Annotated in this window: 51 protein-coding genes (1 of these 51 only partly in view); 31 read left to right on the forward strand and 20 right to left on the reverse strand. The window is 63.3% G+C overall.

Annotated features, from left to right (window positions below):
* Positions 1 to 514 carry the 3' portion of a GDSL-type esterase/lipase family protein gene (locus DFO48_RS21420; protein ID WP_042438234.1) on the forward strand. It extends 158 nt beyond the left edge of the window, so 514 of the gene's 672 nt are visible here — the last part of the coding sequence; its start codon lies beyond the left edge, outside the window; it ends in the stop codon at positions 512 to 514.
* A gap of 38 nt (positions 515 to 552) precedes the next feature.
* Here DFO48_RS21420 and DFO48_RS21425 read toward each other — a convergent pair whose 3' ends face one another.
* From DFO48_RS21425 to DFO48_RS21435, 3 genes are all read right to left on the reverse strand, one after another.
* Positions 553 to 1,767, reverse strand: coding sequence for a phospholipase A (locus DFO48_RS21425; RefSeq protein WP_114864705.1), 1,215 nt, complete (start codon positions 1,765 to 1,767; stop codon positions 553 to 555).
* A 50-nt stretch (positions 1,768 to 1,817) separates the two neighbouring features.
* Positions 1,818 to 2,141, reverse strand: a complete 324-nt coding sequence (locus DFO48_RS21430) for a hypothetical protein (RefSeq protein ID WP_233506484.1) — start codon at positions 2,139 to 2,141, stop codon at positions 1,818 to 1,820.
* A gap of 114 nt (positions 2,142 to 2,255) precedes the next feature.
* Complete coding sequence (locus DFO48_RS21435; RefSeq protein WP_003078033.1) at positions 2,256 to 4,328, reverse strand: ATP-dependent helicase; 2,073 nt, start codon at positions 4,326 to 4,328, stop codon at positions 2,256 to 2,258.
* Between the two features lie 277 nt (positions 4,329 to 4,605).
* Between DFO48_RS21435 and DFO48_RS21440 the strand changes: the two genes are divergently transcribed.
* The 5 genes from DFO48_RS21440 (at position 4,606) to DFO48_RS21460 (ending at position 7,841) form a co-directional block, all read left to right on the forward strand.
* Positions 4,606 to 5,346: a hypothetical protein gene (locus DFO48_RS21440; protein ID WP_034349450.1), complete on the forward strand. Its 741-nt coding sequence runs from the start codon at positions 4,606 to 4,608 to the stop codon at positions 5,344 to 5,346.
* The gene (locus DFO48_RS21445) at positions 5,343 to 5,909 is read left to right on the forward strand and encodes an ATP/GTP-binding protein (protein WP_003078029.1); all 567 of its coding nucleotides are present in this window, start codon (positions 5,343 to 5,345) and stop codon (positions 5,907 to 5,909) included. Before DFO48_RS21440 ends, DFO48_RS21445 begins: the two co-directional genes overlap by 4 nt.
* Positions 5,906 to 6,307, forward strand: a complete 402-nt coding sequence (locus DFO48_RS21450; protein WP_087085316.1) for a roadblock/LC7 domain-containing protein — start codon at positions 5,906 to 5,908, stop codon at positions 6,305 to 6,307. Before DFO48_RS21445 ends, DFO48_RS21450 begins: the two co-directional genes overlap by 4 nt.
* An 87-nt stretch (positions 6,308 to 6,394) precedes the next feature.
* Positions 6,395 to 6,754, forward strand: a complete 360-nt coding sequence (locus DFO48_RS21455; RefSeq protein WP_003078024.1) for a hypothetical protein — start codon at positions 6,395 to 6,397, stop codon at positions 6,752 to 6,754.
* Between the two features lie 127 nt (positions 6,755 to 6,881).
* Positions 6,882 to 7,841, forward strand: coding sequence for an AEC family transporter (locus DFO48_RS21460; protein WP_034349410.1), 960 nt, complete (start codon positions 6,882 to 6,884; stop codon positions 7,839 to 7,841).
* Positions 7,842 to 8,007: 166 nt separating this feature from the next.
* On the opposite strand, the gene DFO48_RS21465 is transcribed toward DFO48_RS21460, so the two are convergent.
* The 3 genes from DFO48_RS21465 to hemE all read right to left on the reverse strand — a co-directional run bounded on the left by DFO48_RS21465 (position 8,008) and on the right by hemE (position 13,292).
* A complete protein-coding gene (locus tag DFO48_RS21465; protein WP_003078020.1) occupies positions 8,008 to 9,129 on the reverse strand; it encodes an asparaginase in 1,122 nt (373 codons plus the stop codon).
* A 195-nt stretch (positions 9,130 to 9,324) separates the two neighbouring features.
* Entirely contained in the window at positions 9,325 to 11,517 is a 2,193-nt protein-coding gene (gene priA / locus DFO48_RS21470) for a primosomal protein N' (protein ID WP_114864706.1), read from the reverse strand.
* Between the two features lie 659 nt (positions 11,518 to 12,176).
* Entirely contained in the window at positions 12,177 to 13,292 is a 1,116-nt protein-coding gene (gene hemE, locus DFO48_RS21475) for a uroporphyrinogen decarboxylase (RefSeq protein ID WP_003078016.1), read from the reverse strand.
* A gap of 216 nt (positions 13,293 to 13,508) precedes the next feature.
* On the opposite strand from hemE, the gene DFO48_RS21480 reads away from it, so the two are divergent.
* Entirely contained in the window at positions 13,509 to 14,375 is an 867-nt protein-coding gene (locus DFO48_RS21480) for a GNAT family N-acetyltransferase (protein ID WP_114864707.1), read from the forward strand.
* A gap of 63 nt (positions 14,376 to 14,438) precedes the next feature.
* Here DFO48_RS21480 and DFO48_RS21485 read toward each other — a convergent pair whose 3' ends face one another.
* A complete protein-coding gene (locus tag DFO48_RS21485; RefSeq protein ID WP_114864708.1) occupies positions 14,439 to 14,954 on the reverse strand; it encodes a hypothetical protein in 516 nt (171 codons plus the stop codon).
* Between the two features lie 333 nt (positions 14,955 to 15,287).
* Between DFO48_RS21485 and DFO48_RS21490 the strand changes: the two genes are divergently transcribed.
* Positions 15,288 to 15,674 (forward strand): VOC family protein, encoded by a 387-nt coding sequence (locus tag DFO48_RS21490; RefSeq protein WP_114864709.1) that lies wholly within the window; start codon positions 15,288 to 15,290, stop codon positions 15,672 to 15,674.
* 30 nt (positions 15,675 to 15,704) lie between these two features.
* Here DFO48_RS21490 and DFO48_RS21495 read toward each other — a convergent pair whose 3' ends face one another.
* Both DFO48_RS21495 and DFO48_RS21500 read right to left on the reverse strand, forming a co-directional pair.
* Positions 15,705 to 17,984, reverse strand: coding sequence for a protein-disulfide reductase DsbD (locus DFO48_RS21495; RefSeq protein WP_114864710.1), 2,280 nt, complete (start codon positions 17,982 to 17,984; stop codon positions 15,705 to 15,707).
* 100 nt (positions 17,985 to 18,084) lie between these two features.
* A complete protein-coding gene (locus DFO48_RS21500; RefSeq protein ID WP_114864711.1) occupies positions 18,085 to 19,680 on the reverse strand; it encodes an MATE family efflux transporter in 1,596 nt (531 codons plus the stop codon).
* A gap of 96 nt (positions 19,681 to 19,776) precedes the next feature.
* On the opposite strand from DFO48_RS21500, the gene DFO48_RS21505 reads away from it, so the two are divergent.
* Positions 19,777 to 20,652 carry a creatininase family protein gene (locus tag DFO48_RS21505; RefSeq protein ID WP_114864712.1) on the forward strand — a complete coding sequence of 292 codons (876 nt, stop codon included), beginning with the start codon at positions 19,777 to 19,779 and terminating at the stop codon, positions 20,650 to 20,652.
* Between the two features lie 471 nt (positions 20,653 to 21,123).
* Here the strand turns inward: DFO48_RS21505 and DFO48_RS21510 are convergent, their stop codons facing one another.
* The 3 genes from DFO48_RS21510 to DFO48_RS21520 all read right to left on the reverse strand — a co-directional run bounded on the left by DFO48_RS21510 (position 21,124) and on the right by DFO48_RS21520 (position 23,388).
* Positions 21,124 to 22,110 (reverse strand): tripartite tricarboxylate transporter substrate binding protein, encoded by a 987-nt coding sequence (locus DFO48_RS21510; protein ID WP_114864713.1) that lies wholly within the window; start codon positions 22,108 to 22,110, stop codon positions 21,124 to 21,126.
* 101 nt (positions 22,111 to 22,211) lie between these two features.
* Positions 22,212 to 22,661 carry a hypothetical protein gene (locus DFO48_RS21515; protein WP_114864714.1) on the reverse strand — a complete coding sequence of 150 codons (450 nt, stop codon included), beginning with the start codon at positions 22,659 to 22,661 and terminating at the stop codon, positions 22,212 to 22,214.
* A gap of 49 nt (positions 22,662 to 22,710) precedes the next feature.
* The gene (locus DFO48_RS21520; RefSeq protein ID WP_114864715.1) at positions 22,711 to 23,388 is read right to left on the reverse strand and encodes a histidine phosphatase family protein; all 678 of its coding nucleotides are present in this window, start codon (positions 23,386 to 23,388) and stop codon (positions 22,711 to 22,713) included.
* A 285-nt stretch (positions 23,389 to 23,673) separates the two neighbouring features.
* On the opposite strand from DFO48_RS21520, the gene DFO48_RS21525 reads away from it, so the two are divergent.
* The 3 genes from DFO48_RS21525 to DFO48_RS21535 all read left to right on the forward strand — a co-directional run bounded on the left by DFO48_RS21525 (position 23,674) and on the right by DFO48_RS21535 (position 27,391).
* Positions 23,674 to 24,702: an extracellular solute-binding protein gene (locus DFO48_RS21525; RefSeq protein WP_003077997.1), complete on the forward strand. Its 1,029-nt coding sequence runs from the start codon at positions 23,674 to 23,676 to the stop codon at positions 24,700 to 24,702.
* 210 nt (positions 24,703 to 24,912) lie between these two features.
* Positions 24,913 to 26,565, forward strand: a complete 1,653-nt coding sequence (locus DFO48_RS21530) for an iron ABC transporter permease (protein WP_114864716.1) — start codon at positions 24,913 to 24,915, stop codon at positions 26,563 to 26,565.
* A gap of 166 nt (positions 26,566 to 26,731) precedes the next feature.
* The gene (locus DFO48_RS21535) at positions 26,732 to 27,391 is read left to right on the forward strand and encodes an ABC transporter ATP-binding protein (RefSeq protein ID WP_114864717.1); all 660 of its coding nucleotides are present in this window, start codon (positions 26,732 to 26,734) and stop codon (positions 27,389 to 27,391) included.
* A gap of 14 nt (positions 27,392 to 27,405) precedes the next feature.
* On the opposite strand, the gene DFO48_RS21540 is transcribed toward DFO48_RS21535, so the two are convergent.
* Together DFO48_RS21540 and DFO48_RS21545 are read right to left on the reverse strand one after the other, a co-directional pair.
* Positions 27,406 to 28,332, reverse strand: coding sequence for a PhzF family phenazine biosynthesis protein (locus DFO48_RS21540; protein WP_114864718.1), 927 nt, complete (start codon positions 28,330 to 28,332; stop codon positions 27,406 to 27,408).
* 235 nt (positions 28,333 to 28,567) lie between these two features.
* Positions 28,568 to 29,746 carry a PLP-dependent aminotransferase family protein gene (locus tag DFO48_RS21545; protein WP_003077991.1) on the reverse strand — a complete coding sequence of 393 codons (1,179 nt, stop codon included), beginning with the start codon at positions 29,744 to 29,746 and terminating at the stop codon, positions 28,568 to 28,570.
* A gap of 382 nt (positions 29,747 to 30,128) precedes the next feature.
* On the opposite strand from DFO48_RS21545, the gene DFO48_RS21550 reads away from it, so the two are divergent.
* The gene (locus tag DFO48_RS21550; protein WP_114864719.1) at positions 30,129 to 31,601 is read left to right on the forward strand and encodes a PLP-dependent aminotransferase family protein; all 1,473 of its coding nucleotides are present in this window, start codon (positions 30,129 to 30,131) and stop codon (positions 31,599 to 31,601) included.
* Here the strand turns inward: DFO48_RS21550 and DFO48_RS21555 are convergent.
* Genes DFO48_RS21555 through DFO48_RS21565 form a run of 3 tightly spaced genes read right to left on the reverse strand, consistent with a single transcriptional unit; the run spans position 31,598 to position 33,839 of the window.
* Complete coding sequence (locus tag DFO48_RS21555) at positions 31,598 to 32,425, reverse strand: ChbG/HpnK family deacetylase (RefSeq protein ID WP_114864720.1); 828 nt, start codon at positions 32,423 to 32,425, stop codon at positions 31,598 to 31,600. The two genes, DFO48_RS21550 and DFO48_RS21555, sit on opposite strands and share 4 nt — an antisense overlap.
* Positions 32,422 to 32,838 carry a GtrA family protein gene (locus DFO48_RS21560; RefSeq protein WP_370449604.1) on the reverse strand — a complete coding sequence of 139 codons (417 nt, stop codon included), beginning with the start codon at positions 32,836 to 32,838 and terminating at the stop codon, positions 32,422 to 32,424. The genes DFO48_RS21555 and DFO48_RS21560 overlap by 4 nt, the downstream gene beginning before the upstream one ends.
* Entirely contained in the window at positions 32,835 to 33,839 is a 1,005-nt protein-coding gene (locus DFO48_RS21565) for a glycosyltransferase family 2 protein (RefSeq protein WP_114864721.1), read from the reverse strand. Before DFO48_RS21565 ends, DFO48_RS21560 begins: the two co-directional genes overlap by 4 nt.
* 131 nt (positions 33,840 to 33,970) lie before the next feature.
* On the opposite strand from DFO48_RS21565, the gene DFO48_RS21570 reads away from it, so the two are divergent.
* Entirely contained in the window at positions 33,971 to 35,452 is a 1,482-nt protein-coding gene (locus tag DFO48_RS21570; RefSeq protein ID WP_114864722.1) for a glycosyltransferase family 39 protein, read from the forward strand.
* Between the two features lie 78 nt (positions 35,453 to 35,530).
* Here the strand turns inward: DFO48_RS21570 and DFO48_RS21575 are convergent, their stop codons facing one another.
* The 3 genes from DFO48_RS21575 to flgA form a co-directional block, all read right to left on the reverse strand.
* On the reverse strand, positions 35,531 to 35,893 hold the full coding sequence (locus DFO48_RS21575; RefSeq protein WP_003077988.1) for a hypothetical protein: 363 nt from the start codon (positions 35,891 to 35,893) through the stop codon (positions 35,531 to 35,533).
* Between the two features lie 38 nt (positions 35,894 to 35,931).
* On the reverse strand, positions 35,932 to 36,246 hold the full coding sequence (flgM, locus tag DFO48_RS21580; protein WP_003065535.1) for a flagellar biosynthesis anti-sigma factor FlgM: 315 nt from the start codon (positions 36,244 to 36,246) through the stop codon (positions 35,932 to 35,934).
* A gap of 117 nt (positions 36,247 to 36,363) precedes the next feature.
* Positions 36,364 to 37,122, reverse strand: coding sequence for a flagellar basal body P-ring formation chaperone FlgA (gene flgA, locus DFO48_RS21585; RefSeq protein WP_003077987.1), 759 nt, complete (start codon positions 37,120 to 37,122; stop codon positions 36,364 to 36,366).
* A gap of 203 nt (positions 37,123 to 37,325) precedes the next feature.
* Here flgA and flgB point away from each other — a divergent pair, with 203 nt between their 5' ends.
* The 17 genes from flgB to DFO48_RS21670 all read left to right on the forward strand — a co-directional run bounded on the left by flgB (position 37,326) and on the right by DFO48_RS21670 (position 55,964).
* Complete coding sequence (flgB, locus tag DFO48_RS21590; RefSeq protein WP_003065531.1) at positions 37,326 to 37,739, forward strand: flagellar basal body rod protein FlgB; 414 nt, start codon at positions 37,326 to 37,328, stop codon at positions 37,737 to 37,739.
* A 16-nt stretch (positions 37,740 to 37,755) separates the two neighbouring features.
* Positions 37,756 to 38,160: a flagellar basal body rod protein FlgC gene (flgC, locus tag DFO48_RS21595; RefSeq protein ID WP_003059205.1), complete on the forward strand. Its 405-nt coding sequence runs from the start codon at positions 37,756 to 37,758 to the stop codon at positions 38,158 to 38,160.
* A gap of 16 nt (positions 38,161 to 38,176) precedes the next feature.
* Positions 38,177 to 38,839, forward strand: a complete 663-nt coding sequence (locus DFO48_RS21600) for a flagellar hook assembly protein FlgD (RefSeq protein ID WP_003077986.1) — start codon at positions 38,177 to 38,179, stop codon at positions 38,837 to 38,839.
* 14 nt (positions 38,840 to 38,853) lie between these two features.
* Positions 38,854 to 40,122, forward strand: coding sequence for a flagellar hook protein FlgE (flgE, locus tag DFO48_RS21605; RefSeq protein ID WP_003077983.1), 1,269 nt, complete (start codon positions 38,854 to 38,856; stop codon positions 40,120 to 40,122).
* Positions 40,123 to 40,191: 69 nt separating this feature from the next.
* Positions 40,192 to 40,932, forward strand: a complete 741-nt coding sequence (locus tag DFO48_RS21610; RefSeq protein ID WP_003077982.1) for a flagellar basal body rod protein FlgF — start codon at positions 40,192 to 40,194, stop codon at positions 40,930 to 40,932.
* Between the two features lie 18 nt (positions 40,933 to 40,950).
* Positions 40,951 to 41,733 (forward strand): flagellar basal-body rod protein FlgG, encoded by a 783-nt coding sequence (gene flgG, locus DFO48_RS21615; protein WP_003059201.1) that lies wholly within the window; start codon positions 40,951 to 40,953, stop codon positions 41,731 to 41,733.
* A 170-nt stretch (positions 41,734 to 41,903) separates the two neighbouring features.
* Positions 41,904 to 42,611, forward strand: a complete 708-nt coding sequence (locus tag DFO48_RS21620; protein ID WP_003077979.1) for a flagellar basal body L-ring protein FlgH — start codon at positions 41,904 to 41,906, stop codon at positions 42,609 to 42,611.
* Between the two features lie 20 nt (positions 42,612 to 42,631).
* Positions 42,632 to 43,780 (forward strand): flagellar basal body P-ring protein FlgI, encoded by a 1,149-nt coding sequence (locus DFO48_RS21625; RefSeq protein ID WP_114864747.1) that lies wholly within the window; start codon positions 42,632 to 42,634, stop codon positions 43,778 to 43,780.
* Entirely contained in the window at positions 43,777 to 44,805 is a 1,029-nt protein-coding gene (gene flgJ / locus DFO48_RS21630) for a flagellar assembly peptidoglycan hydrolase FlgJ (protein ID WP_003077977.1), read from the forward strand. The genes DFO48_RS21625 and flgJ overlap by 4 nt, the downstream gene beginning before the upstream one ends.
* Complete coding sequence (gene flgK, locus DFO48_RS21635; protein WP_114864723.1) at positions 44,802 to 46,748, forward strand: flagellar hook-associated protein FlgK; 1,947 nt, start codon at positions 44,802 to 44,804, stop codon at positions 46,746 to 46,748. The genes flgJ and flgK overlap by 4 nt, the downstream gene beginning before the upstream one ends.
* A 24-nt stretch (positions 46,749 to 46,772) precedes the next feature.
* Positions 46,773 to 47,987, forward strand: coding sequence for a flagellar hook-associated protein FlgL (gene flgL / locus DFO48_RS21640; protein WP_114864724.1), 1,215 nt, complete (start codon positions 46,773 to 46,775; stop codon positions 47,985 to 47,987).
* Positions 47,988 to 48,042: 55 nt separating this feature from the next.
* Positions 48,043 to 49,311: an HDOD domain-containing protein gene (locus DFO48_RS21645; RefSeq protein WP_233506485.1), complete on the forward strand. Its 1,269-nt coding sequence runs from the start codon at positions 48,043 to 48,045 to the stop codon at positions 49,309 to 49,311.
* A gap of 184 nt (positions 49,312 to 49,495) precedes the next feature.
* Positions 49,496 to 50,677 carry a flagellar biosynthesis protein FlhB gene (locus DFO48_RS21650; RefSeq protein ID WP_114864726.1) on the forward strand — a complete coding sequence of 394 codons (1,182 nt, stop codon included), beginning with the start codon at positions 49,496 to 49,498 and terminating at the stop codon, positions 50,675 to 50,677.
* Positions 50,677 to 52,779, forward strand: a complete 2,103-nt coding sequence (flhA, locus tag DFO48_RS21655) for a flagellar biosynthesis protein FlhA (RefSeq protein ID WP_114864727.1) — start codon at positions 50,677 to 50,679, stop codon at positions 52,777 to 52,779. The genes DFO48_RS21650 and flhA overlap by 1 nt, the downstream gene beginning before the upstream one ends.
* Entirely contained in the window at positions 52,776 to 54,389 is a 1,614-nt protein-coding gene (gene flhF, locus DFO48_RS21660) for a flagellar biosynthesis protein FlhF (RefSeq protein WP_114864728.1), read from the forward strand. Before flhA ends, flhF begins: the two co-directional genes overlap by 4 nt.
* Positions 54,382 to 55,239, forward strand: a complete 858-nt coding sequence (locus DFO48_RS21665) for a hypothetical protein (RefSeq protein WP_114864729.1) — start codon at positions 54,382 to 54,384, stop codon at positions 55,237 to 55,239. The genes flhF and DFO48_RS21665 overlap by 8 nt, the downstream gene beginning before the upstream one ends.
* A 5-nt stretch (positions 55,240 to 55,244) precedes the next feature.
* Positions 55,245 to 55,964 carry an RNA polymerase sigma factor FliA gene (locus DFO48_RS21670; RefSeq protein WP_114864730.1) on the forward strand — a complete coding sequence of 240 codons (720 nt, stop codon included), beginning with the start codon at positions 55,245 to 55,247 and terminating at the stop codon, positions 55,962 to 55,964.
* The last annotated feature ends 99 nt before the right edge of the window (positions 55,965 to 56,063 follow it).

Genomic DNA, 56,063 nt, shown 5'->3' on the forward strand with positions numbered 1-56,063 from the left:
CTCCTTGACGCAAGGTGTTGGAGCCAACGCAGATGCCAGCTACCCCAGCCTACTGGCCGAGCGCACGGGCTGGAAGGTGGTGAATGCCGGTGTTTCGGGTGAGACCAGCAAACAGATTGCGGACCGTTTGCCGGGGCTGCTCGATGAGCACAGGCCATCGTTGGCGATTCTGTGCGCCGGTGGTAACGACTGGCTGCAGCGCAGGAGCGAGCAAGTTGTGCAAGGCGAGATCACGCGCATGCTGCAGCTGTGCAAAGCCAGGGTGACCCCCGTGCTGCTGGTGGCCGTGCCGGAGCTGAGCCTGAGTGCAGCGTTGACGGGGCGCATGAAGGATCACTCCATCTACCAAACCTTGGCCAAGGACAACCGGGTGGCATTGCTGCCCGATGCCTGGAGCGAGGTGCTGGGCAATAGCGCCTTGCGCGCCGATCAGGTACATGCCAATGCCGCAGGCTATGCGCGATTCACCGAACTGTTGCTGGCTCATGCCCGGGCTTCTGGTTTTCTGGCGTAAACCACGGCTCGGCCCCGCCGCAGCGGGCCAAGAGGGCTTCAGAAGTCCAGTAGGCTCAGACCCACGCTGAGTACCGTGCGCTTGTTGTTGTAGTCGACCAGGCTGTCGCCATAGCCGCTGAACAGCTGAACATGCAGGCGCAGATTGCTCTTGCCGCCGTTCCAGCCTTCGCCCAGGGTGCGCAGCCACTCGATGCGCCCGGACCCCTTGCCCTGGCCCAGCGAGCCACGTGCGGTCAGGCCCAGGTAGTTCTGCTCGTTGACGTTCCAGCCCAGCTTGACTTCACCGCGTCCGATGTAGTCCTGGATATGGGGGTTGTCGTCCTCAAGCGCGCTCTCCTTCATGCGCTGCCAGGCTTTCAGATGCAGCTGCCAGCGGTTGCCCAGCTCGGCCCCGGTCATCAGATGCCAGCGGTTCCAGCTGCGTGACAGCGGGTTGCTCTGACCGTTCGACTGGTGCGCGATGCCTATGCCCGAGTAGCGCCAGCGCCAGCCCAGCGGCAGCTGGGCATCCGTCGGGTAGACGTAGAAGACCTCGGGCTCGTGGTCGGTGGTGCGGAAGGGTCGCGAGATATCGCCGTTGAACAGCTGCCAGTAGGACTGCTGGGTATAGCCGAACCACAGCGAATCCTTGCCCTTAGAGGTGGGGCCGGTCAGCAGGCCGGAGGCAATCTTGGTGCGGGCCGAGAGCTGCAGGCGCATCTCGTGCTTCTGATAGGGCTGCTCGGTCGCCAGGCCGCGGCTGGGCGAATAGGGTTGCTGGTTGACCTCGTCGCCAACGACCACGGAGACCGACATGGGGCGGTAGCCGCGGAAGTTGAAGGTGCCGCAGTCCGTGCCGGGCTCCAGCTCGAAGTAGCGCGACACCTCGGTGTAGCGCGGATCGCGGCAGCCGCCGTTGTTGGGCGAGAGACCCAGGCCGCTGTCGGCGCTGGCGACAGTCGCCGCAGCCGCACTGGCGGGCGCGGCATCGTTCACCGAGACGGTAGCGGCTGTGAGAGCAGGCGCAGCTTGTGCGCTGGCTGCAGGCGCACTCCAACCGGAGGCCTGGGGCGCAACCGCCGGGCCTTGCTTGATTGCCCAGGCGTCAAAACATGCCAGGCGGTCGTTGTTGCTGGTGGTGGCAGCACATTGCTGCCAGCTTTCGGGGGGCGGCAGTTCCGCGCTGTTGGCGGTAACTGGGTTCAAGCCGCCGACCAGCGCCAAGCCGATGCTCAGGGTCAGGGGATGCGGGGTGAAAAAGCGAATACTCATGGGATCAATCAATGCACAGGCCGGTTGCGGTTGGCAACACCCAGCCCTGCTCAGGGTTGGGCCTTGCGCATGATGAACGCACGGGGTGGAACATTTTCTCCCTCCTGGTAACTGCCGTGAATTTCTGTACCGCAGCTGCCGTCGACCACTTCGCCCAGCCAGGTGCCGGTAATGCGTGAGCCGTCAGCGCTTTCTTCGAGAGTGACCGTGCCCTCGTTTACATCACCCACCATGGGGTGGCTGCCGCCCGGGCGGCTGATGCTGCCTTTGACATTTCCTTCCCATTCGGGATGCGGGCCCAGCACCATGCGGACGGTTTCTTCGCTGCCGGCGACGGAGCCTGTCCATTCACCTTGCAGCTGCTTGTCGCTCATCTGCCAGTCTTGCGGGCAAGTGCTGGCAGACTTGGATTCAAACTGGGCACAGGCGCTTATGGAAAAAGCGCTGGCAGCTATGAAAATCAGAGTTCTCAGAGTCATCTCGGGTCTTCAGTTGGCAGCGCCCGGCGCCGTCTGGTTCTTGCGTGCGGCAAATTCTTCGCGCAGCTTGCGCAGCTTCTCGCGCGGGTCTTCCTTTGCCGTGGCCGCATCGAGGCCCATTTCCTTGATGAAGCGGCTGGGCTGGCAGGCCACCATTTCGCGGCCCTTTTTGCGACGCTTGGTCCAGCTCACGGCCAGCGTACGCTGGGCGCGTGTGATGCCCACATACATCAGGCGGCGCTCTTCCTGCAGCCGCGCTGCCGTTTCATCGCTGACCTTTTGCTGCTTGCCGTCGTCGTCGTCGAGCTTGAACGGCAGCATGCCCTCGGTCACTCCGACCTGCATGACATGGGGCCATTCCAGACCCTTGGATGCATGGAGGGTGGAGAGCACGACCATGTCCTGCTCCTTCTCGCGCTCGCTGATGGTGGACAGCAGGGCGATGTTCTGCGAGACCTCCAGCAGGCTCTTGACCTCAGTCTGGGTACCGGCGCCTGCGGCATCCTCGATCTGGCCGCCGGCACGCTGGGCCATCCAGTCGCAGAACTCCAGCACATTGCTCCAGCGCGCGGCGGCGACAGACTCGCTGTCTTCGCTGTCATACAGATACTGTTCGTAGCCAATTTCCTTGAGCCAGTCGATCAGAAAGCTGCGCGAGGCTTCAAAGCCCAGGGTGTGGCGGGCGCGGTATTCGAGGTCGTTGATGTAGCGGCCGAATTCCAGCAGGCTTTCGAAGGCCTTGCGCGGCAGTGCCTCTTCCAGCATCGCATTGAACAGCGAGCCGAACATGCTGAGCTTGTGCGCAGCGGAGAATTCTCCGAGCTTGCCCAGCGTGGTGTGACCGATGCCGCGCTTGGGCGTGCCTATGGAGCGCAGAAACGCCGGGTCGTCGTCGTTGTTGATCCAGAGGCGGAACCAGGCGCACAGGTCCTTGATCTCGGCGCGGTCGAAAAAGCTGGTACCGCCCGAGACCTTGTAGGGGATGTTGGCCTTGCGCAGCGCCTTCTCGAAGGGCTTGGCCTGGTGGTTGGCGCGATAGAGGATGGCGAAGTCCTTCCACGCGGGCTGCGGGTTCATATTGGCGCGCAGGCTCTGGATGCGGGCCACGGCACGCTCGGCCTCGTGCTCTTCGGTGTCGCAGTCGACGATGCGCACGGGTTCGCCCTCGCCGAGTTCCGAAAACAGTGTCTTGGGAAACAGCTTGGGGTTGGGGCCGATCACATTGTTGGCTGCGCGCAAGATGGCGCTGGTGGAGCGGTAGTTCTGCTCCAGCTTGATGACCTTGAGCTGCGGAAAGTCCACGGGCAGCTTCCTGAGGTTGTCCAGCGTGGCGCCGCGCCAGCCGTAGATCGACTGGTCGTCGTCTCCCACGGCCGTGAAGTGGGCACGTTCGCCCACCAGGAATTTCAGCAGCTCGTACTGCGTGGCGTTGGTGTCCTGGTACTCGTCCACCAGCACATGGCCCAACAGGCGTTGCCATTTCTCACGCACCTCGGGGTGGCCGCGCAGCAATCGCATGGGCATGCCGATCAGGTCGTCGAAGTCCACGCTCTGGTAGGCGGTCAGGCGCTCTTCATAGCGCTGCATGATGAGAGCGGTGCTGCGTTCGCTGTCGTCCTGGGCCATGGCCAGGGCCTTGCGGCTGTCCCAGCCCTGGTTCTTCCAGCCGCTGATGGTCCACTGCCACTGGCGGGCCGTCGCCACATCGGTGGTGCCGCCCGCGCAGTCCTTGAGGATGCCGGTGACGTCGTCGGTGTCCAGAATGCTGAACTGGGGCTTGAGGCCGAGAATGTGGCCGTCCTCGCGCACCATGCGCACGCCCAGCGAGTGGAAGGTGCAGATCAGCACCTCCTTGGCCTGGCGGCCTATCAGACCTGCGGCGCGCTCGCGCATTTCGGCGGCGGCCTTGTTGGTAAAAGTGATAGCGGCAATGCGGCGTGGCGCCAGACCGGTTTCGATCAGACGGCCTATCTTGTGCGTAATCACACGGGTCTTGCCCGAGCCGGCGCCTGCCAGAACAAGGCATGGACCGTCGGTGTAATGCACGGCCTGGAGCTGAGCGAGGTTGAGACCAGCAGACATGAAGCAGAGTGACCCATCATCAAAAACAAGGACTGGGAGCATACCGCTTCGCTGTGAAGAGCCCTGATGACAGTGCTCACAACTGACAAAAATCAGGGACTCAGCGAGCGTTTCACCTACACATGCACTCTCCTGTTACTTGAATAATTGTTGTAATAAGGTGTTAGTTGTGTAGCGTGAAGATTGCATCGTGTCCGGCCTTGATCCCGACAGTGCCAGCGAATTGGCGGTGGTTGAGGGATTCATCGTCTTTTTCTCAACAGTCAGGGTGCTGTGCATGGCGAGAACCATCGGTGAAGTGAGCTTGGCCGCAGAACTTTGGACGCCTGCCGTGCAGCAGCGCTTTGAAGCGCTGTTCGCCGTCGCAGCGCGCAAGTCGCTTTCCGCCTGGCGTCAGGTTCCGCGTCATGCAGCCGAAGTGCTGGTGATTGAAGGGCTGGAGAGCCTGCTGGCCAGGGCAGAGGCGAGAGCTCCTTGCGTGGTCTATCTCGGCGGCGAGCCAGCCATGCAGCCACTGGGGCGTTCTTCCCAGGGCTGGGTAGTGCATCTTGATGTGGACTTCACGTTGTCCGACCTGATCGACATGCTCGACCGGGCCGCGGTCTTCCTCATGGACTGGAAAGCCCGGCACAGGGCCGGTGCGCCCCTGTCGCTGCAGCGTGCCTTGCAAGAGCTTCAGTTGCAGGGAGTCGACTGTACGCATTGCTTTCAGATCAAATCCTGGGTTGCTTTGCCTGGCAGCGCCAACAGCGCGCAGAACATGCGCGTGCTGGCGCTGCTGTCGCGCGGGCCCATCGATGCCAGATCACTGGCCGAACATGCCGGCATCGAGATGCAGCAGCTCTGGGCCCTGTTGTCCCTGCCCCAGCTTCAGTCCGTGCTGAGCTGCAGCCAGCCTGGTAGCGAGGAGTCCGCCGCCGCTGCAAAGCCGAGCGCCGCCAGGCAGCCGGCCGCTGCCGTGACGCTGCAATGGATCAGCAAGCTGACGGGCTGGATTACCCGTGGAGGACGTACATGACATCTTTCATGCCCATGCAGCCCGGCCAGGGCTTGCTTCGGGTGAGTCTGCTGGGGCCCATGGGCATAGGCAAGACCACGGCGCTGCGCAGCCTGTGTGGGGAGCTCATGGCAGGCAGCGATGTGCGCAACCTGGACAAGGCGGCGCACCACAAGGAGTTCACCACGGTCGGAGCGGAGTTTGGCGAGATTGACCTGGGCTCTGGAGAGCGACTGCAACTGGTAGGCAGCCCTGGTCAGGATCGTTTTGATTTCGTGCGCCGCTGGGTGCTTTCTGCATCGGTGGGAGCGCTGCTGATGGTGGACGTCAACGATGCGGGCGCGGTGGACTATGCCTGCGAGATGCTGACGGGGGTTGCAGAGTTGGATGCGGCACCTTTGATGGTCATTCTCAGTTGCCGCCCCGCCAGCGGAGCAAGGCTGGAGGCATTCAGCTCCGGCCTGGTTGCCAAAGGCCATGACCTCATTCCGCTTGTTGAGGCAGATCCACGTGATCGCCAGCAGATGCTGGATGCCCTGAGCGTGCTGGCATCGCTGCTGTCCTTGCAAAGTCAGACTCTATGAAGACCCATAACTCCCTCGTGATTCCGCCACATGCTGTGGAGGCAGGTCAGGAAATTCTGGCGCGCGTGGTCGCCCCGGTGGCGGGCGTCCACATCGCCTTGCTCTGTACCCCTGACGGTTTCGAGATTTCAGCGCTGCGCATTCGCAGCGAACTGCCGACCGAACGACTGTCGGCCATGGCAGGCTCGCTCATGGCCATGGCCAAGGCCGTGGCCAATGAGATCGGACACAGGGATTGCAAGCGCCTGACCTTCGAGACGGAGTCGGGCACGGTGGTCTTCCAGGCGGTGAACGGATCCTTCCCGGCCGTTCTCTGCCTGGTGGTGGATCAGAACGCCTTGCTGGGGCGCGCGCTTTGGGCGGCTGGCGAGGTTGCAACAGGGTACCTGCCCTCTTGATCACAGGTTCACTGGAGTTCTGAGTCTGAGTGGGGTGCGCATCTGGCGCACGAGTTCCTTGTCTTGCTTTTTTCAAAAGGTGGATTTATGGCCTCTATCCAGGATTCTCTGAACGCTCTGATGACCACAGACGGTGCTGTCTGCGGCGCCCTCGTGGACAGCGCCAGCGGCATGCTGATGGGCAGCGTAGGCGGCGGCGTGGACATGGAGCTGGCTGCGGCCGGCAACACCGAGGTCGTGCGTGCCAAGATCAAGACCATGCGCATGCTCAATCTCAACGACCAGATAGACGACATACTGATCACTCTGGGCAAGCAATATCACATCATCCGTCCCGTGGCCGCCAATGACGGCGTGTTCTTCTATCTGGTGCTGGACAAGGCCCGCGCCAACCTGGCTCTGGCGCGCCGCAAGACTGCAGATGTGGAAAAGGAACTCAAGCTCTGACGCACTGTCCTTGTACCTGTCACAGCAGCCTGCCTTGCGCAGGCTTTGTTTTTGGGTAGGTCTGCACTGAAAAATTTTCATCGAAGGTCGTGAAAGGGCTGGAGCCGGGCGCTGTCACAATTTGTGCGTGCTGTCCGTACTCCTCATCACCTTCCCCTTCTTTGCACTGGTGGCTTGCGGCTTTGCCGCCACATGGCGGGGCATCCTGCCCCAGGCGGCCATTCCTGGCCTCAATGCCTTTGTGCTGTACTTCGCGCTGCCCTGCATGCTGTACCGCTTTGGCGCGCAAACGCCGATTCATCAGCTGCTCGACATCAACGTCACCCTGGTCTATCTGTTCTGTGCAACGCTGATGGTGGGCGCGGCCGTGCTGCTGACACGCAGACGCCTGGGCTGGAACGATGCCGCATTCGGCGCTTTGGTGGCCGCGTTTCCCAACACCGGCTTCATGGGCGTTCCCATGCTGGCGGCGCTGCTGGGCGCGCAGAGCGCTGGGCCGGTGATCGTGACCATGGCCATCGACATGGTCATCACCACCTCGGCCTGCATTGCGCTGTCGCGGCTGGACCTGGCTGGTGGGCAGGGTCGAAATGGTGCCTGGCTGGCGGTGAGCAATTCGCTCAAGGGCATGGCGTCCAATCCCATGCCCTGGGCGATTGTGCTGGGCGGTCTGGCGTCGGCCATGGGCTGGGTGTTGCCCGGCCCGGTGGACAAGACCGTGGCCATGCTGGCCGCAGCGGCTTCGCCTGTAGCCTTGTTCACCATAGGCGCCGTGTTGGCCCGCTCGCAGATGAACAGCCACGAACGCGTCGCCGTGCGCGACTATGTGCCGATCGCACTGGCCAAGCTTGTCGTCCACCCGTTGCTGGTCTGGGCCGTCGGACAGGCCGCGATCGCAATGGGCTTGCCGCTCCAGCACGAAACACTGGTGGTGCTGGTGCTGCTGGCGGCGCTGCCGTCCGCCAGCAATGTATCGCTGCTGACCGAGCGCTACGGTGCCCACAGCGGCCGCGTGGCGCGCATCATCCTGGTATCGACCAGCCTGGCCTTCCTCAGCTTCTCCGCCGCCGTGGCGCTGATGACCTGATCAAAAACAAGAGCGGCTTGCGCAAGACCAGCTTGCGCAAACCGCTTTTCATGCTTTTTAACCCCCTTGCTTATTCAGATCCCTTTCGAAAGAGACAGCGAGCAAGGGCCGCCCCGCAGCGAGGCTGTCGTCCCCCTCCGGCGCTTAGCGCCTCAGGGGGCGTGGCTCAATACTCCCAGAACATCCGCTGCAGTTCCTTGGTATTGGCGCCCTTGGTCAGCGCCAGCATGGTCAGCAGGCGTGCCTTTTCGGGGCGCATGTCGTGGGCGACCACCCAGTCATACTTGTCGTCGGGCTGCTCGGCATTGCGCAGCACAAAGCCGTAGGGAACGCGTGACGAGCGCACGACGAGCACGCCCTTGCCGCGGGCATCCTGCAGCGGCTTGACCATGCGGTCGGCCACCGAGCCATTGCCGGTGCCGGCATGGACGATGGCCTTGGCGCCGGCATCGACCAGTGCATTCACGGCCGTGGGCTGGACGCTGCCGTAGGCATAGACGATGTCCACCTGAGGCAGCTTGTCGATGTTGTCGATATTGAACTCGGAGTTCATGGTGTGGCGCTTGACGGGGGCGCGGAACCAGTAGTTCTTGCCCTCGACCACCATGCCCAGCGGGCCCCACTGGCTCTTGAAGGCGCCGGTCTGGATGTTGATGTCCTTGTTCACATCGCGGGCGGTGTTGATCTCGTCATTCATGGTGACGAAGACGCCCTTGCCCCTGGCGTCCTTGGAGCCAGCCACACTGACGGCATTGACCAGGTTCAGTGCGCCATCGGCGGACAGGGCCGTGCCCGGGCGCATGCTGCCGACCACGGCAATGGGCTTGTCGGTGTGCACGGTCAGGCTCAGGAAGTAGGCCGTCTCGGCCAGAGTGTCCGTGCCGTGGGTGATGACGATGCCGTCCACATCGGACTGCTTGGCCAGTTGCGAGACGCGCTTGGCCAGGGTCAGCAGATTGTCGTTGGTGAAGCTCTCGGAAGCGATCTGGAACACCTGCTCGCCGCGCACATTGGCGATCTGGGCCAGCTCGGGCAAGCCGGCCAGCAGCTTGTCCACAGGGACCTTGGCGGCCGTGTAGGTGGCGCTGTTGACGGTCGAGGCACCGGCACCCGCAATCGTGCCGCCCGTGGCCAGCACCACCACATTGGGCTTGGCTGTCTGCGCCTTGGCCGCCTGCGCGGCCGCAGGTGATGCATCCTGGGCCAGGGCTGCGCCGGGGGCGGATAGAACGCCCAGAACGGCAATGGTGGCAGCCAGCAAGGACTGGCGGAAGACTTGTTTTTGCATGAAGTAGTGCTCCGTGATTGAATGAAACGGCCTCTTGTGGAGCCGAGCCTCACACCATGCAATAGCCATGCCGGCTTGCCCATTCGCGCAAATCCCGATGGATTTGCCAAGCGCCTGCGGTTTTTATAAATTGATAGCTGTCAGCGCTTATGGGTAAAGGGCTGAAGAGCTAAAAACCTTAAATTTCAGACGACTTTAGATGCTGAGCGGATCCACATCCACGAGCCAGCGCACCAGCGGCCTGTGTTCGGGCAGAGTGCGCAGCCAGTGCAGATACTGCTGCCAGGCATTGAGAAAGCGCAGCAGGGCACTGCGGTTGCCGGCTTCCAGCAGCATCTGGGCGCGCTCCACATTGGCCACGCGCTGCACCGCCATGGGAATCGGCGGGTAGATGAACACCTCATCCAGATAAGGTAGCTTGGCCTCTCTGGCGACCTGAGTGGCGGCATTCAGAAAGGCCTGGGCGGCTTCCTGGGTGCGTGCATCAGCGCGGACTATGGCCTGGAAGGCATAGGGCGGCATGCCGGCATCCAGCCGTTCCTTGAGCTGTTGCCTGGCAAACGCCGGGTAGTCATGCTTGCGCAGTGCGGTGTAGACGGCGTTTTGCGGGTCGTGGCTTTGAATCCACATCTCCGGATGGCTGCCCTGGGCCTTCACATATTGCGCGTCGCGCCCGGCACGCCCGGCGGCCTGCATCAGCAGGCAGAACAGCCGCTCCGGGGCGCGATAGTCGCTGGAGTACAGCGCACTGTCGGGTTGCACCGCCGCCACCAGCGTGATGCGCCGGAAGTCATGGCCCTTGGCCACCATCTGGGTGCCGACCAGCACATCCACATCGCCGGCATGCACCTGGGCCAGCTGCTGCTCCAGGCTGCCCTTGGCCTTGGTGGTGTCGGCGTCGATGCGCGCCACGCGGGCCGGATTGCCGTCGGGACGCTGTACATTGCGCAGCAGCCGCTCCAGCTCTTCCTGTAACTGCTCCGTGCCCTTGCCCAGAGGCAGGATGTCGGGGTTGCCGCAGCTGGGGCAGGCAAACGGCACACGCTGGGTAAAGCCGCAGTGGTGGCAGCGCAGCGTGCGATCGCCCTTGTGAAAGACCTGGTGAGCGCTGCAATGGGGGCAGTCGCTCTTCCAGTTGCAGTCGGCGCAGAACAGCACAGGGGCAAAGCCGCGACGGTTGAGCAGAATCAGGCTTTGCTCGCCGCGTTTGACGCGCTCGGTGATGGCTTCGATCAGCGGAGGCGAGAAGACGGCGCGTTTGGGCTGCTGGCCCATGTCCACCATTCTTACCTTGGGAAGGCTGGCCGTGCCTGATCCGGCTGCGCCGATGCGACTGGGCATATGCAGGCGCAGATAGCGGCCGACCTCGGGTTCCGAGGCATGCCAGCTCTCCAGCGACGGAGTGGCGCTGCCCAGAATGACCTTGGCGCCGGTATCGCGCCCGCGCCAGATGGCCAGATCGCGCGCCGAATAGCGCGCGCCTTCTTGCTGCTTGTAGCTGGCGTCATGCTCCTCGTCGACCACGATCAGCGCCAGTTGCGGCACGCTGGCAAAAATAGCCATGCGCGTACCCAGCACAATGCGGGCGCGGCCAGTGTGGGCGGCCAGCCAGCTTTTGAGACGCTGCGGGTTGGTCATGCCGCTGTGCATGCTGACTACGGCGTCCTTGCCGTACTGAGGCACGAAGCGGGCGACAAACCGCTCTTCCAGTTGAGGCGTGAGGTTGATCTCCGGCACCATCACCAGTGCCTGATCCTCTGGGTTGGCATCCAGCATGGCTTGCACTGCACGCAGATAAACCTCGGTTTTGCCGCTGCCCGTGCTGCCGTAGAGCAGGAACGGGCCGGGGTTTTGCTCAATTTGCTCGAAAACCGAGGACTGCTCGGCGCTGAGTGCGAGCAAAGGCGTTGCGTTGCTGGCGTCAGGCGTGTGAGCCATCGTCTCGGTGCTCGCTTGTGCCGCTTCGGCGGCTGGTGCCTGTGCCTTCTTGCGCTTGCCAGCCGGTGTCTTGGCCGTCTTGGGCGGAGCCAGCCGCCGTGCCAGTTGTTCGGGCGACATATCGCGCAACTGAGGCGGCAACGCGGTGACGGCAATCTCGCCCAAGCTGCGCTGGTAATAGTGCGCGGCAAAAGCCACCAGCCGTCGCCAGGCCTGGTCCAGCGGCTCTATGCCTTGCAGCAGGCCGGCAATGCTACGCAGTTCCACCCCGTCTGGAATGGCTTCGGGGGCGGCGGGCGTATCCCAGACCACACCCAGCAACTCTCTTTTTCCCAGAGGAACGCGCGCCAAGGTACCGGGCTCCAGCCATGCGTCGCTTACGTAGCTCAACAGATCACCTACGGCGCTGTGAGCAGGGGTCTGGACGGCAACGTAAACGATATGGGGCATGGAGTTGGATCGGGGGAAGGCGCTGCAGAGGCCGTAGTTCCTCAGAGCTATAGCAGATTTTGAGGCCTGCAAAGGCTTTGCGTTCTGTGGATAACTTTGTGAGAAACAATATGCGCGAAAGGCCTGAGCAAGTCCTGTTCGCGTTTGTAAGCCGGCAGGATGGCTGAGCGGTTGAATAATTAATTTAGTTAAAACAAAGACTTATATGTATTCATGGCGCGGTGGGGAGCTTGCTTTGGCGAAGTGTTGGCAGGGAGTCTGCCTCGCCATATCTGTGCATAAATCAGGCGGCGAGTCACTGTCAACCGAGAAGCTCCCTAAACCTAAATGCGTTCAAACCGCGGTGCAAAGTCCTTAACTTCTCAAAAAATAGCACTAGAGCAAGCCTCCATGAGGGCTGCAGTTATCTCGGAGCATCCATGTGTGGATAACTTCCGTCAATCGACACCGAGGTTGGTGAAAAAATAAAAAAGCGCCAAGCACTGCTGGCGCCGAATTTCTCAGAGTCCGAGATTTAGTGATTTGAAATCAATGATTTGCTGCCGCTTTGCTGCATCTCAGGCCGGCGATTGTCGTTCAATAACCATTTGATTTTATCGGGTGATTGGGGCCCATTGTTCTGCAACAAATGCCTGGGAAGGCACTTGTTGCAGGTGGAGTCAGCCCTTTGTGCGCAGCAGGCGCGAGTGGCTGTGCACAGCTTCGACCAGCGCGGCCACATGTTCGGGCGGGGTGAACTGGCTGATGCCGTGACCCAGATTGAAGATGTGGGTGGGGCCGGTGGTGTTTTTGTCGGTATGGGGCTTGCCAAAGCTGTCCAGCACGGCACGCGCCTGGGCGGCGACCTGCTCGGGTGCGGCAAACAGCACATTGGGGTCGATATTGCCCTGCAGCGCCTTGCCTGGGCCGCCGACCTCGCCGCCCACGATGGCGCGAGCCTTGCCCAGATTGGCCGTCCAGTCCAGACCCAGCACTTCGCAGTCGATGTCCTTCATGTCGGGCAGCCAGATGCCTCCGCCCTTGGTGAAGACGATACGGGGCACATCGCTGCCGTCCACGCCGGTGCGCTTGAGCTGAGCCAGCACGCGCTTGGTATAGGCCAGGCTGAATTCCTGGAAAGCGCCGTCGGCCAGCACGCCGCCCCAGCTGTCAAAAATCATCACGGCCTGGGCGCCGGCATCGATCTGGGCGTTCAGGTAGGCCGCCACGCTGTCGGCGTTGACCTCCAGGATGCGGTGCATCAGGTCGGGGCGCGAGTACATCAGCGACTTGACGGTGCGGTAGTCATCGCTGCCCTTGCCCTCGGTCATGTAGCAGGCCAGAGTCCAGGGGCTGCCCGAGAAGCCGATTAGTGGCACACGGCCATTGAGCACCTTGCGGATATTGGTGACGGCATCAAACACATAACGCAGCTTGTCCATGTCGGGCACGGCCAGCTCCGCCACGGCGGCCTCGTCGCGCACGACCTTGGCAAAGCGCGGCCCCTCGCCTTCGGCGAACGACAGGCCCAGGCCCATGGCGTCGGGCACGGTCAGGATGTCGCTGAACAGAATGGCAGCGTCCAGAGGGAAGCGATCCAGCGGCTGCAGGGTCACCTCGGTGGCGTAGTCCACATTGGTGGCCAGGCCCATGAAGCTGCCGGCCTTGGCGCGGGTGGCCTTGTATTCGGGCAGGTAGCGTCCCGCCTGGCGCATCAGCCACAGGGGCGTGTAGTCAGTAGCCTGGCGACGGCATGCGCGCAGGAAGGTGTCATTGGTCAGGGGGGCGAAACTCATATGTCGATTGTCGCCCACTCCGGCTTTCCCATTCACCACAATCCCGAGCAGCAATTCAGCTCTCTGTGCAGGGATGGCGGCTGCCATGGCTTGTCATGCAACCGTCATCCAAGTGTCGCGCGGGCTTCATCTGCTTTTTCCACAATGACGCCACGCAGACACACCGTGTGGCACAGGCAGGCCGCCAACTGCGTCCAACACCGGAGGAAAGCAGACATGAGGCATCCCGAGATTCTTGATGCGCTGAATGGCCAGGGCATCGCGACGACACCGTCATCGGCTCCCTCGCTTTCCCATCGCCCCGCCAGTCCCGCACACGCCGCAGCGCCCGCTTTGCGTCTGCAGGTGCGCTGGGCCCGTCATCTGGACGAGGTCCGCCAGGCCCAGCGCCTGCGCTATCAGATCTTTGCCGAAGAAATGGGCGCTGTGCTGCAGACACCCGTGGCAGGTCACGACATCGATGTCTTCGACGATTTCTGCGAGCATCTGATGGTCTGCGATGAAGAGCAGAACAAGGTGATCGGCACCTACCGTCTGCTGACTCCCGCTCAGGCCCAGCGCGCCGGCGGTCTGTACAGCGATCAGGAGTTCGACCTCTCGCCCATCAACGCCTGGCGTGCGCAGATGGTGGAGCTGGGACGCAGCTGCGTGCATGCGGAGCATCGCCAGGGCGGCGTGATTCTGGCGCTCTGGGGAGCGCTGGCCGAATTCATGCAGCGCAACCGGCTCGAGGCCATGGTGGGCTGCGCCAGCATTCCCATGCAGTACCCGGGCCTGGCCCATGGCGAAGGCCCGGCTCGCATCTGGCAGCAGCTGCGCCAGAGCCATCTGGCCGAGCCCGAGCTGCAGGTGCGCCCGCGGGTGGCGCTGCCCGAGGAGCTGGCATGTATCAGCAATGTCTCGGTGGATGCGCTGAAGGTCGAGCCGCCAGCGCTGATCCAGGGCTATCTGCGCGCCGGCGCCAAGGTGCTGGGTGCGCCTGCCTGGGATAGCGACTTCAATACTGCCGATCTGCCCATCATGATGCGCATGCAGGATCTGCCTTCTCGCTATCGCCGACTGTTCGGACGCATGAAGGCTTGAGGCGGGAGCAGAAAGCAAAAAGCCTGCGGCCGATGTCGCAGGCTTCTTGCATGGCAGGGCGTGCTATGCGGCGTGGCTGGGCTCATCTTCCAGGCCTTCGGCAAACAGGCCCAGCGCGGTAACCATCAGGCCCAGCATGAGGAAGGCATAGGCCGCAATGGATAGCACCAGACTCATGCTGTAGCCCCATTGGAGAACCGAGCAGGCCCATTCCCAGGAAGCATAGAGCGCGGTGCACTGATTGCTGGCCGGCATGTGCACATACCAGGTGACGGCGACCCACATCAGGACCAGCATCACCACCGTGGTGCGCAGCTTGTGCGAGGGGGTCTGGTCCATGTTCTTGAGCAAGACCAGTGGTATGGCTCCACCCCAGACAAACATCATCAGCCAGCTGAAGGCCGGCGCCTGTGCCAGTATCTGCTGCAGCCACTGCATCTTGGGCATGCTGTTGATGCTGGCCAGGATGTCCCAGGCAAAGGGCAGGGCCAGACCGGCAATGGCCAGGCTGGCTAGCGCCAGTGCACGCAACAGGCAAAGACGTTTGTGAGACGGCTGATGGATAAGGTTGGCATGCATGGCTTACCTCCTGTGCAGTTCAGGCGGTCCGCAGCAGTCAACGCGTGCAAGGCTGGCAAAGGCCGAAAACTGCGGTTGTGCCTGGCTTGTGGGCAATTCCAGTCTAGAGCTTTTGTCAGGTTTGTGCCATAGGTGCTGCGCTCCTGCTTGGAGTCGCGTTCCAGCGCGAACCGAAGCCAGACCGGAACCCGCCGGTTTGACAGGGCGAGACTGGTGTGCCGAGTCGTAAAGTTGATTGCGCCAGGTTCATGAAACCCACCGGCTCTGGTTTCTTCCGCCCCACGGGACTAAGCTTTGTCTGCTCGACTCGGGGCGCCGGGCAAAGGAGTTCTTATGCTGAGCCAATCTGCGGTGACGACGATGCTGCCGGTAATGGATCTGGCGCGGGCCCGCGCTTTCTACGAGGAATGCCTGGGTCTGCAGCCCGGGGAACTGCGACCCGACGGGAAATTTGTCTACCGGGTGGGCGGCAGCGCCCTGGCCCTGTTTCCCAAGCCTGGCGGCACCAAGGCCGAGCACACGGCCATCAGCTTCCAGGTGCCCGATATCGCCGCGAGCATTCGGGAGCTGAAAAGCCGGGGCGTGGTGTTTGAAGACTATGACTTTCCCGATTTCAAGACCACCGACCATGTCTGCGTGCTGGGGGCCGAGAAAGCCGCCTGGTTCAAGGACACGGAAGGCAATTACCTCTGCCTGCACGAGGATCTGCAGCAGGCATGAGGGGTGCAGCGCCCGGCGCGCGAGAGCGGCCTAGATCTGCTGGAGCGCGTCCAGCACTTCGCTCTTGGAGAGCAGCTCGCTCATCACCACCGGCGGCTTGCCGGGCAGGTACAGCACATAGACGGGGACGCCGCTGCGTCCCAGTGATTGCAGCGCCTGGGTGATGGCCGGGTCCTGGCGTGTCCAGTCGGCGCGCAGCAGCTGCACCTTGTGCTGTTCGAAAGCTGCCAGCACCTCGGCATTGCTCAGCGTGGTGCGCTTGTTGACCTGGCAGGTCACGCACCAGGCGGCCGTGAAGTCCACAAACACCGGCTGGCCCGAAGTCTGGGCAGACTGAACCTTGTCTGCCGACCAGGGTTGCCAGAGTTCGCCGGCCTGTGCCCTGACCTGATCCACAGGCTCGGCCTTGATCAGCGGCAGGGCGTAGTAGGCCACGCCAACGGCCAGCAGCAAGGCGATGGCACCGAGGCTCATGCGGCTCTTGCCGCGCAGGCCCAGGGCCCAGATCAGCGCAGCCAGCACCAGTAGCAGTGCCAGCAGGGCCGCGGCGGCGTCCATGCCGCCCTGGTGGCCCAGCACCCAGACCAGCCAGACCACGGTGGCAAACATGGGGAAGGCCATGGCGTGGCGGAAGGTCTGCATCCATGGGCCGGGGCGGGGCAGCCAGCTCACGACGGCGGGCACGAAGCTGGCCAGCAGATAGGGCAGGGCCATGCCTATGCCAAGCGCCGCAAACACCGTCAGCGCCTGCGCCGCTGGCATATCGATGGCAAAGCCCAGCGAGGCACCCATGAAGGGCGCTGTGCAGGGCGATGCGATGGCCACGGCCAGCACGCCTGAGAGAAAGGAGTCGAGCATCGGGTTGCGCGCCTGGGCGCTGGCAATGCTGCTGGGCAGCAGATTGCCGAACTCGAACCAGCCGGCCAGATTCAGCCCCAGCACGGTGAACAGCGCCGCCAGCAGCGACACCACCACGGGCGACTGCAGCTGGAAGCCCCAGCCCAGTTGCTGGCCCGCCGCGCGCAGGCCCAGCAGCAGCGCGCCGAGTGCCACAAAGGACAGCACCACGCCTGCGGTATATGCCAGGCCGCTCAGTTTCTGGGCATGGCGATTCTGGCCATGACCCGAAAATCCCAGTACCTTGATGGCCAGCACAGGAAACACGCAGGGCATGAGGTTGAGGATCAGGCCACCGATCAAACCGCCCAGCAGCGCTGCCAGCAGACCTGTGCTGCTGACGCTGCCCGAGGTCTGGGCAGGAGCTGTTGCATTCTTGTTCGCTTCCAGTGCGGCAGCGAGCGCGGGGGAAACGCCGGTCAGAGTGGCTGGCGTCCATTGCCCCTGCACATCGAGCGTGCTGCGCCAGGCGATAGGCTGACCACTGTCCAGGGCCGCAGCGCGGTCCTGGTCCGCCAGAGCCACAACAATGGCCAGTTGCGGCGGCGTATCGCTGCGCATATCGGACAGCGGCAGACCTTCAGCGACCCAGTCGTTGCCATCCCAGCGTTGCTGCCAGTCCTTGCCAGATTCGGCCGCATGCTTGAAGGTTTCCGCATTTTCGGGGTAGAGCTCCAGCGTTTTGCCCTTGATCGCTGCCGGCAGGCCGGCGACACGCAGATGGATACGGTCGTCAGCGATCTTGGCATTGGTATCGGCGGCTGGCTGCACGCTGGCCTGGCCATTGCCGTTCAAGGCCACGGGTTGCTGCGCCCGGGCCTTGAGGAAATCTTCACTGTTGGCGGCGGTGCTGCCGACCACGGGAATCTGCAGGGTGAACTCGCCGCTTTCGGGGATGCACTCAACGCGGCAGATCAGCCAGCTGGCGGAAAGATGAACCTCCACCATGCCGGAGGCGGGAGCCTTGAAATCGCTGGCGACCTTGACCGGTATGGGCAGCAGCACGGTGTTTTCATAGCCGTAATTGACCAGCGGTCCTACCCGCAGCGCATGGGGTGTGGGCCAGTCAATGCTGCCGGCGCTCAAGCCTGACGGCAGCTGCCATTGCAGCTCGGTCGGCAGGCCCGAGTCGCCCGCGTTCTTCCAGTAGGTATGCCAGTCGGGTTCATGCTCGAGCTTGAGTCCCAGCCAGAAACTCTGGCCGGCAGCAATTCCCTCGGGGGCCTGGGCTACCAGTTCGGCCCGCACACGCGGGGTTTGCACCAAGGCGGTGGAGTTGCTGGCTGATGTTTTGAGCTGAATTCCGGCTGTGGCGCTTGTGGATAAAGCGCTTGAAGCTATCAAAAGCAAGGCAAGCAGCCAGAGCGCAAGCAGCGATGGGCGAGGGCGGCGTGAAGAAGTGGCAAAGAGCATGACGTTGGTAAGAGCCTGGGCCGGTATTTTGGTTCCTGAACCGCAGCAGTATGGTCAGCAGTGATTAAGTCGGTATGAGTGCCTCTGCCGTCAAGCGGCTTCAGGACTTGTCCACAGCCTGGGCCTGATTGGCCACGGGGCTGGGCGGCTGACCACCGACTTCGGCCGGCATGACAATGCGCTCGCAGTTGCTGGCGTTGTTCAGCAGTGCATCGGCATCGACGGAGGTGTTCTCGGATGTTTCCGAGGGGGCTGTGATTGCCGGCTCGACTTGCCTGGTGGGCAGCATATGGGCCTTGCGCCAGTGGCCCCAGCGGTAATAGGTCAGCATCATCAGCATGGAGCAGACGGAGCTGATGGGAAAGCTCCACCAGATGGCATCCACGCCCATCACGGGTTGCAGCCAGCGTGCCACGGGGACGCGTATGCCCCACATGGCAATCGCCAGAATGAGCACTGGTGCCATGACGGCGCCCGTCGAACGCACCACGCCGGCCAGCACAAACGTCACGCCAAAAAAGAGGAAGGAGCCTATGGCGATGTGGTTGAGGTGGCGGGCCACCTCCAGCGAGGGGCTGCCGCCGGGCAGAAACCAGCCCAGCACATGACGGTCCAGCAGCACGATGAGGGCGATCAGGCTGCCAGTCAGCACAAGGTTGCCCAGCATGCCGGCATTGGCCGTGGCACTGACGCGCTTCCAGAGGCCCGCGCCTACGTTCTGCGCTGCCATGGACGAACAGGCTGCGCCTATGGCCATGGCCGGCATCTGCACATAGGTCCACAGCTGTAGCGCAGCGCTATAGGCGGATGCGGTCTGCACACCATGTTCGTTGACCATGGAGATCATGGCGATCATGGCCAGCGAGATCATCACGATCTGCACGCCCATGGGCAGGCCCTTGACTACCAGAGTTCGCACAATCGTCAGATCGGGCTTGAACAGCCCCAGCTGCCGGCGACCTATCCACAAGGGATGGCGGCGCAGACGCAGCCACCCCAGCAGGGCAAAGAAGCTCACGGCATTGGCAACCAGCGTGGCCACTGCCGAGCCCTGGATGCCCATGCGCGGCACGGGCCCCCAGCCAAAGATCAGCAGCGGGTTGAGGGCCATGTCCAGCGCCACGACGACGAGCAGAAACCAGAACGGCGTTCGGGTGTCTCCCGCGCCGCGCAGGGCCGCCGTCACAAAGCTGAACATGAACAGCAGTGGAATGGCCAGAAAGATGACTTTGAGATAAGCCTCGGCCAGTGGCAGCGCTGCCTCCGGTGTGCTCATCCACTGCATGAGATGGCGCGAAAGTGGCCAGCCCAGCAAGGCAATCAGCAGTGAAACAACACCAAAAAATGTAGCGCTGGTGCCAAGTACACGCTTTGCTTGCGCGATGTTTTTTGCGCCAATGCTCTGGGCAATCAGGATATTGGTCGCCATGCTGATGCCGAACACCGCGCCGATCAGCGCAAACATCACATTGTTGGCATTGGCGGTGGCCGTCAGCGCGGCCTCGCCCAGGTGACCGCCGACCCAGATGGCATTGACCGAGCCGTTGAGCGACTGCAGCACATTGCCGGCCAGAATCGGCAGGGCAAAGACCAGCAAGGTGCTGGCAATCGGGCCCTGGGTCAGGTCGCGGGTCTGGGGCTTGGAGGTGGCGGTGCGCGCACTCTGGCGCGAGACGCTGGCGGAGGCTTCAGGCATCGGCCCATTGTGGGGCATGTCGGCCGGTTGCGGTTGACGGGTGGTGGGCCCGGAATCCGGGGCAGGAGGTGGTTTCGGGGCGCTGGCGCAGCTACGATGATGGCCATGAGCAATACCCCGACCACTCCCGCAAGCGCGCTTCCCCGCTGGCCGTCACGCTTCTGGGCCCAGGCCTCGGCCCATGACTTTGCCCTGGCCCAGAGCACTGGCCTGGCCGCCGACACCGTGGCCGTGCTGCCCGTGGCTGCGGTGGAGCAGCATGGGCCGCACCTGCCGCTGTCGGTGGATGCCAGCCTGATGGAGGGCGTCATCGATGCCGCTCTGGCGCAGTTGCCAGCCGAGCTGCCGGTGCTTTTTCTGCCGCCGCAGAACATTGGTTTTTCGGTCGAGCATACGAACTATGCAGGAACCTTGAGCCTGCAGCCTGCCACACTGATTGCGTTGTGGACGGAGCTGGGCGCCTGCGTGGCGCGCGCCGGTATCAGGAAGCTGCTGCTGCTCAACGGTCATGGCGGCCAGGTCAGCGTGATGGACATCGTTGCGCGCGAGCTGCGTATCAAGCATGGCCTGCTGGTCTACAGCGCCAGCTGGTTCGGGCTGGTGGATGTTGTGGCCAACCAGCAGTTCTGCGCGCATGAGCACCGCTTCGGCATTCACGGCGGCGAAGTGGAGACATCGATGATGCTGCACCTGGCGCCCGAAACCGTGCATATGGAGCGTGCGCAGAACTTTGCCTCCAGCTCGGAGCAGCGGGCCGGAAAATACCACTTTATCGGCAATGGCCGCAGCGCCAAGCTGGGCTGGGCCATCGAGGACTACAACCCGGCAGGAGCCGTGGGCAACTCCGCCGCCGCGACGGCCGAGCGCGGCGCGGCCATGGTGCGTTCATCGGCCGAGGGCCTGGTCAGGCTGCTGGACGAAATTCATGACCTGCCCCTGAGCACGGTGGTAAATCAGCCGCAGCCGCTTTGAATTCAGGAGCTTATTGCGCAATATCAGTATGCATTTGCGATGCATTTTTTATTGAAAACCAATGCTGTAAAGCGATGAAAGCTACTTAAAAGATAGCAAAAAAACAGAAAAGCCCTGAAAGGCCACGGCAAAAATCTGTTTCATCGCGAGCCTCGTTCAACGCAAGCCGCCAAAAACTGGCGTGCTCCATGCGCGTGACAGTGAGCAAGACCTGGGCGGCCCCCGCTGCCGCGCCGCGAGGCTGTCGTCCCCTTCCGGTGCGAAGCACCAGAGAGGGGGAAGGCGCGCCAGCGCCATAGATCTGCTCGCAGACACCGTAGGGCAGCGGCCGCAGCCTCTGTCAACGCCCTGAAAAACTGGCGCGGTCCGCAAAGAGACAGCGAGCAAGCGCCGCCGCGCAGCGAGGCTGTCGTCCCCTTCCGGTGCGAAGCACCAGAGAGGGGGAAGGCGCGCCAGCGCCACAGGGGGAGATTACTGTTTCGCAATCTTGGCCGTGGTGATGACATCGCCCCAGCGCTTGATTTCCGATTGCAGCAGCTTGGCAGTCTGCTCTGGCGTGCTGGCCTGGGCCTGCACATTCAGTTCGCGCAGCTTCTTGGCGACCTCGGGGTTGTTGACGGCGGCGTTGATTTCCTTGTTCAGACGCGCAATCACGGGGGCGGGTGTCTTGGAGGGTGCAGCCAGCGCATTCCAGGAAGAGGCCACAAAGCCCTTGACGCCGGATTCCTGGGCCGTGGGCACATTGGGCAGCAGCGGCGAGCGCTTCTCACCTGTCACCGCGAGCAGGTTCACGGCCTTGGAATTGATCTGGCCCATGATGGGCGTGAGAATTTCTACGGCCGCATCGATCTGCTTGCCGCGCAGCGCGGTCACCACGGCGGGCGTGCCATTGAAGGGCACGATCTGCGCATCGATGCCGGCCGTGGTCTTGAACAGCTCGGCCGCCAGATGCTGGGTGCTGCCCACGTTGATGCTGCCCAGGTTCAGCTTGCCGGGATTGGCCTTGGCATAGCTCACGAGTTCGCCCAGATTCTTGAAGGGCGATTTGGCATCGGTGATGACGCCAATGTCAAAGTAGCCCAGCGTGGAGATGGGCGTCAGGTCCTTGACCATGTCGAAGGGCAGATTGTTGAACAGATTCACCGTGACGGCGCTGCCGTTGGACATGAGAAACAGCGTATGGCCGTCGGGCGCCGCCTTGGCCACGGTGTCGGCCGCCACGATACCGCCCGCGCTGGGCTTGTTGTCGATGACCACGGGCTGGCCGAGCTGGGTGGACAACTGCTGGGCCACCACACGGGCCGTCACATCGGCCACGCCGCCGGCCCCGAAGGGCACGACGATGCGGATGGGTCGGTTGGACAGGCCTTCGGCCTGGGCGGTGACGGCAAATCCGCTCAGCAGGGCAGCCCCCGCTGCGGCACTGATCAGGGATTGGGTAAAACTGCGGCGTTTCATGCTTGTCCTTCTGTCTGAAACTTTTATCCAGAGAGTGTGCCGCCGAAAAATGCCCAGAGGCAGCAGCAAAGCGTTCTGTCTGCTATGCCGCACAGGTATGGCTAGTTACCGCTTGCTTGCAGGGCAGCCAGCCCCCAGTGATGCATGGCTTCGCGCAATATCAGCAGGGCGGCCGCATGTTCAGCGGTCTGCGGCAGTTGCGGGTCGGCATGGCCGGGCTGCTGGGCCTGGCGCGCCAGCAGCTCGAACAGGTTCTCGATGGCTTCGCGTGAGGCCTGGGTGGCTTGCGGGTCGGCCGTGGCGCCATGGATCAGTTGCCGCAGCAGCGGGTCTGTCGTTTGCAGCAGGCTGGCGCCTGCAGGCAGCCAGCGCCCGGCCGGCATGACGGCGTCCTCGACATCGGCAATCGCGTTTTCCAGCATCAGTGCATCGGGCATGCGCTGGGCAAAGGCCTTGACCAGGGTGGCAATGCCTATGGGTAGCCGATGTTGCTGCGAGCCGATGTCGAGCGTCAGCGCCGTATCGCCAAGGGTGAGAAAGATGGAGTCCATTGCGGCTTTGTAGCACTTTGCGTTGGCCGGCTCCTGGCCTGAAGGGGAGTCAGGCGCTGGTGATCCAGTTTCTGTATTCGGCGCTATCGAGATGGTTGAGCGTGTTGAAGCTTTGCAGCATCAGGCGCTTGGGGCTGATGCTGAATTCGGTCACGGCAATATTGCGCAGCCGCATATTGAGGGCGATGGTCACCTCGGGCGCGGTGCCAAGCACCTGGCCCACGGCAGTGGAGATGGGGCCGCCGCTGCTGACCAGCAGCACGTTCTGGCCGCTGTGCTGATGGCGTATCTCCTCGAGCACCTGGTGCACGCCGTCCGCAAAGCCGTTCCAGTCGGGCATGCCCTGCGGGCTGATAGTTCCTCCCATCCATTGCGCCAGCGCGTCGCACAGCAGGCGGAAATGATGGCGGTACAGCTCGGGCGTATCGGGCCTGGGCAGGGGGGCCGGGTGGATGGCGCGCAGCAGGGCTTCGCTGTCGTACTCGTTGAGTCCGGACCGGCTTTGTGTCTCGGGGCCGGAAGCGCTGCCCAGGCCCTGGACGATGCCGGCCAGCGTCTGCTGATGGCGCTTGAGCGTGCCTGCGTAGACGGCGTCGAACTTCAGACCTCGCTCACGCCAGTACTCACCCAGACGCACGGCCTGATCCTGGCCGCGTGGGCTGAGCTGGTCGTAATCATCCGCGCCAAACGAGGCCTGGCCATGGCGCACAAGGTAGAGGTTTCCCATGGCGCGGATGTTGGGCCTTGGCCGCTTGCTGCGCTGTCATGCCTGCGACCAGGTGGCGCTTGGGTGACAGCGGACTGGTTCGCATTTCCGCATCCCGCATCGGGATTGAGGTGCGGGCATGGCCTGGCGCTCGGTTAAGATAGTTGAGAGCTATTCTCAAAAACATAAAAACACGCTCCGCTTTCGGTACTGGTTCACGGATCTCCTGCGCTTGGCTGGCAGGAGGCTTGTCGGTTTCGAAGCGGAGCGTGTTTTTTTATGCCTGTTCACCTTCTGGAGCCCTCCATGTTTCGACGACCCCTGTTTGCACTGGCCGCCGTTGCCAGCCTGTGCGCCCCTGCGCTGTCCGCCCACGCCGAGGACATCACGCTCTATACCACCCGTGAACCGGCTCTGATCCAGCCCTTGCTGGCTGCCTTCACGGCGCAGACCAAGATCGGCGTGAAGACGGTGTTCGTCAAGGACGGCCTGCTGGAGCGCGTCAAGGCCGAAGGCCAGCGCTCGCCTGCCGACGTGCTGATGACGGTGGATATTGGCAATCTGCTGGATCTGGTGGACGGTGGCGTGACCCAGCCCGTCAAGTCCAGCGTGCTGGAGGCGGCCATTCCGGCCCAGCTTCGCGCAGCAGACAACCAGTGGTTTGCGCTGTCCATGCGGGCTCGCGTGCTGTATGCCGAAAAGGACATGAAGATCGGCGCCTTCCGCTATGAAGACCTGGCCAAGCCCCAGTTCAAGGGCAAGGTCTGCAGCCGTGCCGGCCAGCACCCCTACAACACGGCGCTGATCGCCGCCATGATCGCCCATGACGGCGAAGCTAAGACCGAGCAGTGGCTCAAGGGCGTCAAGGCCAATCTGGCGCGCAAGGCCACGGGCGGCGACCGCGATGTGGCGCGCGACATTCTGGGCGGCATCTGCGATGTGGGCCTGGCCAACACCTATTATGTGGGCCATATGAAGGCGGCCAAGGAAGGTACGGACGCACGCAAGTGGGGCGATGCCATCAAGGTCGTCAAGCCTACTTTCAACGATCCCAAGAGCGGCACGCATATCAATATCAGCGGCGCCTCGGTGGCCAAGCACGCTCCCAACCGCGATCAGGCCGTGAAACTGCTGGAGTTCCTGGTTTCCGAGCCGGCCCAGAATATGTACGCCCAGGCCAACTACGAGCACCCTGTGCGCAAGGGCGTGGCGCTGGATCCCGTGGTGGCCCAGAGCATCGGCGAGATCAAGATCGATCCGCTGCCGCTGACCGAGATCGCCAAGCATCGCAAGGCTGCCAGCGTGCTGGTCGACAAGGTGGGGTTTGATAAATAAGTAGCACCCCCTGAGCGGCTTTGCCGCTTCCCCCTCTCTCGCCTTGCTGCGCAATGCGGGAGGGGGACGACAGCTTCGCTGCGGGGCGGCCCTTGCTTGCTGTCCCTTGCTTCGGAGCATGCTTGTTTTAGCATTGCGCTCCTGTATGAGCCCCTTCGCTGGGGCATGTCTGTTTCTGGGCGTTGGTCTTGGCGTGATCGTTTTGTCTTGATGTTTTCTTACCTTCGTTCAGGGCTCAGGCCCGTCGGGCCGGTGTGGCAGGGCGCAAGCTGGTTGATTGCGCTGGGGGTGTTTGCGCCCATCGCCTCGCTGGCCTGGCTGGCGCTGGGGGCGGACTGGGCGCACTGGCAGGATCTGCTGCGCTATGTGCTGCCCGATGCCGCAGCCAATACGGCCTGGCTGCTGGGCGGGGTGGGCCTGGTGGTTCTGGTGGTGGGTACGGGCTGCGCCTGGCTGGTGACGGCCTGTGATTTTCCGGGGCGGCGCTGGCTGCACTGGGCGCTGCTGCTGCCGCTGGCCATGCCGGCCTATATCGTGGCCTTTGCCTATCTGGATCTGCTTCACCCCATAGGCCCGGTGCAGGGCGCGCTGCGCTGGTTGCTGGGTTACGACAGCCCGCGCCAGTGGCGCCTGCCCGATCTACGCTCCATGGGCGGTGCGATCTTCGTGCTGGGGTTCACGCTCTACCCCTACGTGTATATGACGGCACGGGCCATGTTCATGACCCAGCCGGCACATCTGATGGAAGCTGCACGCTCGCTGGGTGAAACCCGCTGGGGGGCTTTTTGGCGCGTGGCCCTGCCCATGGCGCGGCCGGCACTGGTCGTGGGCCTGAGCCTGGCGTTGCTGGAGACGCTCAACGATATCGGTGCGTCCGAGTTTCTGGGCGTGCACACGCTCACGGTGTCGATCTACACCACCTGGGTCACGCGCTCCGATCTGGCCGGTGCCGCGCAGATTGCCTGCTCCATGCTGCTGGCCGTGGTGGCCCTGGTCTGGCTGGAGCGTCAGGGTCGCAGTCGCCAGCGCTTTGGCTCGGCCCAGCGCATGAGGGCCATAGCGCCGCACCGCCTGCCCCCAGGCACTGCCTGGCTGGCCACGCTGGCCTGCAGCCTGCCGGTGCTGATCGGCTTTGCTGCGCCAGCGGCCTATCTGGCCTGGGAAAGCGGCAAGCGTCTGGTGCAGGGCTCGGGCGTGTCCGAGGGCCTGGTCTCCAGCCTGCTCAACACGCTGGGGCTGGCGCTGGGCGTGACCGTGATTGCGGTGGCTGCGGGTCTTGTCGTGGCCTGGGCCACGCGCACCGGCATCAGCACGCGAGCGCCTTCGCGCTGGCCAGCGCAGCTGGCGGCGCTGGGTTACGCCGTGCCGGGCACGGTGCTGGCGATTGGTTTGCTGACTCCCGCGTTGGCGCTGGATGCCGGGCTGGCCAGCCTGTTTGGTGCCAAGGGCTTGCCGCTGATGGGTCTGGGCGTGGTGCTGGTCGCGGCTTGCGTAATTCGCTTTCTGGTCATGCCCGTGGGCGGCATCGAGGCCGGACTGGCCCGTATCCCGCCGACGTTGGAGCAGGCCTCGCGTCTGCTGGGCGAAAGCCGCCTGGGCACGCTGCGCCGCGTACACCTGCCGCTGCTGCGGCCTGCCATGGCCACCAGTGCCATGCTGGTATTTGTCGATGCCATGAAGGAGCTGCCTGCCACCTTGCTGCTGCGCCCGGCCGATTTCGACACCCTGGCCACCTGGCTCTATGCCGAAGCCGCGCGCGGTACCTATGAGGAGGGCGCGATCGCCGCGCTGTGCATTGTTGTCGCGGGGCTGGTTCCCGTCCTGCTGCTGGCGCGCACGCAGCTGTCGGATGGGCTGCGATGAATACGCATGAAAATCGGCTGTGGCGCTTATTTATATTGCGCAAGCAGCTATTGAAAATGAATAGGATGAACAGGACTTGTGCAAACAAGAATGCAGCAACGGCCGGCCTCCCGAGGCAGTCGTACTGCCCGAACCCGTTTTGCCTAAGTCTTGACGAAGTGACTGCATGACCGCCTCTCTACAAATTGCGCAGCTGCAACTGGGCTATGAAACGCCTATGGGTCTGCACACCGTGCTGCAGGGCTTTGATCTGCAGGTGCCTGCAGGTCATATCGCCAGCCTGCTGGGGCCCTCGGGTTGCGGCAAGACCTCCGTGCTGCGTGCGATCGCGGGCTTCGAGCCGGTGCGCGCGGGCAGCATTCATCTGGGCGAGGTATTGCTCTCCGGCCCCGGCACGCACCTGCCTCCCGAGCAGCGCCATGTGGGCATGATGTTTCAGGAGTATGGGCTGTTCCCGCATTTGACGGCATTGCAGAACGTGGGATTCGGCCTGCGCCGCATGGGCAAGCCAGAGCGCGACAAGCGTGTGCAGGAGCTGCTTGCCGTGGTAGGGCTGGCGAATTCAGGCAGCAAGTTCCCGCACGAGCTGTCCGGCGGTCAGCAGCAGCGTGTGGCGCTGGCGCGAGCTCTGGCGCCGTCCCCGGCCCTGCTGCTGCTTGATGAGCCATTTTCCAATCTCGACGCAGCCACGCGCGAGCGCCTGACGCTGGAGGTGCGCGACATTCTGCGGGCTGCCGGGCAGACGGCCATTCTGGTCACGCACAACGCGCAGGAGGCCGAAACCATGGCCGACCAGATCTGCAGGATGACGCCGGTTCAGCTCTGAGCCGGCCCTGAGGTTTAAAGCAGGACGCGGCCCGAGGTGACGGTCACGGTGTGGCCGCCCACCCAAAGCTTGCCGTTGGCGGCGGTCTGGACATGAACCTGTCCGTCACGGCCCACGCATACGCCTTGCGCGGCGATATAGGGAGTCTGCAGCAGACCTTCGTCCGTCAGCCATTGGGCCAGCGCAGCATTCAGGCTGCCTGTGACAGGGTCTTCGCTCGCGGTCTCGCCTACCAGGGCGCGTACTTCCAGACGCGGCTGGGCTGAAGTCACTTTTTCTTGAGCGGCTTCTTCAGCCTGCTTGGCAAAAGCGCGGGCTTCGCGGCTGGAGCGGCCGATCAGCGGGGCATCCTCTTGCACCTCATAAATGGCTGCCAGACCGGCTTTGGCCCCCAGCTTCTTGAGCGCTCCAAAGTCTGGCTCCACACTCAGAACCGTATCGGGGTGGTCCAGCAGCAGGCCCAGCCAGGGCGAGCCGTTATGGAGGCTGCGCGCCATCAGCAGCTGCTCACGCTGCAGGCCCAGAGCCTGCAGCACAGGTGCCAGTTCCTCTTCGCGAATTTCCTGAGAGTCGAGTGAAGGTGCTTCGAAAAAAAGAGCGCCTTGCGCATCGCAGCCAATGGCTACCAGGCCTTTTTTGCATTCCTGCAGCACCTGCTCGGGGTTGCGCGGCTGGCCGCCCTGGGCCAGCCAGGCATGGCAGCTGCCCAGCGTGGGGTGGCCGGCAAAAGCCAGCTCGCCCGCGGGCGTGAAGATACGCAGTTGGTAGTCGGCTCCAGCGGCCAGCGCTGCGGCGCTGGGCTGCAGCACAAAGGTGGTTTCCGACAGATTGGTCCAGTGCGCAAAGGCCTGCATCTGGGCATCGCTCAAGCCATCGGCGCCCAGCACCACGGCCACGGGGTTGCCGAGCAGCGCGGTGTGCGTGAACACGTCCACGGTCATATAGGGACGGGATAGCGCGATATGGGGGGCTGGAGCAGACATGGGCAGCGATTGTCGGCAAAAAGAAAAACCGGCGCTGCACGGTGGTTCGTGTCAGGCCGGTTGATGAGGCGCAACATATGCCAAGCGGTGTCAGGGACACCGAGGAAGCGCCGCCGCGCACCGAGGGTGTCGTCCCCCTCCCGCGAAGCGAGAGAGGGGGAAGGCGGGGAGCGCCTCAGGGGGAGCTTTCAGGTCAGAGGCTGGCCTTGATGGCCTCGGCCAGGGACTTGATGCCGATGTTGATCTGCTCGGCAGACACCGTCACATACGACAGACGCAGCGTGTTGTTCTGCGCATCGCCGGCGTAGAAGGGGGCGCCGGGCACAAAAGCCATATTGCGCTCCACGGCCTTGGCCAGCAAGGCCTGGGCGTCCATGCCTGCAGGCAGCCTGACCCAGAGGAACATGCCGCCCACGGGACGTGTCCATTGCACGTCGAGGCCGGCCATCTCGCGCTCCAGGGCCATCAGCATCACATCGCGCTGAGCCTTGTACATGGCCCGGATGGTGGGCACATGGCGGTCCAGAAAGCCGTCCTTGATGACTTCAGCCACCACGCGCTGGTTGAAACTGGGGGTGTGCAGGTCGGCAGCCTGCTTGGCCTGGGTCAGTTTGCCGTACACGGACTTGGGCGCGACGATGAAGCCGATGCGCAGGCCGGGGGCCAGCACCTTGGAGAACGAGCCCATGTAGATCACGCCCTCGGGGTTGCGTGCAGCCAGGGGCAGGGGCGGCTCCTGCTCGTACCAGAGGTCACCGTAGGGGTTGTCCTCGATCAGAGGGATATCCAGTTCTTTGGCCTTTTCCACCAGAGCCTGGCGGCGCGCATCGCTCATAGTGCGGCCGGTGGGGTTCTGGAAGTTGGGCAGCACATAGGCCAGGCGGGCCTTGTCGGCGCCACTGCCGATCTGCCTGGCAAAGTCCTCGATCAGCATGCCTTCGTCGTCACTGTCCACGCCCACGGCCACGGGTTCCATGGGGGTGAAGGCCTGCAAGGCGCCGAGGTAGGTGGGCTTTTCAACCAGCAGACGGCTGCCCTTGTCCAGGAACACCTTGCCAATCAGGTCCAGCGCCTGCTGGCTGCCGGTGGTGATCAGGATCTGCTCGGGATCGACACTCCAGGGCAGGAAGTCGGCAATCGCCTGACGCAGCGGGGCAAAGCCCTCGGTGGTCGAGTACTGCAGGGCTGCGGCACCGTCACGCTGCATCACGGTCTGGCAGGCTTCGGTGAATGCGTCCAGAGGGAAGGCCTTGGGGGAAGGCAGGCCGCCAGCCATGCTGATGATGCCGGGGCGGTCGGTCAGCTTGAGGATCTCGCGGATGGCGGAGGAATTCATCTTGGCAGCACGTTCTGCCAGCGTCCATGTTGTCATAAAACAGTACTCGATCTCTACATTGCCAGCCCGGGCAGGGCTGGCCGGTGTGCATTCTCACGCCGTTGTCGGGCATGTGCCGGCCTGAGCTTGGGGCTCGGGATGCAATCGCTGCGGCGCACAAAGCGCTGCAACCATGCACCAGCAGGTGGGCTTATTGTGTCGCGGCCGGTTTGCCTGTGTGGGCTGGCGGGCAATTGCGACGGTGTGGTCTGAAGTCGGTGAGACCGCAGACCGTGACCATAGCCCTGTGTGGAGGGCGGCCAAGAGAGGTTGATGGACTCAATATACGCTTGAGACCATTACAGTACCTATACAGACAGTCTCACAATTATGGCTTCTGTATTGGTGTCCGCTTCAATACAGTTCGCTGCATATCACCATGTCCATCTCCCTGTCCCGCCAGGCGGCCCTGACCCTGACCCAGCAACTGGCCGAGCGTCTGGCCGAACGCATACGCACCAGGCTGCTGCCCGCAGGCGCGCGCCTGCCTTCGGTGCGTGAATGCGCGCGCCAGCAAGGCGTGAGCCCCTACACGGTGGTGGCTGCCTACGACCTGTTGCAGGCCCAGGGGCTGGTCGAGGCCAGGCCGCAGCGCGGCTTTTATGTGCGCGATATTGTGCAAAATCCGCTTCAAATGCCTGAAGGTAAAGCGCATATAGCTATCAATGAAGGAGCAGTCAATACCCCGGTAGGCATCCCGCCGGGCACGCGTATCAACGCCACCATGCTGATTCGCGGCATGTTTGTGGAGAGCGTGGCCGGCAAGCCCCAGCCCGGTGCCGGTGTGCTGCCCGCCGAGTGGCTGGATGCCAGTTTTCTGGTGGCGGCCATGCGCAAGGTCACCAGCGGGCAGGCGCTGCGCGAATCGCTGGTGCGCTATGGCGAGCCCATGGGCGACAGCCGGCTGCGCGAGGCGCTGGCGCGGCGCTTGCAGCGCATAGGCATTGCGGCCGGGCCGGGCCAGATCATCACCACCCTCGGGGCGACTCAGGCGCTGGACATCGTGAGCCGGGCCCTGTTGCAGCCCGGCGATCCGGTAATGGTGGAAGAGCCGGGCTGGGCCGTGGAATATGCGCGCCTGGCCGCCATGGGCATGCGCGTTCTGCCGGTGCCGCGTGGGCCCGAGGGGCCGGACATGGCGGTGATGCAGCGCTATTGCGAGACCATGGCCCCCAAGCTCTATGTGAGTGTCAGCGTGCTGCACAACCCCACGGGCTACAGCCTGAGCGCGGCCAGCGCCCATGAGGTGCTGCAGATGGCGCAGCGCCATGGTTTCTATGTGGTGGAGGACGATAGCTACTGCCATATTGCGCCCGATCACGCTCCGCGCGTGTCGGTGCTGGACCGGCTGCAGCGCAGCATCTACATCAGCGGCTTTGCCAAGGTGCTGGTGCCCAACTGGCGTCTGGGCTACCTGGCGGCGCCGCCCGAGCTGGTAGAGAGGCTTCTGGACACCAAGCTGCTGTCCACCCTGTCCACGCCGACCCCAATGGAGCAGGCCCTGGCCCTGTGCATGGAGCAAGGCCAGCTGCGCCGCCATGCCGAGCGGCTGCGCCAGCATCTGGCCCAGGCGCGCACGCGCAGTGTGGCGCTGGCCCAGGCGGCCGGTTGCCGTTTTGTGGCCGAGCCTGCGGGCATGTTCGGCTGGGTGGATACCGGTGTGGATACCGAGGTGCTGACTCAGCTGCTGCTGGATCAGGGCTACATGATTGCCCCTGGTGCCATGTTCCATGCCAGCCGGGGCTCCAGCACCTGCATGCGCATCAATTTCGCGACCACGCAGGATGCCGCCTTCTGGCGGGTCTTTGAGCGGGCGGTGGCCGGGATGCGGGAGCAGTCGCCAAAGTCTTAGCCCAGTTGTATGGGGCCTTGATGGATATGGCAGCCGGTGCGCTGCAGCAGATCGCCAAAGGCGTCGGACATCAGATAGTCGAACTCCACGGGGCGCTGCCTGCCGATGGCATCGCCCTGCACCACGCCGCTGGCCGGGTGGCACATCAGCAGGCCGCCGGTCGCCATATGCGTCAGCCAGCCGGCCATCTGCCTGCCATAGCTGGCGGTGTCGGGCGCATCAAAGCCATAGACGCCGCCAAAGCCATGGTTCATGGGGATTTCTGCGTGGCGTAGCCGCCGGGTGGTGGCCCAGCCGCCCAGCAAGGCAATGATGGCGGCCTTGGGGCTGCGCCACAGACCTGCGGCCGGTGCCGTGGAGCGCACCCAGGGCATCTCGCGCGCGGCGTAGCGGGCTTGGAGTTCCTGCTGCATGGCGGCGCGCAGGCCGGGCAACTGATGCACATGCTGGTGGCCGTCTATGAAGTCCGGGGCCGTGCCCATGACCTGCTCGAAAGCATCGAGCTGTTCGCGCCAGGCCTTGCGCATCAGATCATGCGGCATCTGCCGTGCATAGGCCTGGCGCAGCACCGTGCCCAGCGTCTGGGCGTCATGCTGTCCGCCATGGTCTTCGGTCAGGTTGAAGTGCAGACCCACCGAGAGCCGGGGGCGCAACTCCCGTAATGCCGGCGCGGCTTGCGGCCACAGAGGCGAAGTGGTCATGCAGCTGGTGGCCGAGAGACGACCGGCAAGCGTCAGCTGCTGCACGGCGTCGTCCACCAGCGGATGCAGGGCGTAATCATCGGCGCACAGCAGGATGGCGCGGGAGGTTTTCGTGTGATTCATGCGACGCTGCGTGCCTTGAAGGCCCAGAACTTGCTCATGACAAAAGTGCCTATGGCCACCAGCACCAGCACGGCGGCCAGACTCCAGAAGTAATGCCAGTGCAGCCAGTTCAGGGCGATGTAGTAGAGCAGCTCATTGGCGACAAAGGAAAGGCAGGCCACGGCAAAGAATTTCGCTACCACCGGCCAGCCCCTGGCCTGCGCTGCTGAAAAAGTGAGCAGTGCATGACCGTTGTAGCTGACCACAAAGGCCACGAGAAACGCCAGCGCATTGGCACCGAGCGGCGGCAGGCCCAGCAGTGACACCAGCAGGCCGACCACCGCCAGATGCGTGGCTGCTGCCGAGCCGCCCACCAGCACGAACTGCAGCAGCTGCGGCAGGCGGCGCAGTCTTTGCAGCGCGCCCTCGATCACGATGGCTCGCGCAGCGGGCTGCGGTCTTCGTCATGGGCCACCAGGTAGATGGGGCGGCGCTTGACCTCTTCGTAGATGCGACCGATGTACTCGCCCAGAATGCCGATGGACAGCAGTTGCACGCCCGAGAACAGCATGATGCTGGCGGCCAGTGTGGGCCAGCCGCGCAAAGGGTTGCCAAAGAACAGGGCTTCGGCCGCAATCCACAGGCCATAGGCCAGAGCCAGCAGGGAAATGCCGGCTCCCACCATGCTCCAGACGCGCAGGGGCAGAGTGGTGAAAGAAGTCAGCCCCAGCAGCGCCAGTGATCCCAGGCGGCGCAGGTTGAAGCTGGAGTTGCCCGCAGCACGGTCCTTGGGGACAAAGGGCAAGGCTGCAGTCTTGAAGCCGACCCAGGCGTACAGACCCTTCATGAAGCGGTTGTTTTCAGGCAAGGCCTTGAGGGCATCGACGACCTTGCGGTCCATCCAGCGGAAGTCGCCTGCGTTGGGCGGCATCTTGACCGCGCTGCCCGAGTTCATCACACGGTAGAACAGCTGGGTGCCCATGCGCTTGGCGCCACTTTCGGCGCCGCGGTCGGCAATCACGCCGTAGACCATTTCATAACCCGACTGCCACAGCCCGTGCATTTCGGCCAGCATCTCCAGCGGATGCTGGAAATCGGCATCGATCAGCAGCACGGCGTTGCCTCGGGCGTGGTCTATGCCGGCAGACAGGGCGGCTTCCTTGCCGTAGTTGCGCGACAAGGCCAGGTAGCGCAGCGGAAGCTCCTGCGCCAGACGCAGGCTCAGCTCATGTGTGGCGTCGCGGCTGCCGTCGTTGACCACCACGATCTCGAAATCAGGCGTCAAAGCCCGCACCGTCTCGGCCAGCGCACGCAAAAAGCCCTCGATATTGGCCTGTTCGTTATAGGCCGGCACCACGCAGCTCAGCCTCAGCGGCTGGCGCGGCAATTGTGCTGGCGGGGCTGCGGGTGCATATTCGGCATGAAGATCGGTCATGGGCAGGATTTTCGCGCAAGTCTGTAACTGCTTGCTGGGGCCGGTCACGGTTTGTGTCGCCTCAAAAAGGCCGTCGCTATACTCACGCCCCTAGGCAATGCTGCCCGCTCCTTTCTTTCATTGATCGTCTGATGACCGCTGTCCCACGCGACTCTCTTGTGCTTACCGGCCGTGCCGTTGCCGCCTTGCTCGCCGTATACGGCGTGATCTGGCTGACCATTCACTGGGTGACGGCCCTGGCCGCGCCCGGAGACAATGTGGAGCAGCTGATCTGGATTCACTCTCTGGAGCTGGGCTATTTCAAGCATCCGCCGATGCCGACCTGGATCATGGCCGCTTCTGCGGCTGTTTTTGGCCCGTCCATAGGGCTGACCTATGTGCTGGGCGGTGTGGTCACGCTGGGGTCATTGGCGATTTTCTGGAAGCTGCTTTGCGATATGCGGGGCCAGGCTTATGCGACCGTGGGTCTGCTAGCGGCGCTGAGCATCACCTTCTACTGCGGGCGGCTCTATTACTACAACCACAACGTCGTGATGATGCTGTGGATCTCGCTGGCCGTGGCACTGACCTGGCATGTCTCGCAGAAGCCATCCCTGGCGGGCTGGGCCTGGCTGGGCCTGGTCTCGGGCCTGGGCATGCTCAGCAAATATCAATATGTGCTGGCGTTGGGCGTGATAGGCCTGTGGTGGCTGCGCATTGGCGCCTGGAAGAATCCGGTGCATGTCAAAGGGGCAGCGCTGGCGACCGTGATCGGCCTGCTGGTGCTGTCTCCTCATCTGTACTGGCTGAGCACCCATGACTGGATGCCCATGCATTACGCCGAGCGTACTTCCCTGGGCCTGCACCTGGATACGGCCGCCCGCATCAATATGTCCTGGAAGTTCGCGGTGGACTGGATCTTCAACCGCTGCATGCCTGCCTGGATCGTGCTGGGTGTGGCTCTCTGGTGGGGGCGGCGCAGGGCGGGCAAAACTGGAGAACAGACTGCGCCGGCAAAGGTTACGCCGGTCGCAGCAGACAGGATGCTGCGCGAGTTCTGGCTGCTCTGGGGTCTGTTGCCGCTGCTTGCCATGCTGGTGCTGTGCCTGTTTACCGGCTCCTATCTGCACCTGCAGTGGGGTACGGCCTTCATGTTCCTGTGCGTGCCTGCCGTCATGGAGTGGGCTCGCTCGCCACGGAGCTGGGGCGCAGCCGGGGACATGCGTGCCGCCTGGCTGACGTTTGGGGTTTTGCAGGCGCTGCTGCTGCTGCAGTTCTGGCTGGCATCGCCCATGGGGCTGTCGGGCTACAAGAGCAGTCATCAGAACCATATCCCCGTGGACAGGATTGTGGAAGGTCTGGCGCCAGCGGCGCATCAGGCACTGGGTGGTCCTGTGGACATCATCATCGGCCCGCAGGCGCTGGCCGGGCGCATTGCCATGGGGCTGCCCGAGCGTCCACGCGTCTACGTGGAGCGCAATCTGCAATACAGCCCCTGGATTCGCGAGGACGAACTGCCGAACGCCCGCATCATCGAGGTGATGGTGGCACCGGACCCATTGCCAGAAGGTCTGACGCGCGCCTACGGTGTCTGGGCCTGGCGTCCCGTGAAGATCGCCAAGGGTGAGCACTGAGAGCAGCACCCCTGCAAAGGCAAAGGCGGGCATCGGACCCGCCTTTTTTGATGATGGAAATGGCCGATGTGGCCTGACTCAGCTGGCTGCGTGATAAATGCGTGCACGCCCCGTCTGCGATGCGCCGCGCAGGCTGCTTTCGTAGGTGCTGTCTTCGGCAGCAGGCACCAGGGCCTTGGTGCGGCGCTGGTTGAGCACGGAAAGCCGCGCCAGCTGGTCGCGGACCAGGGAGATTTCGCGGTCCAAGTGCTGTGCGCGCTCGCGCAGTGCAGGCGTCCAGTCATCGGCCGAGACGCGCTTGACGAGCTGGGAGAACGCCACCATGGCGTCACGCAGGCGGGTGCTGGACTGCTCCAGCGCGGATGAGTCCGGTGACTGCAGCGATGTCGAAACGGTCTGAATCACCGCATCCAGCGAATCGAGCATTTCCTGCAAGGTCATCGGGTCAGCCTTTGTTCGTGAGTTCAGGCGCGGGCGCTTCAGCCGCGCGCGTGAACCAGGAATTCTTCGGTATTGGCCAGCAGCTTGTCTGCCACGGCCTCGGCGTTGACGCGGAAGCTGCCATTGGCGATGGCTTCGCGCATGGCCTTGACGCGATCAGCATCAAAGTCGGTGTTGGTGCGGCTTTGACTATCCAGGGCGCGGGCCGAGGACGAAAAGGACACGGGCACGCCAGCGGCGCGCTCGGACAAGCCTTTGGTCGATTCCTCGGTGGCAACCGTGGTGGCGGATTTCGGGGCCTGCTTGGCGGCTGCAGCGGTCTGCTGCAGGTCCGGTTTATTGCCTATCTTCATGCTGGTTCTCCAATCGCCCTGTATCGGCGTAGGGCGCTGTAGCCTTGCTTTCGACAACGGCGCGTAAAACTTGAGGAATATTTGGCATGGTCTTTAAAGTGAGTGTGCACTCTCTTGTTATTGAACCAGAACCACGCCATTGGCATTGACCGTTCCTGTGACAAGGCGGCCATTATCCATGCGAACCCGTACCTGTTGTCCTTCTCCGGCGGCAGTCATCGCCTTGCCCGAGCCGGCAACGCTGAAACCGCCGCCGTTGACCATCACTTGAACGGGCGATCCCGCCGTGAACAAGGCTGGCGGGCGCACCATGTTCTGGCGCAGAGCCTGCCCCGATGTCAGCGCACGCGCCGCGACCATGCCGATGAAATCCTGAGCATTGGCGAAGACGGGAGCGCTGTCCTCGGCCCAGTCCACTTCTGCGGGGACTGCGTCCTCAGCGCTCAGGGTCTTGCCGGCGGGAATATTGCCTTGCGCCACCCAGGCCGGGCCGTAGGCACGCACGGTGATGGGCAGGAACACGTTCCAGGGCACGCTACCCTGCACGCAGCGCAGACCCAGTCGGGTGCGGCCCCACAGGCGGCTGCCTGCAGGCAGATAGGGTTCGACCTTGGCGCAGGCCGCCAGACGCAGGCGCGAGTCCAGCTGACCCATCTGAACTTCCATGCGCAAAGCCATGCCGTTGCCGGCCTGCACGGTCTCGGGCGATGGCTGGTGCAAAGCGGCGTCGACAAAGCGCTGTCCGATCTGGCTGAGCTGCGCCGCGCCATCCTGGGCTTGTGCGCCGGCCGTCAGCAGCAACGCGCCCAGACCCCATGCCGTAGCCAGGCCCCGAGAGGGGCGAAGGCGCAGAAACAGGGAAAAGCGGCCAGACATGCATTAATCCTTTGAAGTATCCGCAGTCACGAGGCTGCAGACGATGCTGGCAAATATAGGCGTGACATGGCTTGCGCAATGGCTTGAAGTGCCAGCGCAATACCGCTTTCTTCGCGCTTTAGTTTGCGCTGCCGATTTTCATAATCCTCGCATGCCGCAGTCCGTGGGCTCCGGCATCCCCGAATTCTGAAAGCGAGGCCGCAATGCTGAACAAAATGACCGAACGACTGGACTTCCAAAGCGAGGCGCTGCTCTTGCGCGCCGAGCGCCAGCGTGCCATTGCCAGCAATATTGCCAACGCCGACACCCCTGGCTATGTGGCGCGCGACTTCAACTTCCGTGAAGCCTTGATGGCCGCGACCAGCGGGCCCAAGCCCTTGACCCAGGCCAGTGTCACGACGGCGGGTCATATCCCGCTGCAGGCGCAGATGTCGGACGAGGCACTCAAGGCCAAGCTCGGCTATTCGGTCAATTCCCAGCCCAGTCTGGACAACAACACCGTGGACCTGGATCGCGAGCGCGCCAATTTCGTCGATAACTCCGTGCGCTATGAAGCCACGCTGCGCTTCATCAACGGCCAGGCCAAGACCATGCTCAGCGCCATTCAAGGCCAGTAAGCCCAGGAGCTAAACCATGTCCATGTTTTCCATCTTCAATATCTCGGGCAGTGCGGTCAGCGCCCAGTCCCAGCGTCTGAACGTGGTGGCCTCCAATCTGGCCAACGTCGATGCCGTGGCCGGCCCCGACGGCAGCGTCTACAAGGCGCGTCAGGTCGTGTTTCAGACCGTGCCCATGGGCAATGACGGCAGCGCAGGCGTCAAGGTCAATGCCATCAGCGAGGACAACACGCCCGGCCGTCGCATCCACGACCCCAGCAATCCGCTGGCCGATGGCGAGGGCTATGTCACCCACTCCAACGTGAGCGCCGTGGACGAGATGGTCAACATGATCTCGGCCTCGCGCTCCTATCAGAACAACGTGGAAGTCATGAACACGGCCAAGACGCTGCTGCTCAAGACTCTGCAAATGGGCCAGTAAGCCCGGGAACACTCACATGATCTACGGCGCAAGCAGCGTGGACGGCACCACGACCAACACCACCAGCAAGACCAAAAACTCGGTGACGGACCCCAACGAGGCCCAGGACCGTTTCCTCAAGTTGCTGGTGGCCCAGCTCAACAACCAGGATCCCATGAATCCCATGGACAACGCGGAAATGACCTCGCAGATGGCGCAGATCAACACCGTGACTGGCATTCAGCAGCTGAACCAGACCATGGCCTCCATGTCCAGCCAGTTCTCCGCCATGCAGGTGCTGCAGGGCACTTCCATGATCGGCCGCACGGTGCTGACCGAAGGCAACACCCTGGGCGTGGCGGCCAACGGCACACATACCGCGGCCTTCGATCTGGAAAACCAGGCAGCCAGCGTCAAGATCCAGATCACCACGGCCAGCGGCGAGCTGGTGGACACCATCGATCTGGGTGCCGGCGCGGCAGGCCGCAACTACTTCACCTGGGAAGGCAAGGACAAATACAGCGGCGATGCCTCGCAACTGCGCTACAGCGTGGTCGCCACCAATGGAGCGACCGCCGTGGCATCCACACCGCTGGCGCCCCATGCCGTGATCGCGGCCAGCTCGGCCAACGGCGCGCTGTCACTGGAGCTCGATAACGGCGAGAGCGTGGCTTATTCCGGCATCAAGGCCGTTTACTGATTGAGGAGCACATCATGGGTTTTCAACAAGGTCTCTCGGGCTTGAACGCCGCCAGCAAGAATCTGGACGTCATCGGCCACAACATCGCCAACTCCAACACCACGGGCTTCAAGGCTTCGCGCGCCGACTTTGCCGAGATGATCGCCAGCGCCATCGGCTCGGCCAGCGGCCAGAGCAGCGGCATCGGCGTTAACGTGGCCTCCGTGTCCCAGCAGTTCAGGCAGGGCTCCATCACTTCGACGGGCAACAACCTGGACATCGCCATTAACGGGAACGGCTTTTTCGTCGTCAAACAAAGCGACGGCAGCATCGCCTACACGCGCGCCGGCAACTTCGGCCTGGACAAGGAGGGCAACCTCAAGACCGTGGACAACGACAATGTCATGGGCTATGTGGTGGATCCTGCGACCGGCAAGATCCAGTCGGGTGCCACGCCTGTGCCGATGAGCTTTCCCACAGGGCAGCCGATTCCCGCCAAGCAGACATCCAAGGTGAATGTGGAGCTGAATCTGGATGCGCGCGCCACGGCGGCCGCCGGCGACGCTACAGCCACGCCTCCTGTTGCTGCCACGCCGCGGGCCACCTATGGCACCTCGCTGAATGTGTATGACACCCAGGGCACGGCGATCCCGGTCAACCTGTATTTCGAGAAAGACGCCACAGGCAACACCTGGAATGTCTACAACTCGCTCGATGCCACGGCCACGCCCATCGGCAAGGCCGTGTTCGACGCGAGCGGCAAGCTCACCAGCGTCACCCCCAATGCACCGACCACAGGTTCGGGCACTACGCTGAATCTGAGCGTCAGCGGCGGCACGGCTAATCCCAACGGCCTGCAGCCCTTCAATGTCGCATTCGATTTCGGCGGTCTGACTCAGTTCGGCACCAAATTTGCCGTCAGCAGCCTCAAGCAGGACGGCTATACCTCGGGCGCACTGACGGGCATCAATGTGGGCCGCGACGGCTCCATCGTGGCCTCCTACTCCAACGGCGTCACGCGCACCGAAGGCCAGATCGCTCTGGCGGCCTTTACCAATACCCAGGGTCTGGGCTCCATCGGCAACAACAAATGGGTTGCCACCTCCGACTCCGGCCCTGCGCTCAATGGTTCGGCCCAGACCGGCACCTTCGGCTCGCTGCAGTCGGGCGCGCTTGAAGAGTCCAACGTGGACCTGACAGCCGAGCTGGTCAACATGATGACGGCACAACGCTCCTATCAGGCCAACGCCCAGACCATCAAGACGCAGGATCAGGTGTTCTCCACACTGGTGAACTTGCGATAACAGCTAAGCCCCTGAGGCGCTTTGCGCCGGGGCTGCAAAGGCGATTGATTTGACGGAAGGAAGGTCAGCATGGACAAAATTATTTATACGTCGATGACTGGGGCCAATGCGGCAGCCCAGCGTCAGGCCGTGCTGGCTCACAACCTGGCCAATGCGGGCACCAACGGCTTCAGGGCCGAGATGTCCACCTTCCGTTCGGTGCCGCTGCAGGGTTCGGGGGCCGGCACGCGCGTGTTTGCACTGGAGGCAACCTCTGGCTATCAGGACACCCCCGGCCCTGCCCAGCGCACCGGCCGGGCGCTGGACGCCATGGCCATGGGCCGAGCCTGGTTTGCCGTGCAGGGACTTGACGGTCAGGAAGCGTACACGCGCAACGGCGTGTTCGAGATTTCGCCCGAAGGGCAACTGGTCAACAGCAACGGCCAGGCCGTGCTCTCCGACGGCGGCGCTCCCATCGACATCCCGCCAGAGTCCACGATTTCCCTGGGCTCGGACGGAACGCTGACCGCCAAGATGGGCAATCAGCTGCCCGTGGCCGTGGGGCGCGTCAAGCTGGTCACGCCGCCCGTCGACGAGCCCCTGGTGCGCGGCGATGACGGCTTTTTTCGCGCGGCCCAGGGCGATGCGCTGCCCAACGATGAAACAGCGCGCCTGCTGTCGGGCTCGATCGAGGGATCGAATGTGAACTCCGTCGAAACCATGGTCGGCATGATCGCGGCCTCGCGCCAGTTCGAGCAGCAGATGAAGCTGCTGCAGACCGCTGAAACCAACGATAAATCCGCCAGCCAGCTGCTGAGCTTGAACGGCTGATAGCCAAAGGAATACGTCATGATCAATTCGCTGTTCATTGCCAAGACCGGCATGGAAGCCCAGCAGACGCAGCTGGACGTGATTTCGCACAATCTGGCCAACGTCTCCACCACCGGCTACAAGCGCGCGAATGCGGTCTTCGAGGATCTGATCTATCAGAACCTGCGCCAGTCCGGCTCGCAGACCACCGAGCAAAATCAGCTGCCCACAGGCCTTCACCTGGGCCTTGGCGTGCGCACCGTGGCCACCAGCCGCAACTTTCTGCAGGGCAGCCTGCAGCAATCGAGCAATGCGCTGGATGTGGCCATCAACGGCAACGGCTTCTTCGAAGTCAACATGCCAGACGGCACGATTGCCTATACCCGCGACGGCTCGTTCGAGGTCGATTCTCAGGGCCAGCTGGTGACGTCCAGCGGCCTGCCCGTGGCCAACGGCATCACCATCCCGCAGGGAGCGACCAAGGTGTCGATCAGCCATGATGGTGTGGTCAGTGTCACCATGCCCGGCCAGGCCGCGCCGCAGCAGGTGGGCAATATCGCGATGAGCCAGTTCATCAATGCAGCAGGCCTGGAGCCCCGCGGCCAGAATCTCTATGTCGAGACTGCCTCCTCGGGCCAGCCCCAGCAGGGCACGCCCGGCACCAACGGCCTGGGCACGATTCAGCAGGGTTATCTGGAAGCCTCGAATGTGAACGTGGTCCAGGAGCTGGTGACCATGATCCAGACGCAGCGTGCCTACGAAATGAATTCCAAGGCGATCCAGACCTCCGACCAGATGCTGGCCAAGCTGGCACAGCTCTGATTGATCACTATGTATTGAGGAGCGTGCTGCGCCTTATGTGTATGGTTTTCAGATAGATTAAATGCTGATTTCCATGAATAGAAAGCGCTATATGCTCCTATTTAAGTAGCGTGCATTGCGCACGCAAGGGCACAAGGGGCCAAGCGCCTGACTGCCAAGGACTTGCCGCCATGTTCAAAGCCATTGTTTCCCATTGCCCGTCGCTCTGTGCCCTCACTGCGGCCCTGCTGACGTCGGGCTGCGTCACGCTCAATCCACCGCCGCCCGTGGACATGCCCTCGACGGCCCCCCCCGTGCTGCAGCCGCGCGAGCAGACGGCCCAGAATCCCACCGGCAGCCTGTTCAACGCCAGTCGTTACCGCCCCATGTTCGAGGATCAGCGTGCCCGCATGGTGGGCGACTCGGTGACCGTGCAGATCGTCGAGCGCGTCTCGGCCAGCCAGAGCACGGACTCCAAGGTCGGGCGTGCCAACGAGCTGAGCACGGGCATCACCTCGCTGCCTCTGCTCAGGGGTGGTGCCGAGAAGACGGTTGCCGATGCGCTCACCCTGGGGGCCGAGAGCAAGAACGACTTCAAGGGCTCGGGTGCCACCAGCAGCAACAACACCTTCACGGGCTCGATTGCCACCACCGTGGTCGACGTGCTGCCCAATGGCCATCTGGTGATTGCCGGCGAAAAGCAGATCGGCGTGAACCATAACGTTGATGTGCTGCGCTTCACGGGCACGGTGGACCCGCGCTCGCTGCGTCCGGGCAGCACCGTGGCATCGACCCAGGTGGCCAATTTGCGCGTCGAGTCGCGCAGCCGTGGCCAGGCCGGTGAAGCCCAGTCAATTGGCTGGTTGTCCCGGTTCTTTTTGAACGTTATGCCGTTCTGATTCTTCCGAGAATGGGCAGTATGAAAGTACTGTCCACGCTCCTGTCACTGCGCCCTGCGCACACCGCCTTGCTGGTGGTCGCAGCCCTTGGCGCCAGCGGGCTCACCCTGCCTGCGCATGCCACACGCATCAAGGAGGTTGCCGCCATCCAGGGCGTGCGCAGCAACCAGTTGACAGGCTACGGTCTGGTGGTCGGCCTCGACGGCACGGGCGACCAGACCACGCAGATGCCCTACACCAAGCAGGCGCTGGCCAATTACCTGGAGCAGATGGGCATCGCCCTGCCGGCCACGGGCAATGCGGCCCAGCTGCAGCTCAAGAATGTGGCGGCGGTGATCATCACGGCCGAGCTGCCGGCCTTTGCGCAGCTGGGCCAGGCCATCGACATCAATGTCTCCTCCATGGGCAATGCCAAGTCGCTCAAGGGCGGAACGCTGGTGGCGACACCGCTGCGCGGCGCGGACGGAGAGATCTATGCACTGGCCCAGGGCAATGTGGTGGTCGGCGGTGCCGGGGCTGCGGCCGGCGGCTCCAAGGTGCAGGTCAATCACCTGAACGCGGGCCGCGTGCCGCAGGGTGCGCAGGTGGAGCGTGCAGTGCCCACTCCCGTCAACCAGGGCAACACGATCACGCTGGGCCTGAATCAGACCGATTTCCAGACCGCCGACAAGATGGTGCGCGCCATCAACCAGCGCATGGGTGCGGGCACGGCCATGGCACTGGACGGCCGCACGGTGCAGGTCAATGCCCCCATCGATCCGGGCTCGCGCGTGCGCATGATCGCCGAGATCCAGGAGATGCCCATTGAAACCTCCAAGCCGGCGGCCAAGGTGGTCATCAATGCCCGCACCGGCTCCATCGTGCTCAATCAGGCGGTGACCCTGGGTCCCTGCGCCATTGCGCACGGCAACCTGTCCATCACCATCAGCACCACGCCGGTCATCAGCCAGCCCGCACCGTTCTCGCAAGGGCAGACCGTGGTGGCGCAGAAGTCCGATATCCAGGTCAAGCAGGAGCCCGGCAAGGTCATCAACATGCCCAGTTCGCCCCAGCTCACCGATGTGGTGCGGGCGCTGAACTCACTGGGCGCCACGCCGCAGGACCTGCTGGCCATCCTGCAGGCCATCAAGGCCGCAGGCGCCATGGACGCGGAGCTGGAGGTGATATGAGCACATCGCTGCCCCATTCTTCATCCCTGGCGGCCAGCAATGCCCTGGCCGTCGATGCACGCTCGCTCAATGCGCTCAAGACGGCTGCCGGCGAGAACAGCCCCCAGGCCGCGCGCGAGACGGCCAAGCAGCTCGAGTCGCTGTTCATGCGCGAGATGATCAAGAGCATGCGCGAGGCGACCATGAAGTCCGGCCTGCTCGACAGCGCGCAGGGCAATCTCAGCACCGATCTGCTGGATCAGCAGCTCTCGGTGGCCATGGCGGGCCAGCCTGGCGGCCTCACCGATGCCATCAGCAAGCAGCTGGCGCGCAGCATGGGGGTCGACGCCGCCGAGGACGCTGAAATTGCCGTGCCTTCCACACTGAGTCTGAGCCGCAATGCCTGGCGCAATGTGGGCAGCAACGGCGCCTGGAGCGGCAGCCGCAGCCAGGCTGCGCAATCGATCAATGCCTATGCACCGGCTCCCAAGGGGCGCGACAACTTCGTGACGGCGCACACCGGCGCGGCGCAGCGTGTGGCCAGCGAGAGCGGCATCCCGGCCCACTACATGATCGGCCAGGCCGGGCATGAGACGGGCTGGGGCAAGAGCGAGATCCGCAACAAGGATGGCAGCAACTCGTTCAATCTGTTCGGCATCAAGGCCGGTGGCAGCTGGACGGGCAAGGTCGCCGAAGTCACGACCACCGAATACATCAATGGCGCGCCCAAGAAGGTTACGGCCAAGTTCCGCGCCTATGACTCCTACGAGGAGTCCTTCCGCGACTACGCACGCCTGATCGGCAGCAATCCGCGCTACGAAAAGGCCATGGCCCAGACCGGCTCTGCCCAGGCCTATGCCAGCGAGCTGCAAAAGGCCGGCTACGCCACCGATCCGGCCTATGCGCAAAAGCTCAGCCGCGCCATCCAGAGCGTGGCCCAGGTCACAGTCGCGAGCGCCAGCAACAGCAGCGCCAATGTCGCAAGCCGTCTGGGCGCCAGCGCCCGTGCAGCCCAGATCAACAAGATCACCGAGAACCAGTCATGAGTCTTCTGAACGTGGGCGCGCGCGCCCTGATGGCCAACCAGATCGCCCTGCAAACCACGGGGCACAACATCGCCAACGTCAACACCGCCGGCTATTCGCGCCAGAGCGTGGCCTTTCAGACCTCGGGGGGCCAGAACATCGGCAATGGCTATATCGGCAATGGCGCCGATGTGGCCACCATCATGCGCAACTTCAGCGAGCTGCTCAACCGTCAGGCCACGGCGGCCACCGCCGCCAGTGCAGCAGACTCCGCGCGCTCGAACTCGCTCAACCAGTTGCAGGAAGTGTTCTCCGGCGGAACCAACGGCCTGGGCGCGGCCATCAACGACATGATGAATGCGTTTGCCGATGTCAGCAGCGCGCCTACCGACTCTTCGGCACGCCAGGTGGTGCTGACGCGCATGAGCGAGCTGGCCGCGCGCTTTCGCTCGGCTTCTGCCCAGCTCGACGAGATGGACTACAGCACGCGCCAGCAGATGAGCAATGACGTGAATGTGGTCAACAGCCTTTCCCAACAGGTGGCTGCGCTCAATGGTCAGATCAGCAGCGCCATCGCCACGGGCCACACGCCCAATGACCTGCTCGATCAGCGCGACCAGCTGGTGCGTGACATCAACAAATACGTGCAGACCTCGCAGGTCGATGCCGGCGATGGCTCCATCAGTCTGTTCGTGGGTGGCAGCCAGCCGCTGGTGCTGGGGCAGAGTGCGGCCAAGCTCAGCCTGCAGGAGTCCACGCAGTACCCCGGCAGCGGCAAGATGAGCCTGTATTTCCAGCAGCAGGGCGGGCAGTCCGTGGAGCTGACTCCAGCCATGGCTGGTGGCGGCGAGATTGCCGGTCTGCTGCAGTTCCAGAACAACGACCTGAGCGAGGGGCGCAACCTGCTGGGGCGCATGGTGATCTCGATCGGCGATACGCTCAATACGCAGAACCAGCTGGGCCTGACCTTGTCGGGTCAGAAAGGCGGGGCGCTGTTCAATATTCCGATGACGACCACGGGCTCCACCACGGGTGCTCAATGGGTACAGCCCGATACGCCCACGGTCACGGTCAAGGACTCGAGCGCGCTCAAGGCTTCGGATTACAAGATCGTTTTCGGCAACGATGCGCCCAAGGGCAAGGTGGTGCGCCTGTCGGATGGCCAGACCACGGCCTTCAACGATCTGACGGACCTGCGCAGCATGACGATTGACGGTCTGCAGTTTGATCTCAAGAACGATGGCCAGGCTGGCCAGTCCGTGCTGTTCAGTCCTGTGGCATCGGCGGCGCACGATATTCAGACCATGGTGCATTCCGGCAACGATCTGGCGGTGGCCAATCCGGTGTCGGCCAAGATCAACTCGCTGGGCGATGCGGCCGTCCGCATGTCCAGCCTGAAGGTGGGAAAGGGCTTCGATGCCTCTGCCTTTCCTGCAGGAACCACCCTGTCTTTCGCTCCCGATGGGGCGGGCGGCATGACCTACACCATCACTCCTGCCCCCAGCGGCGTGGCTGCGACAGGCGCCTATATCTCCGGGCAGGCCATCGAGCTGGCTCCGGGGCTCAAGGTGACGCTCACCGGCACGCCTGCAGTGGATGGTGCCACCAGCGATACCGTGAGCTTCGGCCCCAACAGCTTCTACAGCTCGGATACGGGCAATGCCAGCTCCTTCCTGTCGTTGCGCGACGCCGTGATCTTCGATGGCGCGACCACGCTCAGCGATGGTTTTTCCACCGCCATGGCGCAGATCGGCACACGCACGCAAAGCGCGGCCTACGCAGCCAAGCTGTCCGACTCGATTGCCAAGAATCTGGAGGGCGATCGCACCGCAGTGTCCAGCGTCAATCTGGATGAAGAAGCCGCCAAGCTGCTGCAGTACCAGCAGTCCTACCAGGCCTCGGCCAAGATGCTGCAGGTGGCTCAGGGAATTTTTGACAGCGTGATCCAGGCCGTTGGCCGTTAACCCCCCTACAGCCGGAGAACAAGCATGAGCATCAACCGCATTGGCACGGCCAATATGTATGACAGCACCATCAACAACCTGGGCTCGCGTCAGAGCAGCCTGGTGGACCTGATGGAGAAGACCACGGCGGGCAAGCGCGTGCTGCGCGCCAGCGACGATCCTGTGGCCGCAGCCCAGGCCGAGCGTGCGCGCACGCGCATCACCCGTTCCGAAAATGACCAGCGCGTGCTCGGTGCCCAGCGCGATGTGATCGCTCAGGGGGAGTCCGAGCTGGGCAAGGCCTATGGCGCGTTGCAGGATTTTCGGGATCTGCTGCTGGGTGCTGGTAACGGTTCGTATGACTCGGTTGCGCGCGACGCCCTGGTCCAGCAGCTGCAGAGCCTGCGTGACCAGGTTCTCGGTTATGCCAATGCCAAGGACTCCAACGGCTTGCCGATCTTTCGCGGGCTGGGCAGTCCCGATACACCGCTGCTAAGCACGCCCCCGGGCTCGAGCAGCCAGCTCAACCCCGGGCAGAACACCGGCAGTGACAACGGCCTGCCCATCTCTCTGGATGGTCATGCGGCCTGGCTGAACGTGCCTACCGGCAACGGGGTGTTTGTGGTGAACGGGGCTGCCTCCAATTCCGGCAAGGCCTGGGCGGATGCGGGATCGGTCACCGACCCGAGCAAGGTCACAGGCGATAGCTACACCCTGGTATTCACCAAGGATCCGACTACCGGTGAGGTCAGCTACGAGATCAACTCCAGCTCGGCCACGGCGACCAATCCCGTGGTTCCGTCCACGCCCTACAAGGAAGGGCAGGCGATTACCGTCGGCGGTCAGCAGATCAGCATCAAGGGGACTCCGGCCGACGGCGACACCTTCACCATGTCTCCAAGCACACGCACCGATATTTTCAGCGTGCTGGATCAGGCCATTGCCACGGTCAAGGGCGGCACGGGAGGATCGACCGCATTGCAGCAGGGTCTGGGGCGCGCCTTGAGCGAACTGGATTCGGGCATGAATCGGGTACAGGCCATGCGCAGCTATGCTGGCGACCAGCTCAAACGTGCAGACGGCCTGGAGTCCGACATGAAGGATCAGGCACTGACACAGGAAGGAGCGCGTTCGCGTGCCGAAGATATCGATATGATCACGGCGCTGTCGCAAGTGGAGACGCAGAAGGTGGGCTTGCAGGCCGCCCTGCAGTCCTATGCACAGATGCAGAAGCTCTCGCTGTTCAACTACATCGGCTGATTTACGCGGGCCTTGCCTGTCCTGACATCTCGTTGTTTACCTGTCCAAATCCTCCATGACGCAGTCTGCCCTCAGTTCCTTGACTCTTGGTTATCGGCCGCTTTGGGGACGTACGCGACGCCTGGCAGGGATTCAGCTCTATGTCCACGAGGACTCGGGCTCCTGTGCCGACATGGCGCATTTTCTGCGCACGGTGGATGAGATCTGGAGTCGTCAGGCCCCGCCGCTCTTGATATCGCCGCAGTCCCGCCAGGTTCTGTGCAATCTTCTCGAACATGCACCTCAGGGCAGTCCCTGGATAGAGGTGCGCGGCGACTGGCTGCAGCAGGATGAAGGTATCTACGAACTGGTGCAGAAGGCCAAGGCACGCGGGCTGATGCTGGTCTGGGGAGGATCGCTGGCCGATGTGCCAGATGCAGATGCTGCGCGCTGCTTTGCCAGCAGCCTGCTGAGCCTGCCGCCGGAAGGTGCCGCTGGATTGCCCAATGCCGTGCGCTCCGGCCAGCCGGCAAAAGATGCGGACAAGGAGAGTGCCTCGGGCTTTTTCGCCACTCAGCCCCTGAATCTGCTGGACGGCCAGATGTACCAGAGCCTGCAGAGCCTGGAGCTGGCGCGCTCCTGTCTCGACGAGCATGAAGCGGCGGCCGTGGCCGGCTGGCCCGTTGCAGACACCATGCAGGCCTTTCGGCTGCAGCAGCCCCAGCCCTCGCGCGATGCGCTTTTCAGGCTCATGAAAGCCATCGACAAGGAGCAGTCCCTGGATGTGATGGAGGAGATCCTGGGCTCGGACCCGGTGCTGGCCTATCGCTTTTTGCTCTATACCAACTCGGCCGCACTGGGCCTGCGTCGCGGCGTGGACTCGCTGCGCCGCGGGCTGGTGATGCTGGGGCTGGGTACGCTGGAGCGCTGGCTGGCCGACCAACTGCCCCACGCCTGTACCGAACAGGACCTGGTGCCTCTGCGCACGCAGGTCGTGCTGCGCGCCAGACTGGCCGAGCAGTTGATCGAGGCCGGGGTGAGCCTGGACCTGCAGCGCGAGATGTACTTGTGCAGCCTGTTCTCGCAGCTGGATTTGCTGCTGCATGAGCCGGTGGCCACCATCTTGCGACGCACGCCGCTGAACGAGCGCATTTTCGATGCCATCGTCACGCGCTCCGGTCCTTATGCGGCCGTGCTGCAGATGAGCCAGGCTCTGGAGAGCCGTGACCCGGCGCCTATCCGGCAACTGCGCGAGCAGGAGGAGTGGGAGGCCGAAGACCTCAACCGGATGCTGCTGCGCATGCTCAGCGAACTCAAGCTGGGCATGCCGCAAGCTCAGAGCTGAGTGCCTCGGTGAAAATTCGCTAAGAAAAGGCTCCATCGCCTGACAGGAAAGCGCAGGCAGCTATCAAATTGCTGAATGTGCCGTGAGGCCGAGTCGTGCATAAGCAGGGCTTGGCTGCCGCTTATCCGCGCATTGCCAGGGCGCCGGATTCGGACAATTGGGATATCCAATCCGTCCGTGCGCCATGTCCGAATCCCAAGACAAAAACCTGCCCGCCACCGAACGCAAGCTGCAGAAGACGCGTGAAGACGGCCAGGGTGCGCGCTCGCGCGATCTGTCGCATCTGGCCATTCTGGGTACGGGCGCATTGCTGATGCTGATGGGCTCGCAGCCGATGATCAACCATCTGCGCGAGGCCATGGCCCGGCAACTGGTGTTCAACGCGGCGGCAGCCAAGACTCCGGCGCTGATGCTGGAGCGCTTTCAGTCCATGCTGTTGCTGGGTCTGGGCATTGCCGTGATCTTTGCCCTGGTGACCACCACGGCCTCGGTGCTGTCCGGCGTGGCTGCCGGTGGCTGGATTTTCAGCTTCAAGCCCATTCAGCCGCGCTTTGGCAAGCTCAACCCTTTGTCGGGTCTCAAGAATCTGTTTTCCAAGCAGCAGCTGACCACGGTGGTCAAGATGGTGTTCATGACCACCGTGCTGGGCTTTGTGGCCTGGAAGTACATGAGCGCCAATATTGCCGAGATTGCGTCGGTTTCGGCCCAGCCATCGCCCATGGCGCTTGCCATGGTCGGCTCCTGGCTGACCACGGGCATCACCTTGCTGCTGATCGTGGTGCTGCTGGTGGCCCTGATCGACGTGCCGCTGCAGGACTTTCTCTTCAAGTCACGGCTCAAGATGAGTCATGAAGAAATCAAGCAGGAGCACAAGGAGTCCGAAGGCAATCCGCAGCTCAAGGGCAAGATCCGCCAGAAACAGCGCGAGATTGCCGACCGGGCCAGCGTCTCGGCCGTGCCGAAAGCCGACTTTGTAGTCACCAATCCCACCCACTATGCCGTGGCGCTGCGCTATGACGACGCCTCCATGGCCGCTCCCCAGGTCATTGCCAAGGGCACGGATCTGGTGGCGCTCAAGATTCGCGAAATCGCGGGCGCGCACCAGATACCGGTGCTGGAGTCGCCCATGCTGGCGCGTGCGCTCTATGCGCATGCCGATCTGGATCAGGCCATTCCTGCCGCGCTCTACACCGCTGTGGCCCAGGTGCTGGCCTATGTCTATCGTCTCAAGGCTGCACTGAGCGGCCAGGGGCCCATGCCCGATGCCCTGGGAGAGCCCCCCGTGCCCGTGGAGCTGGATCCGCACCGTGGCCGCACCCAGCCTGCGGCGGTCGATGCTGCTGCGCAGCAAGAAGGTAATCTGTGATGTCGTCGAATCCTCTGCAACTGTTCCAGAAGTGGTCTGGCTCCAATGCCGGTGCCCTGCAAGGGATGACTGCTCCCATTCTGGTGGTGGCCATTCTGGGGCTGATGGTGTTGCCTGTGCCGCCCTGGCTGCTGGACACCTTCTTCACCCTCAACATTGCCGTGGCTCTGATGGTGATGATGGTGGCGGCCTACATGATCAAGCCGCTGGATTTCGCGGCCTTCCCTTCGGTGCTGCTGCTGACCACGTTGATGCGTCTGTCGCTCAACGTGGCATCGACGCGTGTGGTGCTGATGGAGGGCCACACCGGTCCCGGCGCCGCGGGCGCAGTGATCGAGGCCTTCGGCCACTTCCTGATCGGCGGCAACTTTGCCGTGGGCCTGATCGTGTTCAGCATTCTGGTGGTCATCAACTTCGTGGTGATTACCAAGGGTGCCGAGCGCATTGCCGAAGTCTCGGCCCGTTTCACGCTGGACGCGATGCCCGGCAAGCAGATGGCCGTGGACGCCGACCTGAACGCCGGCCTGATCGACGAGAAGGAAGCCAAGCGACGCCGCGCCGAAGTGGGCGAGGAAGCCAATTTCTTCGGCTCCATGGACGGTGCCAGCAAGTTTGTGCGTGGCGACGCGATTGCCGGCATTTTGATTCTGGTGATCAACGTCATCGGCGGCCTGATCATCGGCATGGCCCAGCACGGCCTGTCCGCGGGTCAGGCGGCCGACAGCTACATTCTGCTGGCCGTGGGCGATGCGCTGGTGGCGCAGATTCCCGGTCTGCTGATCTCGGTGGCCTCGGCCATGGTGATATCGCGTGTTGGCAAGGATTCCGACATGGGCCGCCAGATCGTGCAGCAGCTGTTCATGTCGCCCAAGGTGCTGGGCATCACGGCGGGCGTGATGATTCTGCTGGGTCTGATTCCCGGCATGCCGCATCTGGTGTTCATCAGCATGGGCGCCTTGCTGGGCTGGGGTGCCTGGGTGCTGGACAAGAGGGAAAAAGCCCGCTTGGCCGCCCAAAGCAGTGCCCCGGTGCCCCAGCAGCAGGCTGCGCAAAATGATGGCGAAGCGACCTGGGACGATCTGCAGCCCGTGGACCTGCTGGGCCTGGAGTTGGGCTACCGCCTGATCGCGCTGGTGGACAAGAGCCGCCAGGGCGACCTGCTGACGCGCATCAAGGGCGTGCGCCGCAAGTTTGCGCAGGAGGTCGGCTTTCTGCCGCCGGCCGTGCATGTGCGCGACAACCTGGAGCTCAAGCCCAGCGCCTATCGCATGACGCTGCGTGGCGTCATGGTGGGCGAGGGCGAAGCCTTCCCCGGCATGTTCCTGGCCATCAACCCCGGCGGCATCACCACGCCGCTGATCGGTACGGCCACGACCGATCCGGCCTTTGGTCTGCCCGCGCACTGGATCGACGAGCGGCAAAAGGAAGCGGCACAAATGGCCGGTTTTACCGTCGTTGATTCGGAAACCGTGATGGCGACGCATTTGTCACACTTGATGCAAGTGCACGCGGCCAAGCTGTTGTCTCGTACCGAGACGCAGCAGCTCGTTGACCATGTGGCCAAGCTGGCCCCCAAACTCATCGAAGAAGTCATCCCGAAAATGGTGCCCATCACAACGTTCCAGAAAGTGCTCCAGCTGCTGCTGGAGGACTCTGTGCACATTCGTGATATTCGCACCATCATCGAGACGCTGGCCGAAAACGCCACGCAGACGACCGACCCGGTGGAGCTGGCGCGTCGCGTGCGCATTGCGCTGTCGCCTGCCATCGTGCAGCAGATCTACGGTCCGACCCGCGAGCTCAATGTGATTGCCATCGAGCCCGGCCTGGAGCGTCTGCTGGTGCAGGCACTGTCGAACCCCAATGCGCCATCGCTGGACCCCGGCGTGGCTGAAATCCTCACACAAAAAGCGGTCGATGTGGCCAACCAACAGGAAGAGCTGGGCCTGCCCGCCTGCCTGCTGGTGCCGGACGCGATCCGCAACTCTCTTGCCAAGCTGCTGCGCCGTGTGGCGCCGCGTCTGCAGGTGCTCGCGCACAGCGAGATTCCCGAGACGCACACCATCCGCATCGGCCCGATTCTTAAAGGTGCAACCGCATGAATATCAAACGCTTTTACGCCCCGACCGCCCGCGAGGCCCTGGCCAAGGCGCGCATGGTTTTTGGCGACGGCACCCTGATTCTCTCCAACCGCCAGACGCCGGACGGAGTGGAAGTCATGGCCACGGCCGAAGAGACCCTTCAGGACATGGATGCCGGCATGCAGACCGGCTCGCCCCTGCAAAAGGCTCTGGAGCGCCGCGCAAGCGACGAAGGCATGAGCCTGCGCAAGGGGCACTCGCCTCTGGCCCCCGCAGCGGCCAGACGCAGCCCGGGCGGTGAAGCCATGAGTACGCTGGAGCATGTGCAGGCGCGCCAGACGGCCAAGGAAGAGCAGGCCCGCGAGATGCAGGTTCAGACCAAGCCGGTCAAGGCCATCAATGAACTCGCCCAGCATTCCGTGCAGGACGATGTGGAGCAACTGTCCATGAGCACGCTGACTTTCCAGGACTATGTGCGTGAACGCATGCTGCGCCGTCGCCATGAGTCGTCGGTGGACAGCAGCGAAGCGCTGCCCACTTTTGCCCAGCGCGTGCAGGAGCGCAATAATGAGCGCCCCGCCATGGCAGCCAAGTCTCAGGCGGCCAGCGCTGCGGTGGTTCGCCACAATCCTCTGCGCCCCGAGAAGATTCAGCTCAAGGAAAGCGCCAGGCCCGCCAGCGTGGCTGCGCCTCAGAACTTCATGCAGGAGATGCAGTCCATGAAGGATCTGATCGAGGAGCGCTTCAATACGCTGACCTGGCTGGGCCAGACGCGTCAGAACCCGATTCAGTCCAGTCTGATGCACAAGCTCATCCGCGCCGGATACTCGCCCGCTCTTGCGCGTGCACTGATCGAGAAGCTGCCCGAGACGCTCTCCGCCGGCGACGCCGTGCGCTGGCTGATGCAGGTGCTGGAGCGAAATCTGCGCACCGATGCCACCCAGCCCGCCATCTACGAGCAAGGCGGGGTGTTTGCCCTGGTCGGCGCGACCGGCGTGGGCAAGACAACGACCACGGCCAAGCTGGCGGCGCTGTGTGCGGCCAAGCACGGTCCCGCCTCCGTGGGCCTGATCACGCTGGATACCTACCGCATCGGTGGTCATGACCAGCTGCGCACCTACGCACGCATGCTGGGCATGGTGGCCCACCAGGCCCATGACAAGGCGGCGTTGCAGGACCTGCTGGGCCTGCTGCAAAGCAAGAAGATGGTGCTGATCGACACCACCGGCGTGGCCCCACGCGATCCGCGCAAGGACGAGATCATGGATGTGCTGGCCATTGACGGCGTGCAGCAGTTGCTGGCTGTCAATGCGGCCGCGCAGGGCGATGCGCAGGACGATGTCATGCAGGCCTTCAAGGCGCGCGGCTCGCAACATGCCATCCTCACCAAGGTCGATGAAGCCGTGAAGGTCGGCCCCTCGGTGGATACGCTGATTCGCCATCAGATCCAGCTGCGCGGCGTGACCAATGGCCAGCGCGTGCCCGAAGACTTCGAGCGCGCCAATGCGCAGCTGCTGGTCTCGGCCTCCATGCGCTCGGCTGCCAAGTCGGCCTTCGATCCTCAGTCGCTGGATCTGGACTTCTTCTTTACCCCTTCGTCCGCCAGCGGCGCAGAGGCTGCCCATGCTTGAGCGCCGCTCGCCCCTGCATCAGGGCATGGCTTTGCATATGAGCGATGCCAGCACCGCCGGCTTGCGCGTGCTGGCCGTGCTGCACAGCACGTCAGGTGCGGCTGCCGAGCAGGCCGTGCTCTGGCCGCTGTGCGCCCAGCTGCAGCGCTTGGGCCAGAAGGTGCTGGTGCTCGACGGCAGCCAGGCCGAATCCTTTCACACGCCAGGTCTTGCCCAACTGCTGGCGCAGCATGCCTGGCAGGCTCAGGCAGGACTGCGCACCAGCGTCGGTGATGCCCAGTCGGTAGCCAGCCTGCCGGCGCGGATGGGCCTCAAGCAGCTCAAGGCCTCGGCCGACGAGATGGGGCTTGACGTGCTGACGGCCCTGCAAGCCTATGTGCGTGGCTACACTACCGTGATCATCTATGCGAGTAGCGAAACCTTGACGCCGCTGCTGCAAGGCCAGGGCCTGCAGCCGCTGCTGGTAGTGCCGCCCGACTCCGAGCATCTGCTCGAAAGCTACCGTCAGCTCAAGCATCTGGCCGTGTTTGCCGGCGTGGAATGCACGATTGCCGCGCTGGAAGCGCCGCTGACAGCAGACGGCCCACAGAAATACGACTGGAGCCGCAAGCAGAGCAGCTCGCAGACAGCCAAGCAAAACGCTCAGACACGCCTGCAGCGTCTGAATGCACTGCTACAGTGTTCGCAGCGCCACCTGGGCGATGCCCCAGTGCTCATGCGCCTGCGCTGGCGCCAGGCCGGCGATCTGCATCAGCTCACGCTGCACATGCTCAAGACGGCCTGCATCCTGCCCATGCATGCCCAGCCCACGGCGGCTGCCGCACCTGAATCTCTTGTCTGGAGCCATTGACTGCCATGTACACCGCCAAAGGCCAACTCGACCGCGACGCGCTGATTCGTCAGCATGTGCCGCTTGTGCGTCGGATTGCCTTGCACATGATCGCCAAACTGCCACCAAACGTCGAGCTGGATGATTTGATCCAGGTCGGCATGATCGGTCTGGCCGAAGCGCTGTCGCGCTTCGAGAGCGAGCAAGGCGTGCAATTCGACACTTTCGCCAGCCAGCGCATTCGTGGCGCCATGCTGGACGAACTGCGCGAAGGCGACTGGATGAGCCGTAGCTCGCGCAAAAGCCAGAAGGAAATCGAGCAGGCGCTCAATCGCCTGGAGCAGCGTCTGGGCCGGCCCCCGCTGGAGTCGGAAATCGCGGCCGAACTGGGCATGGCTCTCGACGACTATCAGTCACTGCTGGGCAAGGTACGCGGCACGCAGCTGGTCTATCTCGAGGACATCGGCGGCGCTGACGGCGACGATGGCGACGACTATCTGGAGCGGCATGTGGCCGACTCGGGCGCCGACCCCTTTGCCCTGCTGCGCGACCATCGCATGCGCTCCGCGTTGGTAGAGGCCATCAAGGCCTTGCCGGAGCGTGAGCAATACGTGATGGGCATGTACTACGAGCACGATATGAACCTCAAGGAAATCGCCGCCGTGCTTGGCGTGACCGAATCGCGGGTCTGCCAGCTGCACAGCCAGGCCATCGCCCGCCTGCGCACCAAGATGCGCTCGCATTGATCACTGAAACGGCTCGCAAGGAGCGGGCCGTTCACCACAACAGACGCCGCCGCGCTGGCAGATTGCATCTGCCCACGCGGCGGCTTTGCTTTTGTGACG

It is taken from the genome of Comamonas sp. AG1104 (assembly GCF_003350425.1).
Taxonomy (GTDB): Bacteria; Pseudomonadota; Gammaproteobacteria; order Burkholderiales; family Burkholderiaceae_C; genus Comamonas; species Comamonas testosteroni.

Coding starts and splice junctions, on each gene's coding strand:
- DFO48_RS21650 (WP_114864726.1), top strand. CDS start 49,496: ATGTCCGAATCCCAAGACAAAAACCTGCCCGCCACCGAACGCAAGCTG.
- DFO48_RS21485 (WP_114864708.1), bottom strand. CDS start 14,954: ATGCATGCCAACCTTATCCATCAGCCGTCTCACAAACGTCTTTGCCTG.
- DFO48_RS21520 (WP_114864715.1), bottom strand. CDS start 23,388: ATGGGAAACCTCTACCTTGTGCGCCATGGCCAGGCCTCGTTTGGCGCG.
- hemE (WP_003078016.1), bottom strand. CDS start 13,292: ATGAGTTTCGCCCCCCTGACCAATGACACCTTCCTGCGCGCATGCCGT.
- DFO48_RS21525 (WP_003077997.1), top strand. CDS start 23,674: ATGTTTCGACGACCCCTGTTTGCACTGGCCGCCGTTGCCAGCCTGTGC.
- DFO48_RS21535 (WP_114864717.1), top strand. CDS start 26,732: ATGACCGCCTCTCTACAAATTGCGCAGCTGCAACTGGGCTATGAAACG.
- DFO48_RS21610 (WP_003077982.1), top strand. CDS start 40,192: ATGGACAAAATTATTTATACGTCGATGACTGGGGCCAATGCGGCAGCC.
- flhA (WP_114864727.1), top strand. CDS start 50,677: ATGTCGTCGAATCCTCTGCAACTGTTCCAGAAGTGGTCTGGCTCCAAT.
- flgB (WP_003065531.1), top strand. CDS start 37,326: ATGCTGAACAAAATGACCGAACGACTGGACTTCCAAAGCGAGGCGCTG.
- DFO48_RS21505 (WP_114864712.1), top strand. CDS start 19,777: ATGATGGCCATGAGCAATACCCCGACCACTCCCGCAAGCGCGCTTCCC.
- DFO48_RS21625 (WP_114864747.1), top strand. CDS start 42,632: ATGAAAGTACTGTCCACGCTCCTGTCACTGCGCCCTGCGCACACCGCC.
- DFO48_RS21620 (WP_003077979.1), top strand. CDS start 41,904: ATGTTCAAAGCCATTGTTTCCCATTGCCCGTCGCTCTGTGCCCTCACT.
- DFO48_RS21555 (WP_114864720.1), bottom strand. CDS start 32,425: ATGAATCACACGAAAACCTCCCGCGCCATCCTGCTGTGCGCCGATGAT.
- DFO48_RS21465 (WP_003078020.1), bottom strand. CDS start 9,129: ATGCAAAAACAAGTCTTCCGCCAGTCCTTGCTGGCTGCCACCATTGCC.
- flgJ (WP_003077977.1), top strand. CDS start 43,777: ATGAGCACATCGCTGCCCCATTCTTCATCCCTGGCGGCCAGCAATGCC.
- DFO48_RS21435 (WP_003078033.1), bottom strand. CDS start 4,328: ATGTCTGCTGGTCTCAACCTCGCTCAGCTCCAGGCCGTGCATTACACC.
- flgE (WP_003077983.1), top strand. CDS start 38,854: ATGGGTTTTCAACAAGGTCTCTCGGGCTTGAACGCCGCCAGCAAGAAT.
- priA (WP_114864706.1), bottom strand. CDS start 11,517: ATGCCCCATATCGTTTACGTTGCCGTCCAGACCCCTGCTCACAGCGCC.
- flgC (WP_003059205.1), top strand. CDS start 37,756: ATGTCCATGTTTTCCATCTTCAATATCTCGGGCAGTGCGGTCAGCGCC.
- DFO48_RS21530 (WP_114864716.1), top strand. CDS start 24,913: ATGTTTTCTTACCTTCGTTCAGGGCTCAGGCCCGTCGGGCCGGTGTGG.
- flgA (WP_003077987.1), bottom strand. CDS start 37,122: ATGTCTGGCCGCTTTTCCCTGTTTCTGCGCCTTCGCCCCTCTCGGGGC.
- DFO48_RS21575 (WP_003077988.1), bottom strand. CDS start 35,893: ATGACCTTGCAGGAAATGCTCGATTCGCTGGATGCGGTGATTCAGACC.
- DFO48_RS21670 (WP_114864730.1), top strand. CDS start 55,245: ATGTACACCGCCAAAGGCCAACTCGACCGCGACGCGCTGATTCGTCAG.
- DFO48_RS21450 (WP_087085316.1), top strand. CDS start 5,906: ATGAAGACCCATAACTCCCTCGTGATTCCGCCACATGCTGTGGAGGCA.
- DFO48_RS21500 (WP_114864711.1), bottom strand. CDS start 19,680: ATGCCTGAAGCCTCCGCCAGCGTCTCGCGCCAGAGTGCGCGCACCGCC.
- DFO48_RS21645 (WP_233506485.1), top strand. CDS start 48,043: ATGACGCAGTCTGCCCTCAGTTCCTTGACTCTTGGTTATCGGCCGCTT.
- DFO48_RS21425 (WP_114864705.1), bottom strand. CDS start 1,767: ATGAGTATTCGCTTTTTCACCCCGCATCCCCTGACCCTGAGCATCGGC.
- DFO48_RS21440 (WP_034349450.1), top strand. CDS start 4,606: ATGGCGAGAACCATCGGTGAAGTGAGCTTGGCCGCAGAACTTTGGACG.
- DFO48_RS21495 (WP_114864710.1), bottom strand. CDS start 17,984: ATGCTCTTTGCCACTTCTTCACGCCGCCCTCGCCCATCGCTGCTTGCG.
- DFO48_RS21455 (WP_003078024.1), top strand. CDS start 6,395: ATGGCCTCTATCCAGGATTCTCTGAACGCTCTGATGACCACAGACGGT.
- DFO48_RS21550 (WP_114864719.1), top strand. CDS start 30,129: ATGTCCATCTCCCTGTCCCGCCAGGCGGCCCTGACCCTGACCCAGCAA.
- flgM (WP_003065535.1), bottom strand. CDS start 36,246: ATGAAGATAGGCAATAAACCGGACCTGCAGCAGACCGCTGCAGCCGCC.
- DFO48_RS21665 (WP_114864729.1), top strand. CDS start 54,382: ATGCTTGAGCGCCGCTCGCCCCTGCATCAGGGCATGGCTTTGCATATG.
- DFO48_RS21480 (WP_114864707.1), top strand. CDS start 13,509: ATGAGGCATCCCGAGATTCTTGATGCGCTGAATGGCCAGGGCATCGCG.
- DFO48_RS21510 (WP_114864713.1), bottom strand. CDS start 22,110: ATGAAACGCCGCAGTTTTACCCAATCCCTGATCAGTGCCGCAGCGGGG.
- flgL (WP_114864724.1), top strand. CDS start 46,773: ATGAGCATCAACCGCATTGGCACGGCCAATATGTATGACAGCACCATC.
- flhF (WP_114864728.1), top strand. CDS start 52,776: ATGAATATCAAACGCTTTTACGCCCCGACCGCCCGCGAGGCCCTGGCC.
- DFO48_RS21490 (WP_114864709.1), top strand. CDS start 15,288: ATGCTGAGCCAATCTGCGGTGACGACGATGCTGCCGGTAATGGATCTG.
- DFO48_RS21430 (WP_233506484.1), bottom strand. CDS start 2,141: ATGAGCGACAAGCAGCTGCAAGGTGAATGGACAGGCTCCGTCGCCGGC.
- flgG (WP_003059201.1), top strand. CDS start 40,951: ATGATCAATTCGCTGTTCATTGCCAAGACCGGCATGGAAGCCCAGCAG.
- DFO48_RS21540 (WP_114864718.1), bottom strand. CDS start 28,332: ATGACCGTGGACGTGTTCACGCACACCGCGCTGCTCGGCAACCCCGTG.
- DFO48_RS21570 (WP_114864722.1), top strand. CDS start 33,971: ATGACCGCTGTCCCACGCGACTCTCTTGTGCTTACCGGCCGTGCCGTT.
- flgK (WP_114864723.1), top strand. CDS start 44,802: ATGAGTCTTCTGAACGTGGGCGCGCGCGCCCTGATGGCCAACCAGATC.
- DFO48_RS21515 (WP_114864714.1), bottom strand. CDS start 22,661: ATGGACTCCATCTTTCTCACCCTTGGCGATACGGCGCTGACGCTCGAC.
- DFO48_RS21545 (WP_003077991.1), bottom strand. CDS start 29,746: ATGACAACATGGACGCTGGCAGAACGTGCTGCCAAGATGAATTCCTCC.
- DFO48_RS21445 (WP_003078029.1), top strand. CDS start 5,343: ATGACATCTTTCATGCCCATGCAGCCCGGCCAGGGCTTGCTTCGGGTG.
- DFO48_RS21565 (WP_114864721.1), bottom strand. CDS start 33,839: ATGACCGATCTTCATGCCGAATATGCACCCGCAGCCCCGCCAGCACAA.
- DFO48_RS21600 (WP_003077986.1), top strand. CDS start 38,177: ATGATCTACGGCGCAAGCAGCGTGGACGGCACCACGACCAACACCACC.